The 54,656-nt window shown below is 63.3% G+C and carries 59 protein-coding genes, 1 tRNA gene and 1 pseudogene (1 of these 61 running past the window's edge); 23 read left to right on the top strand and 38 right to left on the bottom strand.

The window, feature by feature from the left end:
• Positions 1-100, top strand: partial view of a DJ-1/PfpI family protein gene (locus FJW08_RS16970; RefSeq protein WP_140811560.1) — the 3' end only. It extends 521 nt beyond the left edge of the window; only the last 100 of its 621 coding nucleotides appear in the window; the start codon falls outside the window, past its left edge; it ends in the stop codon at positions 98-100.
• A 169-nt stretch (positions 101-269) separates the two neighbouring features.
• Here FJW08_RS16970 and FJW08_RS16965 read toward each other — a convergent pair whose 3' ends face one another.
• Positions 270-1,292, bottom strand: coding sequence for a fatty acid desaturase (locus FJW08_RS16965; protein ID WP_140811559.1), 1,023 nt, complete (start codon positions 1,290-1,292; stop codon positions 270-272).
• A 78-nt stretch (positions 1,293-1,370) separates the two neighbouring features.
• Positions 1,371-1,580, bottom strand: a complete 210-nt coding sequence (locus FJW08_RS16960) for a hypothetical protein (RefSeq protein WP_140756289.1) — start codon at positions 1,578-1,580, stop codon at positions 1,371-1,373.
• Between the two features lie 239 nt (positions 1,581-1,819).
• Here FJW08_RS16960 and grpE point away from each other — a divergent pair, with 239 nt between their 5' ends.
• Together grpE and FJW08_RS16950 are read left to right on the top strand one after the other, a co-directional pair.
• A complete protein-coding gene (gene grpE / locus FJW08_RS16955; protein WP_140756286.1) occupies positions 1,820-2,452 on the top strand; it encodes a nucleotide exchange factor GrpE in 633 nt (210 codons plus the stop codon).
• Positions 2,453-2,551: 99 nt separating this feature from the next.
• Positions 2,552-3,184: a trimeric intracellular cation channel family protein gene (locus FJW08_RS16950; RefSeq protein WP_140756284.1), complete on the top strand. Its 633-nt coding sequence runs from the start codon at positions 2,552-2,554 to the stop codon at positions 3,182-3,184.
• Between the two features lie 71 nt (positions 3,185-3,255).
• Here FJW08_RS16950 and FJW08_RS16945 read toward each other — a convergent pair whose 3' ends face one another.
• The 7 genes from FJW08_RS16945 to FJW08_RS16915 all read right to left on the bottom strand — a co-directional run bounded on the left by FJW08_RS16945 (position 3,256) and on the right by FJW08_RS16915 (position 10,883).
• Complete coding sequence (locus tag FJW08_RS16945; RefSeq protein ID WP_224613688.1) at positions 3,256-4,131, bottom strand: GNAT family N-acetyltransferase; 876 nt, start codon at positions 4,129-4,131, stop codon at positions 3,256-3,258.
• Between the two features lie 240 nt (positions 4,132-4,371).
• Positions 4,372-6,666 (bottom strand): PAS domain-containing hybrid sensor histidine kinase/response regulator, encoded by a 2,295-nt coding sequence (locus FJW08_RS16940; protein WP_140811558.1) that lies wholly within the window; start codon positions 6,664-6,666, stop codon positions 4,372-4,374.
• Between the two features lie 143 nt (positions 6,667-6,809).
• Positions 6,810-7,799, bottom strand: a complete 990-nt coding sequence (locus tag FJW08_RS16935; RefSeq protein WP_140811557.1) for an MDR family oxidoreductase — start codon at positions 7,797-7,799, stop codon at positions 6,810-6,812.
• A 55-nt stretch (positions 7,800-7,854) separates the two neighbouring features.
• On the bottom strand, positions 7,855-8,352 hold the full coding sequence (lspA, locus tag FJW08_RS16930; RefSeq protein WP_140811556.1) for a signal peptidase II: 498 nt from the start codon (positions 8,350-8,352) through the stop codon (positions 7,855-7,857).
• Between the two features lie 13 nt (positions 8,353-8,365).
• The gene (locus FJW08_RS16925; RefSeq protein WP_140811554.1) at positions 8,366-9,223 is read right to left on the bottom strand and encodes an RNA methyltransferase; all 858 of its coding nucleotides are present in this window, start codon (positions 9,221-9,223) and stop codon (positions 8,366-8,368) included.
• Between the two features lies 1 nt (position 9,224).
• Positions 9,225-10,307, bottom strand: coding sequence for a class I SAM-dependent rRNA methyltransferase (locus FJW08_RS16920; protein WP_140811553.1), 1,083 nt, complete (start codon positions 10,305-10,307; stop codon positions 9,225-9,227).
• A gap of 90 nt (positions 10,308-10,397) precedes the next feature.
• Positions 10,398-10,883: a DUF1772 domain-containing protein gene (locus FJW08_RS16915; protein WP_140811552.1), complete on the bottom strand. Its 486-nt coding sequence runs from the start codon at positions 10,881-10,883 to the stop codon at positions 10,398-10,400.
• Between the two features lie 82 nt (positions 10,884-10,965).
• On the opposite strand from FJW08_RS16915, the pseudogene FJW08_RS16910 reads away from it, so the two are divergent.
• A pseudogene (locus FJW08_RS16910) lies at positions 10,966-11,073 on the top strand (HTH domain-containing protein); the annotation flags it as partial.
• Between the two features lie 60 nt (positions 11,074-11,133).
• Here FJW08_RS16910 and FJW08_RS16905 read toward each other — a convergent pair.
• From FJW08_RS16905 to sppA, 4 genes are all read right to left on the bottom strand, one after another.
• Positions 11,134-12,099 carry an ornithine cyclodeaminase family protein gene (locus tag FJW08_RS16905; RefSeq protein ID WP_140811551.1) on the bottom strand — a complete coding sequence of 322 codons (966 nt, stop codon included), beginning with the start codon at positions 12,097-12,099 and terminating at the stop codon, positions 11,134-11,136.
• Between the two features lie 37 nt (positions 12,100-12,136).
• The gene (locus FJW08_RS16900) at positions 12,137-12,514 is read right to left on the bottom strand and encodes a DUF1049 domain-containing protein (RefSeq protein ID WP_140811550.1); all 378 of its coding nucleotides are present in this window, start codon (positions 12,512-12,514) and stop codon (positions 12,137-12,139) included.
• Positions 12,515-12,555: 41 nt separating this feature from the next.
• Positions 12,556-12,840 (bottom strand): integration host factor subunit beta, encoded by a 285-nt coding sequence (locus FJW08_RS16895; RefSeq protein WP_006200394.1) that lies wholly within the window; start codon positions 12,838-12,840, stop codon positions 12,556-12,558.
• 79 nt (positions 12,841-12,919) lie between these two features.
• Positions 12,920-13,876, bottom strand: coding sequence for a signal peptide peptidase SppA (gene sppA / locus FJW08_RS16890; RefSeq protein ID WP_140811549.1), 957 nt, complete (start codon positions 13,874-13,876; stop codon positions 12,920-12,922).
• A 355-nt stretch (positions 13,877-14,231) separates the two neighbouring features.
• Between sppA and lptC the strand changes: the two genes are divergently transcribed.
• The 6 genes from lptC (at position 14,232) to ptsN (ending at position 19,551) form a co-directional block, all read left to right on the top strand.
• Entirely contained in the window at positions 14,232-14,945 is a 714-nt protein-coding gene (lptC, locus tag FJW08_RS16885) for an LPS export ABC transporter periplasmic protein LptC (protein ID WP_140811548.1), read from the top strand.
• The gene (locus tag FJW08_RS16880; RefSeq protein WP_140756259.1) at positions 14,932-15,540 is read left to right on the top strand and encodes an LptA/OstA family protein; all 609 of its coding nucleotides are present in this window, start codon (positions 14,932-14,934) and stop codon (positions 15,538-15,540) included. The genes lptC and FJW08_RS16880 overlap by 14 nt, the downstream gene beginning before the upstream one ends.
• The gene (gene lptB / locus FJW08_RS16875) at positions 15,540-16,358 is read left to right on the top strand and encodes an LPS export ABC transporter ATP-binding protein (protein ID WP_140811546.1); all 819 of its coding nucleotides are present in this window, start codon (positions 15,540-15,542) and stop codon (positions 16,356-16,358) included. The genes FJW08_RS16880 and lptB overlap by 1 nt, the downstream gene beginning before the upstream one ends.
• A gap of 295 nt (positions 16,359-16,653) precedes the next feature.
• A complete protein-coding gene (gene rpoN / locus FJW08_RS16870) occupies positions 16,654-18,180 on the top strand; it encodes an RNA polymerase factor sigma-54 (RefSeq protein WP_140811545.1) in 1,527 nt (508 codons plus the stop codon).
• 264 nt (positions 18,181-18,444) lie between these two features.
• Positions 18,445-19,029, top strand: coding sequence for a ribosome-associated translation inhibitor RaiA (gene raiA, locus FJW08_RS16865; protein ID WP_027143036.1), 585 nt, complete (start codon positions 18,445-18,447; stop codon positions 19,027-19,029).
• A gap of 57 nt (positions 19,030-19,086) precedes the next feature.
• Entirely contained in the window at positions 19,087-19,551 is a 465-nt protein-coding gene (gene ptsN / locus FJW08_RS16860; protein ID WP_010911486.1) for a PTS IIA-like nitrogen regulatory protein PtsN, read from the top strand.
• Positions 19,552-19,623: 72 nt separating this feature from the next.
• On the opposite strand, the gene FJW08_RS16855 is transcribed toward ptsN, so the two are convergent.
• Entirely contained in the window at positions 19,624-19,881 is a 258-nt protein-coding gene (locus FJW08_RS16855; RefSeq protein WP_015315721.1) for a DUF1150 family protein, read from the bottom strand.
• A gap of 64 nt (positions 19,882-19,945) precedes the next feature.
• Positions 19,946-20,371 (bottom strand): Hsp20 family protein, encoded by a 426-nt coding sequence (locus FJW08_RS16850; RefSeq protein ID WP_013893014.1) that lies wholly within the window; start codon positions 20,369-20,371, stop codon positions 19,946-19,948.
• 301 nt (positions 20,372-20,672) lie between these two features.
• On the opposite strand from FJW08_RS16850, the gene FJW08_RS16845 reads away from it, so the two are divergent.
• On the top strand, positions 20,673-21,617 hold the full coding sequence (locus FJW08_RS16845; RefSeq protein WP_140811544.1) for a nucleoside hydrolase: 945 nt from the start codon (positions 20,673-20,675) through the stop codon (positions 21,615-21,617).
• Positions 21,618-21,662: 45 nt separating this feature from the next.
• On the opposite strand, the gene FJW08_RS16840 is transcribed toward FJW08_RS16845, so the two are convergent.
• From FJW08_RS16840 to FJW08_RS16815, 6 genes are all read right to left on the bottom strand, one after another.
• The gene (locus tag FJW08_RS16840) at positions 21,663-22,007 is read right to left on the bottom strand and encodes a hypothetical protein (RefSeq protein ID WP_140811543.1); all 345 of its coding nucleotides are present in this window, start codon (positions 22,005-22,007) and stop codon (positions 21,663-21,665) included.
• A 9-nt stretch (positions 22,008-22,016) separates the two neighbouring features.
• A complete protein-coding gene (locus FJW08_RS16835; protein WP_140811542.1) occupies positions 22,017-23,363 on the bottom strand; it encodes an IS5 family transposase in 1,347 nt (448 codons plus the stop codon).
• A gap of 311 nt (positions 23,364-23,674) precedes the next feature.
• Entirely contained in the window at positions 23,675-24,289 is a 615-nt protein-coding gene (locus FJW08_RS16830) for a LysE family translocator (protein WP_140756249.1), read from the bottom strand.
• 94 nt (positions 24,290-24,383) lie between these two features.
• Complete coding sequence (locus FJW08_RS16825) at positions 24,384-25,826, bottom strand: amidase (RefSeq protein ID WP_140811541.1); 1,443 nt, start codon at positions 25,824-25,826, stop codon at positions 24,384-24,386.
• A gap of 1 nt (position 25,827) precedes the next feature.
• Positions 25,828-26,733, bottom strand: a complete 906-nt coding sequence (locus FJW08_RS16820; RefSeq protein WP_140811539.1) for a ribokinase — start codon at positions 26,731-26,733, stop codon at positions 25,828-25,830.
• Positions 26,734-26,910: 177 nt separating this feature from the next.
• Positions 26,911-27,789, bottom strand: coding sequence for a bifunctional helix-turn-helix domain-containing protein/methylated-DNA--[protein]-cysteine S-methyltransferase (locus FJW08_RS16815; RefSeq protein WP_140811538.1), 879 nt, complete (start codon positions 27,787-27,789; stop codon positions 26,911-26,913).
• 115 nt (positions 27,790-27,904) lie between these two features.
• Here FJW08_RS16815 and FJW08_RS16810 point away from each other — a divergent pair, with 115 nt between their 5' ends.
• Complete coding sequence (locus tag FJW08_RS16810; protein WP_140811537.1) at positions 27,905-28,720, top strand: class I SAM-dependent methyltransferase; 816 nt, start codon at positions 27,905-27,907, stop codon at positions 28,718-28,720.
• A 35-nt stretch (positions 28,721-28,755) separates the two neighbouring features.
• On the opposite strand, the gene FJW08_RS16805 is transcribed toward FJW08_RS16810, so the two are convergent.
• A complete protein-coding gene (locus FJW08_RS16805) occupies positions 28,756-29,250 on the bottom strand; it encodes a DUF2244 domain-containing protein (RefSeq protein ID WP_140756239.1) in 495 nt (164 codons plus the stop codon).
• 22 nt (positions 29,251-29,272) lie between these two features.
• Between FJW08_RS16805 and nth the strand changes: the two genes are divergently transcribed.
• Positions 29,273-30,085 carry an endonuclease III gene (nth, locus tag FJW08_RS16800; protein WP_140811536.1) on the top strand — a complete coding sequence of 271 codons (813 nt, stop codon included), beginning with the start codon at positions 29,273-29,275 and terminating at the stop codon, positions 30,083-30,085.
• Here nth and FJW08_RS16795 read toward each other — a convergent pair.
• Complete coding sequence (locus tag FJW08_RS16795; RefSeq protein WP_140811535.1) at positions 30,073-30,528, bottom strand: DUF2214 family protein; 456 nt, start codon at positions 30,526-30,528, stop codon at positions 30,073-30,075. The genes nth and FJW08_RS16795 overlap by 13 nt on opposite strands.
• 230 nt (positions 30,529-30,758) lie before the next feature.
• Between FJW08_RS16795 and FJW08_RS16790 the strand changes: the two genes are divergently transcribed.
• Entirely contained in the window at positions 30,759-31,298 is a 540-nt protein-coding gene (locus FJW08_RS16790; protein ID WP_140756490.1) for a GNAT family N-acetyltransferase, read from the top strand.
• A 196-nt stretch (positions 31,299-31,494) separates the two neighbouring features.
• Here FJW08_RS16790 and FJW08_RS16785 read toward each other — a convergent pair whose 3' ends face one another.
• Positions 31,495-31,971, bottom strand: a complete 477-nt coding sequence (locus tag FJW08_RS16785; protein ID WP_140811534.1) for an NUDIX hydrolase — start codon at positions 31,969-31,971, stop codon at positions 31,495-31,497.
• 128 nt (positions 31,972-32,099) lie between these two features.
• Entirely contained in the window at positions 32,100-32,381 is a 282-nt protein-coding gene (locus FJW08_RS16780; protein WP_224597271.1) for a hypothetical protein, read from the bottom strand.
• A 221-nt stretch (positions 32,382-32,602) separates the two neighbouring features.
• Here FJW08_RS16780 and FJW08_RS16775 point away from each other — a divergent pair, with 221 nt between their 5' ends.
• Both FJW08_RS16775 and FJW08_RS16770 read left to right on the top strand, forming a co-directional pair.
• Positions 32,603-33,013 (top strand): hypothetical protein, encoded by a 411-nt coding sequence (locus FJW08_RS16775; protein WP_246682399.1) that lies wholly within the window; start codon positions 32,603-32,605, stop codon positions 33,011-33,013.
• A 36-nt stretch (positions 33,014-33,049) separates the two neighbouring features.
• A complete protein-coding gene (locus FJW08_RS16770; RefSeq protein WP_140756230.1) occupies positions 33,050-33,631 on the top strand; it encodes an invasion associated locus B family protein in 582 nt (193 codons plus the stop codon).
• A gap of 161 nt (positions 33,632-33,792) precedes the next feature.
• Here the strand turns inward: FJW08_RS16770 and coaBC are convergent, their stop codons facing one another.
• From coaBC to ubiE, 3 genes are all read right to left on the bottom strand, one after another.
• Entirely contained in the window at positions 33,793-35,265 is a 1,473-nt protein-coding gene (coaBC, locus tag FJW08_RS16765) for a bifunctional phosphopantothenoylcysteine decarboxylase/phosphopantothenate--cysteine ligase CoaBC (RefSeq protein ID WP_210241197.1), read from the bottom strand.
• 90 nt (positions 35,266-35,355) lie between these two features.
• A complete protein-coding gene (gene ubiB, locus FJW08_RS16760) occupies positions 35,356-36,930 on the bottom strand; it encodes a 2-polyprenylphenol 6-hydroxylase (protein ID WP_140811532.1) in 1,575 nt (524 codons plus the stop codon).
• 70 nt (positions 36,931-37,000) lie between these two features.
• The gene (gene ubiE / locus FJW08_RS16755; RefSeq protein WP_140811531.1) at positions 37,001-37,777 is read right to left on the bottom strand and encodes a bifunctional demethylmenaquinone methyltransferase/2-methoxy-6-polyprenyl-1,4-benzoquinol methylase UbiE; all 777 of its coding nucleotides are present in this window, start codon (positions 37,775-37,777) and stop codon (positions 37,001-37,003) included.
• Positions 37,778-37,911: 134 nt separating this feature from the next.
• On the opposite strand from ubiE, the gene FJW08_RS16750 reads away from it, so the two are divergent.
• From FJW08_RS16750 to FJW08_RS16740, 3 genes are all read left to right on the top strand, one after another.
• Entirely contained in the window at positions 37,912-38,886 is a 975-nt protein-coding gene (locus tag FJW08_RS16750) for an adenosine deaminase (protein WP_140811530.1), read from the top strand.
• Positions 38,887-39,031: 145 nt separating this feature from the next.
• Complete coding sequence (gene upp, locus FJW08_RS16745; RefSeq protein WP_015315749.1) at positions 39,032-39,661, top strand: uracil phosphoribosyltransferase; 630 nt, start codon at positions 39,032-39,034, stop codon at positions 39,659-39,661.
• A 120-nt stretch (positions 39,662-39,781) separates the two neighbouring features.
• Positions 39,782-40,345: a TIGR02281 family clan AA aspartic protease gene (locus FJW08_RS16740; RefSeq protein WP_140811529.1), complete on the top strand. Its 564-nt coding sequence runs from the start codon at positions 39,782-39,784 to the stop codon at positions 40,343-40,345.
• Positions 40,346-40,472: 127 nt separating this feature from the next.
• Here FJW08_RS16740 and deoA read toward each other — a convergent pair whose 3' ends face one another.
• The 6 genes from deoA to FJW08_RS16710 are packed head-to-tail and all read right to left on the bottom strand — an operon-like array spanning position 40,473 to position 46,714.
• Positions 40,473-41,792 (bottom strand): thymidine phosphorylase, encoded by a 1,320-nt coding sequence (deoA, locus tag FJW08_RS16735; RefSeq protein ID WP_140811528.1) that lies wholly within the window; start codon positions 41,790-41,792, stop codon positions 40,473-40,475.
• Entirely contained in the window at positions 41,792-42,601 is an 810-nt protein-coding gene (locus tag FJW08_RS16730) for a purine-nucleoside phosphorylase (RefSeq protein WP_140756222.1), read from the bottom strand. The genes deoA and FJW08_RS16730 overlap by 1 nt, the downstream gene beginning before the upstream one ends.
• Positions 42,602-42,648: 47 nt before the next feature.
• Positions 42,649-43,041 carry a cytidine deaminase gene (gene cdd, locus FJW08_RS16725; protein ID WP_140811527.1) on the bottom strand — a complete coding sequence of 131 codons (393 nt, stop codon included), beginning with the start codon at positions 43,039-43,041 and terminating at the stop codon, positions 42,649-42,651.
• Positions 43,042-43,072: 31 nt separating this feature from the next.
• Positions 43,073-44,044, bottom strand: a complete 972-nt coding sequence (locus tag FJW08_RS16720; protein WP_140811525.1) for an ABC transporter permease — start codon at positions 44,042-44,044, stop codon at positions 43,073-43,075.
• 1 nt (position 44,045) lies between these two features.
• Positions 44,046-45,185: an ABC transporter permease gene (locus FJW08_RS16715; protein ID WP_140811524.1), complete on the bottom strand. Its 1,140-nt coding sequence runs from the start codon at positions 45,183-45,185 to the stop codon at positions 44,046-44,048.
• Positions 45,182-46,714 carry an ABC transporter ATP-binding protein gene (locus FJW08_RS16710; RefSeq protein ID WP_140811523.1) on the bottom strand — a complete coding sequence of 511 codons (1,533 nt, stop codon included), beginning with the start codon at positions 46,712-46,714 and terminating at the stop codon, positions 45,182-45,184. The genes FJW08_RS16715 and FJW08_RS16710 overlap by 4 nt, the downstream gene beginning before the upstream one ends.
• A 217-nt stretch (positions 46,715-46,931) precedes the next feature.
• Here FJW08_RS16710 and FJW08_RS16705 point away from each other — a divergent pair, with 217 nt between their 5' ends.
• Both FJW08_RS16705 and FJW08_RS16700 read left to right on the top strand, forming a co-directional pair.
• A complete protein-coding gene (locus FJW08_RS16705) occupies positions 46,932-47,138 on the top strand; it encodes a SlyX family protein (RefSeq protein ID WP_123151274.1) in 207 nt (68 codons plus the stop codon).
• 21 nt (positions 47,139-47,159) lie between these two features.
• Positions 47,160-47,558 carry a hypothetical protein gene (locus FJW08_RS16700; RefSeq protein ID WP_140811522.1) on the top strand — a complete coding sequence of 133 codons (399 nt, stop codon included), beginning with the start codon at positions 47,160-47,162 and terminating at the stop codon, positions 47,556-47,558.
• Here FJW08_RS16700 and FJW08_RS16695 read toward each other — a convergent pair.
• The 4 genes from FJW08_RS16695 to FJW08_RS16680 all read right to left on the bottom strand — a co-directional run bounded on the left by FJW08_RS16695 (position 47,537) and on the right by FJW08_RS16680 (position 50,517).
• Complete coding sequence (locus FJW08_RS16695) at positions 47,537-48,013, bottom strand: GNAT family N-acetyltransferase (RefSeq protein ID WP_140811521.1); 477 nt, start codon at positions 48,011-48,013, stop codon at positions 47,537-47,539. The two genes, FJW08_RS16700 and FJW08_RS16695, sit on opposite strands and share 22 nt — an antisense overlap.
• A 99-nt stretch (positions 48,014-48,112) precedes the next feature.
• Positions 48,113-49,102, bottom strand: a complete 990-nt coding sequence (locus FJW08_RS16690; RefSeq protein WP_140756210.1) for a BMP family ABC transporter substrate-binding protein — start codon at positions 49,100-49,102, stop codon at positions 48,113-48,115.
• Between the two features lie 239 nt (positions 49,103-49,341).
• Positions 49,342-49,665: a hypothetical protein gene (locus FJW08_RS16685; RefSeq protein WP_140811520.1), complete on the bottom strand. Its 324-nt coding sequence runs from the start codon at positions 49,663-49,665 to the stop codon at positions 49,342-49,344.
• Positions 49,666-49,797: 132 nt separating this feature from the next.
• Positions 49,798-50,517 carry a DUF2569 domain-containing protein gene (locus FJW08_RS16680; protein WP_224613596.1) on the bottom strand — a complete coding sequence of 240 codons (720 nt, stop codon included), beginning with the start codon at positions 50,515-50,517 and terminating at the stop codon, positions 49,798-49,800.
• A 372-nt stretch (positions 50,518-50,889) separates the two neighbouring features.
• On the opposite strand from FJW08_RS16680, the gene FJW08_RS16675 reads away from it, so the two are divergent.
• Positions 50,890-50,979 (top strand) — tRNA-Ser (locus FJW08_RS16675).
• 1,589 nt (positions 50,980-52,568) lie between these two features.
• The coding region (locus tag FJW08_RS16670) for an Ig-like domain-containing protein (protein ID WP_181182948.1) at positions 52,569-54,656 on the top strand (2,088 nt) is incomplete at its 3' end.

The raw sequence follows: 54,656 nt of genomic DNA, 5'->3' as shown, positions 1-54,656 counted from the left end.
GCCGGGCCTGTCCAATTTCATCCGCGAATGCCTGAAGGTGCTGGGCACCGAGATCCGCCATGGCGAGATCCTGATGCGTGACGAGCGGCAAGCGGCCTGAGGCTATGAGAACCGGCTGCTCGTCCACGCTTCTCAAATCAGGTTGGAAAGCTTGGTGCTGCTTCCACGCCGGCCCTTCGGGCGTTGTTCGAAAAGCCAAGCAATTGGCTTTTCGTCCGCTGTGCGGACCACGCCTCACCTCGTCCCCGCGAACCGGGAAAAGGCAGGCGCTACAGCGCCGCGTGCGCCTCGCGGAACGATATCAGCTTGCTGCGGCTTTCGTCCCACAAGGCCAGTTTGACGCAGCGCAGGCTCTCAAGCAGCGTGATGCGGCCGATGCCGCGCAGCTCGGGATAGTCCCGCAGCACTTCCTGCAGCCGGTAGCCGGGCACCCTGGCGGAGAGGTGGTGGACGTGGTGAACGCCGATATTGCCGGTGAGCCAGTTCAGCACCGGCGGCAGGTCGTAGTAGGAAGAGCCGTGCAGAGCGGCGTGCTGGAACTCCCATTCCTCATCCTTCGCCCACTCGGTCTCCTCGAACTGGTGCTGGACATAGAACAGCCAGATGCCGGCCGAGCCGGCGAGAATGACGATCGGCAGATGGACGATCAGGAACGCGCCGGGACCGATGACCCAGATGAGGATGGCCGCGGCAAGCGCGATGCCTAGATTGGTGGTCATCGACGACACCCAGGGCGTCAAGCCGCCGCGCATCATGCCGATGGGCAGCCTTTGCGAAAAGATGAACAGCCAGATCGGCCCCAGGCCGAACATCACCAGCGGATGGCGGTAGAGACGATAGGCCAGGCGACCCCGCCAGGACATCTGCCGGTACTCGGCGACGGTCAGCGTCCTGATGTCGCCCATGCCGCGCTCGTCGAGATTGCCGGCGCTGGCATGATGCGTGGCGTGGGCACGCCGCCAGCAGTCGTAGGGCGTCAGCGTCAGGATGCCCAGCGCGCGGCCGATCCAGTCGTCGGCATGGCGATTGGCAAAGAAGGAGCCATGGCCGCAATCGTGCTGGATCATGAAAATCCGCACCAGGAATCCGGCCGCGGGCAGGATGAGGATCAGTCCCCACCAATGACCATAGGCATAGGCCGCGGAAGACAGAGCCCACAGCGTGGCGAAAGGAATGAGGGTGATGGCGAGTTCGAGTGCGCTGCGCCGCCTGTCAGGCTTCTTGTAGCGCGCCAGGACCTTGAGCCAGGCGCGCTTGCTATTGGCCGCCGCTTCGGGTGAAATCATGTTCATCAGAAAGCATAGGCAGGGTGTGCCGCCACCGCAAGACGATGATCACGTAAAGTTACTGTGCGTAATTGTCGCGTAAGGCTAGTCGACCCTCACTGCCCGTCGCCAGCCGACGTCGCCATCCTCGACCCGGTCGAGGTGATCGAGCAATTGCCCGAAGCGGTCCGGGATGTCGGCTTCGGTGCGGAAGGCTGGCAAGGTGCGCAGAAAGCGCTTCATCGCCTCGGCGCCGATCTGGCGCCGAACCTCCGCAGCGAGCCTTTCTGTTTTTTCGAGCTTGTTGCGGGTCATGGGTTCAAATCCTGCGTCGGTTCCGAAACTCCTCCAGCGACGGAATGGTTCCCGCATCACGGCGTTGTGGCAAGCAAAGCCGGCAAGCACGGTAAAATTTGAATTAAAATCGAACTGCGGCGTTGGCGCCTTCCAGGTCCTGTCAAAAGGTCCTTGCGGTCGCTTTCCCCTTGATTTTTGGCCTGCGAACCTCGATATCGGGCACAAATCCACACCATTCGAGATGACGGGAAACGGCGATGAGCGACCAGGCAAAAGACGAACGCGCGCCCAGTGAAGCCGAGGCGGCCGAGGCAAATACCGAGCGTACGGAAGGCGGCATCGACGGCGACTATGAAGCGCTTGTGCGGCTGCTGAAGGAAAATGAAGAGCTGAAGGACCGCGCGCTGCGCGTCGCGGCCGAGATGGAGAACCTGCGCCGCCGCACCGCGCGCGATGTGCATGATGCGCGCACTTATGCGGTGGCGAATTTCGCCCGCGACATGCTGTCGGTGTCGGACAATCTGCGCCGCGCGCTGGATGCCATTCCCGCCGAGGCCAAGGCGTCGGGGGATGCTGGCTTCAAGGCACTGATCGAAGGCGTCGATCTGACCGAGCGTGCCATGCTGTCGGCGCTGGAACGGCATGGGGTCAAGAAACTCGCTCCGGAAGGCGAGAAGTTCGATCCCAATTTCCACCAGGCGATGTTCGAGGTACCCAATCCCGATGTCCCGGCCAACACGGTGGTCCAGGTCGTGCAGCCGGGCTATTCGATCGGCGAGCGGGTGCTGCGCCCGGCCATGGTCGGCGTCGCCAAGGGCGGCCCGAAAATTGCCGCCGACGCGCCGGTCGAGCCAGGGCCTGTCAATGAGCAGGCCGAGAAGGATGCGTGAGGATAGTGAGTAGTGAATAGGGAGTAGGGGCCTGACACTAAGCTGCGGCTTCGTGCTATTCCGCTACTCACTACTCACTACTCACTACTCACTCAGCCCATGAACCCCATCGCCCTTCTCGATTATGCCGGCGTTGCCGTCTTCGCGGCGACGGGGGCGTTGGCGGCTTCGCGCAAACAGCTCGACATTATCGGCTTCCTGTTCCTGGCCAGTGTCACCGGCATCGGCGGCGGCACGCTTCGCGACGTCATCCTCAATCTACCGGTTTTCTGGGTCGCCAACTCCAGCTACGTGCTGATCTGCGCGGCGGTCGCGGTGCTGGTGTTCTTTGCTGCGCACCGTGTCGAGTCCCGCTGGAAATGGCTGCTCTGGCTCGACGCCATCGGACTGGCCGCTTTTTCGGTGATGGGTGCTGCCAAGGGGCTGGCCATTACCGGTTCGCCGGTCGTGTCCGTCATTACCGGCGTGCTCACCGCCACGTCAGGCGGCATCCTGCGCGATCTGCTGGCCGGCGAACCCTCGGTGCTGCTGAGACCGGAAATCTATGTTACGGCCGCTCTCGCGGGCGCTGCAATCTTCACGGCTGGCGACGTCACAGGATTGCCGCCGATCGTTTCAGAGCTGGCCGGCTTCGCCGCGGCGTTCGCGGTGCGCGGCGGTGCGCTCCGTTTCGGCTGGACGTTTCCATCCTACAAGAGCCGGCCCGGCCGGCGGCCGGAAGATATTCCCTGAAGAAGGGAGTAGGGAGTAGGGAAATAGTCAGTAGTCGCCGAAGCGTGAATCGTGGCCTACTGCCTACTCGCTCACGCGGCGAAGCGCTGCGCTTCCCCGCCATAATAGTTGACGTAACGGGCGCCGATCTCCTTGACCGGCATCACGACGAAAATGTCGACCGTGGAGAATTCGCGGTCGATGACGCAACCATCGCCGATGCGAGCGCCTACCCGCAGATATCCCTTGACCAGAGGCGGCATCGCCGCGATCGCCGCCTTGGTGTTGACCGCCTCGATCGGCATCAGGTCCATGGAGCAATAGCGCCCGGACACCGCGCGCACGTCCCAGGCCGAGTTGGTGCGGCAATGATGGGCGAGATAGGTGAGCGCCTCGGCATGCGCGGCCGGCACGGTGCCGTGGAATGAGGCACAGCCGGTCATCACGCCGATTTCGTAGTGATTGATATAGGCCCAGATGCCTTGCCATAGCGCCTCGATGGTGCGCTTCGAACGGTATTCGGGCAAGACACAGGAACGGCCGAGTTCGAGGAAACGCTGTCCGGGATGGCGGGCGATGAGCTTGGTCAGCTCGAATTCGCCTTCGGAATAGAAGCCGCCGGCGGTTGCCGCGATTTCTTGCCGCAGCAAGCGATAGGTGCCGACGATGCGGCGGTGCTCAGGGCCGGAAAGCGTGGTATCGAGGACGAGCAGATGGTCGCAGAGCGGGTCGAAGCGGTCGGCGTCGCGACGGTCATGCGCCTGGAACAGATCCTTCCTGGCGCCAAGCTCGTCATAGAATACACGGTAACGCACTTCCTGCGCAGCCGCGATCTCGGCCTCGTTGCGGGCGAGCCGCACTTCGAGGTTGCCGATACGGCCGAGCGCTGCGCCTTTTATGACGGAATCGACATTACGTCCTGCGAGCAAGGCGCTGCTGGCGTTCGGCCGAGTGTCACATTCCGGCATAACTGTATGCACGAGTGATTCTCCTTCGAGCCATCCCTCTTGGCACGGGGATACGGTGTAGGTGCAACAGGATTGTGACAGTACCGTGATACGGCGTCGCGGGCAATACTTGGTCGGCTGGCGAAAACGGTCAACCGGCTACGTTGCGTCACAAGTCCCTGGGCGCGTCGCCTTCGCGGGCGCCGAAACCGGACTGCTTTTTTGGTAGTCTTCGTCAGCCACGCACCGGGAAAAGAGGGCTCAGGCGGCGACCTGGCCTTCGACGGCGCTGACCAGCGCTTCGGGGTCGAGCGGCTTGGTGACGAAGCCGCTGGCGCCATGGGCAAGCACCGCATGGCGGGTCTTTTCCTGGCTATCGGCCGACAGCACCATGATCGGCACGGGCGGCACGGATGTCTCCTCCTCATGGCGGCGAATCGCGGCAATGGCGTCCAGTCCGTCCATGACCGGCATATGCAGATCCATCAGCACCACGTCGAAGCGGCGGTTGTGGCCGGCGCCGGTGACCGCCTCGACGGCGGCCTTGCCGTTGCCGACCACCTTGACGCGATGCCCGGCCTTCAGCAGCGTTGCGCGGGCCAGCATGGCATTGATGTCGTTGTCCTCGGCGATCAGCACTGACAGGCCCTGCTGGCGTTCGCCTGACGGACGAAGTGCCGGTGCGCGGCGTTTTTCCGGCTGCGGCGGGGCGAGGACCGGTGCGTGGCTGCTCAAAAGGACACGCAAAAGTGTTCCTCCGCGCACTGGCCGGGCAAGGAATGTCGCGTAGCCGCTGGCGCGAAACTCGCCAAGCATGCCGCGTTCGGTGGGGGCAATCAGCGTGATGGCTTCGCAATTGGAGAATCCATGCTGGCGAAGCCGCTTGAGCAGCCTTCCGTCACTCTCTTCCATGGCCGCGTCGACCAGAAGCACGTCGCAGCCGTCGGCAAAGGAAGCGGCCTGAGCCACGGTGGTGGCGATGCCGGCCACGCCGCCATTGGCGCGGATGGTGCGGGCGATGGCGTCGGCCTCGACGGTGTTCTTGGACAGGATCACGGCGCGCCGGCCGGCAAGCGCGTTCTGCCGGCCCTGCGGCGGCTCGGTGGCCGATATGGCCGGGATTTCGAATACGAATTCCGAACCCTGGCCAAGCCGGCTGGAAACCGAAATCGTGCCGCCCATGGCGGTCACCAGGCGCTTGGAGATGGCAAGTCCCAATCCGGCCCCGCCATGCGTGCGCGTCGAGGTGCCGTCGGCCTGCTCGAACTCCTCGAAGATGCGCTCCATGTCCTCGTCGCGCAGGCCAGGACCGGTATCGGCGATGGTGAAGCAGATGCGGTCGCTGATCTCGGTGCGGGCGCGCGCGACGCTGACCAGCACGCCGCCGCCGTCGGTGAACTTGATGGCGTTGCCGATGAGGTTGAGCAGCACCTGCCTGACCCGGCCCGGATCGGCGGTGATCAATTGCGGCACGTCCGGTTCGACATGGCAGCCGAGGCCAATATTCTTGGCGAAGGCGCGCGCGGCCATCAGTTCGATGATGTTGTCGGCGATCTCGCGCACGGACATGGGCTGCGGTTCGGGATCGAAGCGTCCGGCCTCGATCTTGGAATAGTCGAGCAGGTCCTCGATCAGGGCAAGCAAGGCGCTGGCCGAGGTCGAGATGGCGCCGACATAGGTCTGCTGCTCCGGCGACAGGCTGGTGTCGGCGAGCAGCCTGGCCATGCCCATGATGCCGTTCATCGGCGTGCGGATCTCATGGCTGACGGTGGCGAGGAAGCGCGACTTTGCCTGGCTTGCGAACTCTGCCCGCTCGCGCGCGGTGATCATGGACGATTCGGCGCGCTTGCGTGCGGTGATGTCGCGGGCGATGGCGCGATGCGAGACGGCATTGCTGTCCTTGTCGCGCACGGATAACTCGATCCACGAGAACCAGCGCGGGCCGGTCGGCGTGCGGATGGCAACGTCGGTGGAACTCAGGCATTCATGGTCGGAGAAAGCGGCATCGGGGACGATGCCGACCTCGATGCCGAGCTCGGCAAGCGTCTTGCCGGCAAGGTCGCGTTGGTCGGTTTCGACGAGGTCGGCGAACACCTTGTTGGCATAGACGATGTAACCGTCGCGGTCGCGATGGATGACGAGATCGCCGAGCGCGTCGATGAGACCGCGAAAGCGCTCCTCGCTTTCCTGCATCTCCCACATCCGGTCGGCCAGCGTCTCGATCTCGGCGCGGTTGCGGGCGGTGGTTGCGTCGAGCAGCACCGTAGTGCGGCGTACGCTGCGTCTGGCGTGCAGGTGCATGGCCAGGCCGGCAAGGCCGGTTACCAGCAACGCCAGGCTGATGAAGGCCGGCGCCCCGGTCAGGTAGGAGAGGCCGGCCAGCACCAGAACGGCAACGAAGGTCAGTATCGGCAGGCCTTCGCGCTTGGCCGGTTGCTGATCGGGCACCAGCGGCGGCGCGGCGATAAACCGCCGCGCGGATGCCGGCGCTTGCGCCGGTGCCGCATCGGTGTCGTCGCCAGCGTCGGCCCGTTGGCTGTCGGATTCCGCGATCATGCGAAATCCTTTGCCAGACAGAGATTATGGAAAATTGCGGCGGATCGTTCGAATTTTAGCGGATCGGGCGTTTTTGACCCGGCGGCGACGGATTTGCCAGCCTGTGTGGCAATTCCGTCCGGCGCCTGCGATCCCTGTGTCGGTCACATGTCGACGACGACGCGACCGCGGATCTTGCCATCGACGATGTCGTGTGCCGCACCGATGATGCCGTCGAAGCCGATGGTCGTGGACAGGCTGGCAAGCTTGTCGACATCGAGATCGGCGCCGATGCGCCGCCAGGCCTCGAGGCGTACGGCCTTCGGCGCCATCACCGAATCGATGCCGAGCAGGGAGACGCCGCGCAGGATGAAGGGAGCGACGCTCGACGGCAGATCCATGCCGCCGGCCAGGCCGCAGGCGGCGACCGCGCCGCCATAGGAGGTCATCGACAGCACATTGGCCAGCGTGTGGCTGCCGACCGAATCGATGCCGCCGGCCCAGCGCTCCTTGGAGAGCGGCTTGGCAGGCTGGTTGAGCTCGTCGCGCGATATCACCTCGGCGGCGCCAAGGTTGATCAGATAAGGGCTTTCGGCATTGCGGCCGGTCGAGGCGATGACATGGTAGCCGAGGCTGGACAGGATCGAGACCGCGACCGAACCGACGCCGCCGGCGGCGCCCGTCACCACGACAGGGCCGCGATCGGGCAGGATGCCGTGCCGCTCTAGCGCCATGACACAGAGCATGGCCGTGTAGCCGGCGGTGCCGACCGCCATGGCATCATGCGCGCTCATGCCTTCCGGCAGAGGCACCAGCCAGTCGCCCTTGACGCGGGCGCGCCCGGCATAGGCGCCGAAATGGGTTTCGCCAACGCCCCAGCCGTTCAGGATGACCTTGTCGCCCTTGCGCCAGTCGGGATTGGAAGAGGAGATGACGGTGCCGGCGAGGTCGATGCCCGGCACCAGCGGCCATCGGCGGATCACCGGCGCCTTGCCCGATATGGCCAGTCCATCCTTATAGTTCACCGTCGTCGCCTCGACCGCGACGGTGACGTCGCCCTCCATCAGATCGGCGTCGGTGAGATCAGTCACGGCGACCGACTGTTTTTTTTCGGCATCGCGCGAAACGAGGATGGCTTTGAAGGTTTCGGTCATCTTTCTCTCCGCGAACTTGCTTGGCATCTGACTGTGCGGCGATGGCCGCTTGGGGTCAATCTTTGGAAGGCTTGGCGTTCGAAGGTTTCGGTTCACGCCGCCAGCCGATGAGTTCGTCGAAGACGACCAGTGCCGCGCCCACGGAAATGAAGGCATCCGCAAGGTTGAAGACGGCGAAGGACCAGACCGGCGTGTGGAACAGGATGTAATCGATGACATGGCCGTAGACGGCACGGTCGATCAGATTGCCCAACGCGCCGCCGATGATCAGCGCAAAGCCGATGCGGGTGATGACGTGGCCCGATGGCGTCCGCGTGGCGAGGTAAAGCACGAAAGCCACGACCAGCACGGCGATGACCACGAGGCCGGTGTCGCCGAAGGAGGAGAACATCGAGAAGGCGATGCCCGTATTATAGGTGCGAAACAGCGCCAGGAAGGGCAGGAGGTCGAGCTTTTCCTGGAAGGGCAGGCCGGCCTCGACCAGTGCCTTTATCCATTGGTCGAGCGCGATGGCCACGATGACGAGCAGCGCGTAGGGAGACCATGATTTCACGATTGGGCAGCCCTCATTGCTGGTCCGGGATTGGTTCGAGCTTCAGCGCGCCGCGCCGGATCTCGAACAGCATGATGCCGGTGGCGACCGCGAGATTGAGCGAATCGGCACGGCCCGCCTGCGGAATCCTGAGCAGCCTGTCGCAGCTTGCCGTCAGGCTTTCGGGCAGGCCCTGTTGCTCATTGCCCATCATCAAAAGTACTGGCCCGCGGGAAAAATCGACCGAGCGGTAATCGACCGCGCCCTTCAGATGCGTGCCGGCGACGAGACCTGAAAAGCCGCCGCGCCAGGCAAGGAATGCTTCGGTCGTTGCCTTCGCCACTGGCACGGCGAAGATCGATCCCATGGTGGCGCGTACCGTCTCGACGGAAAACGGATCGGTGGTGTCGCCAACCAGAATGACGCCCTTGGCGCCGACGGCATCGACCGTGCGAATGACGGTGCCGAGATTGCCGGGATCGCGCACCCGGTCGAGCGCCACCCAGACGTCGCCATTGTCGGCACGGATGTCCTTCAGGGCCAGGAATTTTTGCGAGAAGACGCCGACCACCATTTGCGGATTGTCGCGGCGGGTGATGGCGACGAGCACCTTTTCCGACACTTCGAGTACCGTACCCCCGGCTGCAACCGTGCGCGCCGCGACTTTTTCCACGGCCGCGTTGCCGCGTCCGGCCTTGGCGAAAACAAGTGTCCTGATCTGCCAGCCCAAGTCGAGCGCGTCGATGACCAGCTTCAGCCCCTCGGCCATGAAGGCGTTCTGCTGGTCGCGGAATTTCTTCAAGGCGAGCGCCTTGATGTCCTTGACCAGCGGGTTGGCGAGGCTGGTGACTTCCTTCACCTGGCCAGGCGCGCCGGCGTGCCGTTCGTTCATGTCAAGCCACCCAGCGCGAAAACAGTGAAGTCGAAAGCGCCCGGCCGGCGGACTTTTCACGGATGATCAACTCACCCGATTCGACCTTGCCCCCGATACCGGCGAAGGTGTCGCGCATCAGAGCGTGGATGGCGAAGAAGGAGGCGCGGATCGAATAGGCGGTCAGTACCACGGCAAGCGGCTTCGGGGTTAGGATCGAGCGACAGAGGTCCGTCAGATCAGGCAGGTCCTCGAACAACTGCCAGACCTCGCCCTTGGGGCCGCGGCCATAGGCCGGCGGATCGAACAGGATGATGTCGTAGCGGCTGCCGCGACGCTCCTCGCGCTCGGCGAACTTCACCGCGTCGTCGACGATCCAGCGGATCGGCTTGGCGCCAAGGCCGGCCATCTCCTGGTTCTCGCGCGCCCAGCCGATCGCCTTCTTCGAGGCGTCGACATGGGTGACCTCCGCGCCCGCGCGCGCGGCCACCAGAGAGGCAAGGCCGGTATAGCCGAACAGGTTGAGCACCTTGACCGGCCGCCCGGCCGCCACGATCAAGCCCGCCATATGGTCCCAGTGCGAAGCCTGCTCGGGAAAGACGCCGACATGGCGAAACGAGGTGAAACGGCCGAGATAGTCGATACCGTCATGCTTCATCGGCCAGGTTTCGCCGAGCGGTGTCTTGGGAAAACGCCAGCGGCCGATGCCTTCCTCGTCGGTGTCGCCGGTGAAGATCGCGTCGGCGCGCTCCCAGTCCCTTGCCGGCAGGGCCTTCTGCCAGATCGCCTGGCCCTCCGGGCGCACGATGCGGTAGGGGCCGTATTGTTCGAGCTTTTGGCCGGCGCCGCTGTCGAGCAGCGCGTAATCCGCGTTGGGAGCTACTTCGAGAATTACCGGAAGTTGCTCAGCGGGCAGCGCGCCTTCGCGGCGGGCGAGGATGCGCGGCGCGGATTTCGGCTGGTTTTCCGGTTTCACATTGTGCTGTTCGCGCGGCCTGGGATCTGGCTTGACCGCGGAACGATTCTCGGTGGGGCGCGGCTCTACGGTCCCGCTCTTCGCTGGGTGCGGTCGGCCGTCGCGGCGTTTGTCGCGAAAAGACTTCAAGAGGCAGCTTCTCCGGCGGTTCGGCCCGCTTCTGCCACAGCTATGCCCATCGGCGCAACAAACCCGCGCAACATTGCGATTGCGAACGGCTCAGCCACGCCCGATCGAAAGCAGGGCGACAAGCAGCGAAACGAAACCGGCAGCCTTGGCCGCCGTGACCGCCATGTGGCCGGTCTCCCAGCGCAGTCGTATGGCTTCGAAATTGTCGGGAATCGGGCCTGGCACCCAGGTGGCGAGAACGTTATTGGCCGCTTTGACGAGAACGAACCAAAGCACGAGGGACAGCGCATAGAGCAAGGTGGCGGCGAGTGCGAACGAGAACGCCGACCGATCCTCGCGCAGCAGCCATGCCAGCAGTCCCGGGCAGGCGACCGCCGCGACATCCAGCGGCGCGCCAACGATTGCGAAGACCAGGAACTGGCCATTGAAAACGGTCGCCTCGCGCCAAAGCTCCGGGGACCACCGGGTGAGCCGGGGGGCCGATTCCAGGACATGGGCGAAGGACGGTCCGAGGCTGAGCGCAGCGATGGTGGCGGTCAAGACAGACCAGAACAGCAGGAAGCCATGTATTCGCATGACGCAACAACGGTTCCGGGCCGAAGCCGTTCCTAACCGTCGCCACTTGCCGTTGCCTCAGCCCTGGCCCTTATCGTCGTCCATGTCCCGTTCCGAACGCCTGCTCGATCTGATCAAGTCGCTGCGCCGGCACCGCTGGCCGGTGAGCGGGCGGGTGCTGGCCGATGATCTCGGGATTTCGGTCCGCACCTTTGTGGCGCGGCCGATTTCGCCCTGATCGCAGGGGCGATGGGCGCCAAACTCGCTTGAGCTAGCCTCTGAGCGCCTTGTAGACGGCAATGCCGGCGGCCAAGTCCTCGAGTGCTGCGCCAACCGACTTGAACAGCGTAATCTCGTCAGGGCCGCCGCGGCCTTGCTTCTGGCCGCGCGTCAGTTCGTGCAGGTCGGCGACGATGGCTTCCGGTTTCAGCACGCCGGAGGCCAGTGGCTGGACGATGTCGCCGGCCTCCTTGGTGGCGCCGGCGCGGGTGTCGACATAGACGCGGGCACGCAAGATCGCCTCGTCATCGCTTTCGCGCATCGTCGGGGTAAAGCCGCCAACCAGATCGACATGGGTCCCTGGCCGCAGCAGTGCGCCCTTGATCAGCGGCGTGGTGGTGATTGTCGCCGAGGAGACGATGTCGGCCTGGCCAAGCTCGGCATCGAGATCGGTCGCGGCGCTGGCCGCGAAGCCCTCGGCGCGCAGCTCGGCCGCGACTTTCTCGGCGTTGGCCGGGGTACGGTTCCAGATGCGGATGGTCTTGATTGGCCGCACGGCGCTGTGCGCCTTGGCCAGGAAGGGTGACAGCGCGCCGGCGCCGACCACCAGCAACCGCGAGGCATCGTCACGGGCGAGATAGGATGCCGCGAGCGCCGAGGCGCAGGCCGTGCGCCACTGCGTCAGCCGCTGGCCGTCGATCAGCGCTTCCGGTTCGCCGGTGCCGCCATCGAGCAGGAGGTAGAGCCCCATCACGGCGGGCTTGCCGATCGCGTTGTTGTCGGGCGAGACGGTGACGATCTTGACGCCGATATGGCCGCCGGCGGAACCGCCCGCGGCGTGAAAATCGGTCCAGGCCGGCATCAGCAGCAGGGTCGACGCCGCACCATCGGGCCTTTTGACCGCATGATGGTGCCTGACTGGCTGCACCGCGCCCTCGCGAAAAGCCGCGCGCAGCGTCTCGACCAGTCCAGGAAAGGTCAGTGCACGATCGACCTCCGCCGCCGAAATGGTCAGCATGAAAAGCTCCGTGAAAGGAAATGCGCCGGCCGGCGCTTCAATTGGTGGGCTTCGGCAATGCTGACCCCTGGGCTGATCCCTGGGCTGCCCCTTGGGCTGATCCTTGGACCGGGGCCTGCGGCACTGAAGGCGCGCGGACCGCCTGGCGCAGGTTTTCGGCCTCGACGCCACGCTGGCGCGCCAGCTTGCGGTAGCGGCCCTGCTTGACCCAGGTCGCCAGGCTGCCGACGATCATGCCGATGGCGAGCGCCAGGAACAGGAAGATGAACAGCGGCAAGATCAGCGTCAGCTTGGGATTGCCGGGGTTGAACGGGTCCAGCGTGAAGGCGACGAGTTCGCGGTTGGCGACGGCCAAGGCGATCAGGATGATCGCCAGGGGCACGAAGACCACGATGAGCATGAAACGATTGAGCATGATAATTTCCGTCGCAAGCGGGCCGGGACAAGGCCGTCCGGCTACTTGCCGCCGTTCAGCCTTTCACGCAGTTCCTTGCCGGTCTTGAAGAACGGCACCCATTTCTCCTCGACCTCGACGGATTCGCCGGTGCGCGGGTTGCGGCCGGTGCGGGCGGGTCGATTCTTCACCGAAAAAGCGCCGAAACCGCGCAATTCGACCCGGTTGCCCTCGGCAAGCGCGTCGGTGATTTCATCGAAGATCGCGCCGACGATGTTTTCGACGTCGCGCAGGAAAAGATGCGGATTGCGCGTGGCAATAATCTGCACAAGCTCGGACTTGATCATCAGACGGGTCCCCGTGAAAGCAGTTCGGCCAAAATTATCAGGATGATTTTATTTGCTTTTTCAGCTGTCCCAACGCGTCTCAAAGGTGCCAGACGGAAACGAGACCGTCAAGAAACAAGCGGTCGGCGCCAAGTTCATGGATGACGTCGCCGCCGGAGTCCGGCAGGCCGAGCGCGCCAGCGATGGTGTGTGCCATCGCCTTCGAGAACAGGAAACCGCCGCGCCGTTCCGTGTCCTTCCACTCGACCACCTTGAGTTTGGCATCGACACCCTTGGTCGCCAGCCAGTCGATCGCCACGGATTCGCCGCCGACGGCGTCGATCAGCCCGTTGGCGACACCCTGGCGGCCGGTGAAGATCGAACCGTCGGCGAGCGCCAGCGCCTGTTCGTGGGTCATCTTGCGGCGTTCAGCCACGATGCCGACGAACCAGTCGTAGCTGTCGAGGATGAGCTTGCGGACCATGGCGCGCTCGTCGTCATTGGTCGGCTTGAAGGGCGAGGGTGAGGCTTTGAGCGGCGAGGATTTAACCTCCTCCAGCTTGACGCCGAGCTTGTCCATCAGGCCGCTGACGTCAGGATACTGGATCAGCACGCCGATCGAGCCGACGATCGAGGTCTTGCGGGCGACAATATGGTCGGCGGCGCTGGCGATCATGTAGCCCGCCGACGCGGCGAGCGTGCCGACCTCGGCCACGACAGGCTTGTCGGCGGCGAGCTTGCGCACCTCCTCGTAGATCGATTCCCCGCCGACGGTCGTGCCGCCAGGAGAATCGACCACCAGGATCACGCCCTTTACTTTCGGCGACAGGCGGATGGTCTCCAGCCGCTTGATCAGTTCGTCGTCCTCGGTGATGGTGCCTTCGATCCTGACCTTGGCGATGTGGTCGACGGCGGAGCCGCCGAAATCATCGCCATAGAACCAGGCCGACAGCATAATCACCCCGAGCGCCACGATGCCAAAGGCCGCAACGCGCCAGAAAGTCAGCTTGCGCCGCAAGCGGCGGCGGTCGATCAGGTCGTCGGCTCTCAATGCCATCGTCAGCCTCACAGTCAGCGGGAAGAGACGCTTTTAGACCATGATGTCTTCATCGGGAAGCAGTTCCGTCCGCACATGGCGCGGCAATCCGCGCACGACGGTCCACATGTTGTCTGTTTTGTGACTGGCCTGTACGAGCGACGCAAGGTAAGTGGGAAGAACTTCGGTGATGAAAAAAGACGCGAGCACGTCTATTTCTGCTATGAAGCACTGGCTGTTGCGCCGACCCGGGTTTCGTTTGTGCAATGGCAGCTGTCACATTTTTGCGGTTTTCGTCGGCTTGTGCTTGCGTGAGGGCGCTGGCGTCCCACCTATAGGCGGTGCTCCCGGGGCAGGGTTTTAGAAGAAAGCAGTCATGTTAGCGCGACCGAATGAACCGACCAGCCCGGAGACGGAGTTGGCTCTCCCGGCGGATGGCTGGACGCGGGGCGAGGCTTTCAATCGCGCCCAGCGCCATTCGCGCCGCGTGCGCGTGCTCAAATTCGCCGTGCCCTTGGCCGCGGCGTTGATCGCCGTCGCCTTCCCGGTCTATTCCTATTTCGCCGCCCCTGTTTCCGTCGCGGTACAAGCGGAAGGTACCGCCTTCTCCAACGGCAAGCTGGTGATGGCCAATCCCAAACTCAATGGTTTCACCAAGCTGAAGCAGCCCTATTCGATGACGGCGCTGCGGGCGATACAGGATGTGAGCACGCAAGGCATCATCGAACTCGAAGGCATCGACGCCAAGGTGCCGATCGCTCCCGACAATGTCGCGGCGGTAAAGGCCTCGCACGGTACCTACGACCGCGACGGCAATACGATGAAACTGAACAGCGACGTCACCATCACCACGACCGACGGCTTGCAGGCCAAGTTCAAATCGGTCTTCCTCGACATGGGCAAAGGCACTATGAAGACGGATGATCCCGTCGATGTCAGCCGTGGCGGGTCGCAGATCACGGCGGATTCGATGTCGGTCCAGGACAATGGCAAGATCCTGGTGTTCGAGAACAAAGTTCGTGTCAACATCGATCCCGCCGTTCTGAAGGCGGCTGAGGCAAAGGGCGAAGAAGCGAATGTGGCTCACTAGTTCGACACGGCTTGCGGCCGCGACTTCGGCGCTGTTCCTGCTCAGCCTGGCGCCGTCGCTGGCGCAGTCGGGGGCGGCCAGCCAGGTGTCGGGTCTCAAACTGGCCGGCGACAAGCCGATCCAGATCGAAAGCGACAAGCTGGAAGTCCACCAGGCCGACAGTGTCGCCATCTTCACGGGCAATGTCACCGTCGTCCAGGGGCCGACGCTGATGAAGGCCGGCAAGATGATGGTCTACTACGTCAAGGATCCCAACGCGGGTACGAAGGGTACCGAAGCCGCCGGGGCGGCAGCCATGACCGGTTCGGCCAACATCGATCACCTGGAGATTTCCGACAAGGTCTACATCAAGTCGGATCAGCAGGTCGCGACCGGCGATCAGGGCAGTTTCGACATGAAGAGCCAGGTGTTGGTGCTTTCGGGCAAAAAGGTCGTCCTGTCGCAAAACGACAATGTCCTGGTCGGCTGCAAGCTCACCGTGCAGATGAAAAGCGGGCTCGCCCAAGTCGATCCATGCGCTGGGCAACGTGTCCAGATGTCGATCACACCGCCGCCGAAATCGGATGCGTCGAAATCGGGAGCGACGAACCCCTGATGGTCAGCCTGTCGTCGCTGACGGCGCGTCTCCCGGGACGGGCCGCAGGCAAGCTTTCGGCTCCGGCCACCGTCACTGCCGACAAGGCGAAATTCAAGGGAACCTTGATCGCCAAGGGTCTGACCAAGAGCTACAAGGGCCGCAAGGTCGTCAGCGGCGTCACGCTGGGCGTGCGCGCCGGCGAGGCCGTCGGGCTGCTCGGCCCCAACGGCGCCGGCAAGACGACCTGTTTCTACATGGTCACCGGCCTGGTGCCGGTGGATGAAGGCACGATCGAGATCGACGGCTTCGACGTCACCTCGATGCCGATGTATCGGCGCGCGCGCCTCGGCATCGGCTATCTGCCCCAGGAGGCATCGATCTTCCGCGGCCTCAATGTCGAGCAGAACATCCGCGCCGTGCTCGAAGTGGTCGAAAAGGATCGAAAGGTCCGCGAGCGCAACCTCGACGAACTGCTCGAGGAATTTCACATCAGCCATCTGCGCAAGGCGCCGTCCATGTCGCTCTCGGGCGGCGAAAGGCGGCGCCTGGAAATCGCGCGCGCGCTGGCGACGCGCCCGGCCTACATGCTGCTCGACGAACCCTTCGCGGGCATCGATCCGATCGCCGTCGCCGACATCCAGCAATTGGTGCGTCACCTGACGGCGCGGGGCATCGGTGTCCTCATCACCGACCACAATGTGCGTGAGACGCTCGGCCTGATCGACCGTGCCTATATCATCCATGCCGGCCAGGTGCTGACCCATGGCCGCGCCGACGAAGTGGTGGCAAATCCGGATGTGCGGCGGCTTTATCTCGGCGAGGGTTTCACGCTCTGAGACGTTCACCGTCTGAGACGGCGAACCGCCTCGTCTCTTTTTTTCACGGAATTCCGATCGGAAAGCCATTCTTTCCCGGCTCCTGGAATCGCTCTCAGCGTGAAATTTGTTTCCTGATACGATTTTTTACGCGCCGACGACCTGTTTTCCGCGATTTTGATCCGGAATAACGCTCCGGTAAGCGAGTTTTGCTAGGCTTTGCCTTGACAAGCAAAAGCCGGGCCAGTTTCTATGGCCGGCTGGGAAATTCATTCCGGAAGTCCGGACGCGTAGAGGAGGCGTTTGAAACCGAATCATGGCATTGGCGGCGAAACTACAGCTCCGACAGTCGCAGTCGCTGGTGATGACGCCGCAGCTGATGCAGTCGATTCGGCTGCTGCAGTTCACCCATGCCGAGCTCGAGCATTTCATTGATGAGGAGATCGAGCGCAACCCGCTCCTGGAGCGCGCCGAGCCGCAGGACGATGCCGCGAGCGATCAGGCGCAGAAGCTCGAGGCAGAGCCGCAAGCGGCCCCCGACGGCGACTGGTTCGAGAACGAGACGGCATGGAGCGCCGAGGCGATCTCGGAAAAGCTCGATACGTCACTGGAAAACCTGTTTCCCGATGATCCCGGCACCAGCGAGCGGCTCGGACCCGACCTGACGGCGCAATGGAAATCGGCTTCGGGCAGCGGCGGCGGCTCCTCGTCCGAGGGGCTCGATGCCGGCGACATGGCGGCGAGCGCGATCACGCTGCGCGACCATGTCGGCGAGCAGATCGCACTTGCCTTCACCGATCCCGTAGCGCGGCTGATCGCCGGAGAGCTGACCGACGGGCTCGACGAGACCGGCTATGTCAGGGCCGATCTGGCGGAGATCGCCGCGCGGCTTGGCATCGACAGCGTGGCGGTGGGCAAGGTGCTGGCCGTATGCCAGACCTTCGAACCGGCCGGCCTGTTTGCCCGCGATCTCGCGGAATGCCTTTCCCTGCAGCTTGCCGTGCGTGATCGGCTCGATCCGGCGATGAAGGCCCTGGTCGCCAATCTGGAACTGCTGGCGCGGCGCGATTTCCAGACGCTGAAGCGGCTCTGCGGCGTCGACGAGGAGGATTTGCTCGACATGCTGGCCGAAATCCGGGCGCTCGACCCACGGCCGGGCATGGCGTTTTCGGGCGGCGCCAGCGACGCCATCGTCGCCGATGTCGAGGTCCGGGCTGCCAGTGATGGCAGCTGGACCGTCGAACTCAATGCCGAAACGCTGCCGCGCGTGCTGGTCGACCATATCTATTTCGCCCAGGTGTCGCCGCACGCGAAAAACCAGGCGGAGAAGGACTTCCTGGCCGAGTGCCTGCAGAACGCCAACTGGCTGACACGCAGCCTCGACCAGCGAGCAAAGACGATCCTCAAAGTGGCCTCGGAAATCGTGCGCCAACAGGACGCTTTCCTCGTCCATGGCGTACGCCATCTGAAGCCGCTCAACCTGCGCACGGTGGCAGACGCCATCGGCATGCACGAATCGACGGTCAGCCGAGTCACCGCGAACAAATACATGCTCACCCCGCGCGGCGTGTTCGAGCTGCGCTATTTCTTCACCGCCTCGATCGCGGCCTCGGGCGGCGGCGACGCGCATTCCTCCGAAGCGGTGCGTGATCGCATCAGGCAAATGATCGACGAGGAGAAGCTCGTCGATGTGCTGTCGGACGATGCTATCGTCGACATGCTGAGGGAAAGCGGCGTCGATATCGCCCGGCGCACGGTCGCCAAGTACCGGGAAGGCATGAATATTCCCTCGTCGGTGCAACGCCGGCGCGAGAAGCGGGCGCTCGCCAGCGCCGGCCGTTAGGCGTTCGCGATTTCCACAGTTTTCGAGTTACATTGACAAGCCACGGTGAAGTGGCTAGAAGCCCGCCCGCATGAGATGGGCTTGATGCCCGCTAGCGGATGGTCCGTCACGACAATGACCCGGGACGGTCAAGAAGGCGGCTTGTGATCAACCGGAAAGTTCGGATTTAAATCGGCGCGAGTGACGCCGCAAAGCTTGTGCGCACGGATCACGAGTATAAACTCGGGCCAGTTTGAAGCCTGAGCAAGGAAGGTCAGTTTTCAGATGAATCTGCGCATATCGGGAAAGCACATGGATATCGGCGATGCGTTCCGCACACGCATCAACGATCGTGTCGGCGAAGCGATCGGCAAATATTTCGATCGCGGCTTCGCGGGACACGTCACCGTCATCAAGTCGGGCTCGCGCTATTCGGCGGATTGCATGATTCGGCTGGATTCCGGCGCCTCGCTGCAGGCCACGGGCGATGCCCAGGATCCGACGCTCGCCTTCGAGGCCGCCGCCGATCGGCTGGAGACCCGGCTTCGGCGCTACAAGCGCCGTCTGAAATCGCACAATTCGGGCAATGCCAATGGCGAGTTGACCGACATTGCCTATACCGTGATGGCACCGCTTGCCGATGACGATGAGGAGATCCCGGAGGATTTCGCACCGGCCATCGTCGCAGAATCGACCATGACGCTGAAGACCATGTCGGTGGCGTCGGCGGTCATCGAGCTCGATACCAAGGACAGTCCGGTGGTTGTTTTTCGCAATGCCGGAACCGACCATCTCAACATCGTCTATCGCCGGCCCGACGGAAACATCGGCTGGATCGATCCGTCCACGACCAAAGTCGCACAGGGATAAAAGCCGGCCGCACGAGGGGTGGGGACTGGCGCGGCAGGCGAACAAGGATTTTCAAGCATGGATCTGAGCGATCTTATCAGCGTTCCGGCGATTTTGCCGGCGTTGAAGGCGAACTCCAAGAAGCAGCTTCTGCAATTGCTGTCCGAGCGGGCAGCGGCGATTTCGGGCATTCCGGAACGGGAGGTGTTCGACACCATCCTGCAGCGCGAACGCCTGGGTTCGACCGGCGTCGGCAACGGCATCGCCATCCCGCACGGCAAGCTCGCCGGCGTGAAACGCATCGCCGGCGTTTTCGCCCGGCTGGAGACGCCGGTCGATTTCGAATCGCTGGATGACCAACCGGTCGATCTGGTGTTCCTGCTGCTGGCGCCCGAAGGGGCGGGTGCCGATCACCTCAAGGCGCTGTCGCGCATCGCGCGCGTGCTGCGCGACGCCGACACTGTGGCCAAGATCAGGGGGACGCGTGATGCCACGGCGATCCACGCGCTTTTGTCGGACACGCAGGCCTCGCACGCGGCCTGAAGCCATCCTTTTTTAAGATATCGCCCCAAGGGCCGCACTGAGCGGCCCTTTCGTTTCCGTCAACCGCCCGCCTTAGTGAATGGCGACGGTGGTCAGGTCGTTTTCCATGGCGCCGGCCAGGGCACGGTCACGCGCATCGGAAAGCAGGATCGGCTGGCCGTTGGCGCCAAACAGGGCCCACAGCTCCATGCCGGGCGCGATTTCGCCGATGTTGGGAAAGCGGCCGAGCAGCTCATCGCTCGAGACCTTGCGCAGATAGGCGACCGAGCCTTCGCCGAGATGGGCGAATTCGCCGCTGGTCATGGTGATGGTTTCGTCAGTTCTGGTCATTTCAAGCCTCCTTGGCGCGAGGACGCCGCTCAAGGCCATCCCGCATGAGAGCCATCGGTGAAGATCAGTCTTTCACCGAAATATTTATTTTCCGTACCAGCCGTTCAGACTCCGGCCGATCGAGATCGATCGACAAAAGGCCGTTCTTCAACTCCGCAGCGATCACGCGCATGCCGTCGGCCAGCACGAAGCAGCGCTGGAACTGGCGTGCGGCAATGCCGCGATGCAGGAATTCGCGTTCGGTGTCGTCGGTTTGACGGCCGCGCACGACCAACTGGTTTTCCTCCGTTGTCACATCGAGATCGCTTTCGGCGAAACCGGCGACGGCGAGCGTAATGCGTAGCCTCTCGGCCTTGCCGTCGGCACCGCTGAGGCGCTCGATGTTGTAGGGAGGGTAGCTGTCGCCGGACTTCGCCAGACGCTCCAGGGTCTTTTCCATGGCGTCGAAACCCAAAAGAAGCGGGCTGGAGAAAGGCGTCATTCGGCTCATGTTACACTGTCCTCTCAAGAGCGACATAAACTGGAAAAACCCAAATGGCATTTTTCCCGATGGCCTTGATATGGTCCGCCCCGCGGCGAACTTCAAGCCACCAAAAGACCCGCCCAAAAAGACCAATCGTGGACTCACAGGAATATTCGACATGGCGCTTGAAACGACGCGCGGATGCAAGGAGAAGCGCGCAGGCCGGGACCGTTCCCCGTCAAGCGGTTCGGCGGCTTGCAGCCGGTTGGCGTCTTTCGGGCGCATGATTGGCCCGGTGAGCTGATGGCCAGCCAAACAAGGAATTGAAATGCCCCAACCACGCAAGATCATCATCGACACCGATCCCGGCCAGGACGATGCCGTCGCCATTCTGTTGGCGCTCGGCAGCAGCGAACTGGACATCATCGGCATTACCGCCGTTGCCGGCAACGTGCCGCTGAAACTGACCGAAAAGAACGCCCGCAAGATCTGCGAACTGGCCGGCCGGCCCGATATCAAGGTCTATGCCGGCGCCATCCGTCCGCTGGCGCGCGAACTGGTCACCGCCGAGGAAGTGCATGGCAAGACCGGTCTCAACGGGCCGCAACTGCCGGAACCGACGATGAACCTGCAGGAGCAGCATGCCGTCGATTTCATTGTCCAGACGCTGATGAAGGAGGAGAGCGGCACCATCACGCTTTGCCCGCTCGGGCCGCTCACCAACATAGCGCTGGCATTGATCCGCGAACCGCGCATTGGACCGCGCATCAGGGAAATCGTGCTGATGGGCGGCGGCTTCTTCGAAGGCGGCAACGTCACGCCGACCGCCGAATTCAACATCTATGTCGATCCACAGGCCGCCGATCTGGTGTTCAAGTCCGGCATCCCGATCGTGATGATGCCGCTCGACGTCACCCACAAGGCGCTGACCACGTCCAAGCGCATCGCGGCCTTCCGCAAGCTTGGCAGCAAGGTCGGCATCGCCACGGCGGACATGCTCGAATTCTTCGAGCGTTACGACGAGGAGAAGTACGGCACCGACGGCGGGCCGTTGCACGACCCCTGCGTCATCGCCTACCTGTTGAGGCCGGACCTGTTCAAGGGCCGCAACTGCAACGTCAGCATCGAGACGGCCTCGGAACTGACCATGGGCATGACCGTGATCGACTGGTGGGGCGTGACCAAGCGGGCAAAGAACGCCATGGTGATGCGCGACATCGACCATGACGGCTTTTTCGCACTGCTGGTGGAGAGGCTGGGGCGGCTTAACTGACGTTTTGGACAGGCGACAAGCGAGCCTTGTCACTAGCGCGCGTTGTCACCCATTTTGCAATCGATAAGTGTCGACGCCGTGCTTGTGGTGTTGTCGTTCAATAGGAACGAGGGAGCCAATAAGATGCGGTCGCTCGACGTCGTCGTCGATCGATATCCGCGTGTTGTCGTCATCAAGGCGCACATCGTAGGTGTAGTATAGATTGTGACCTACCATGGCGTATGGGCTGATAGGCTTCACTCTGATGTATTCGACCACGGCCATCACGCGTTGGGTTGCGACGACCGGATTGGCCTGAAGCCCCACAATCGCAATGGATTTCATCAGCGCAAAGGCGCAGAAGAAAGCGACGCCGATCACGGCGTCGCTGTATTCGTCGTCCGTGAACAATGAAGTGGGTCAGGCTGCGCTGGATCTGGGGCGGCTTTGGAGTGCTGTGATGAGAAGCCACAAAAGCAGCCTGAACCATTTGATCAGGAGCGAGAAGTTGTAGCCGGCGGCGGCGAGGATGGCGTTGATGGCGTCGCCCTGTTCGCCGGCGAGGTAGTTGCGGCCCATGCGGTGCTCGGCCTTGATGTGGCCGATGACGGGTTCGACTGCCGATCGCCTGCGCATCTGACGCTTGATGGCAGGTGTGACGCGGCGCTTCTGGCCGGCGGTGAAGACCCTGAGCTTGTGGCTTTCAGGTGCGTTGTGGCCGCGATATCCGGCGTCGGCGAGGATGCGGCCGATTTCGTTGCCGATGGTCTTTTCCATGTCGGGGATAACGGTCGCGAGCGTATGGCCGTCATAGGGATTGCCGGGCAGTGCCTTAGCGTGCAGGGCGAACTGGCCGCCCTTCGAGCGTTCGAGCGTCGTGGCGATCGAGACCTTGACGCCGAACTCGTAAGGGGCATGCGCCTTGCCCTTGCCGATGCACTCGACCTCATGGGCGTGCAGGCTGTAGATTTTGCGGCCGCGCTGGCGCTGACGTTGCTCCAGAACCGCCGAGGCCTGGTAGAGCGGCCACTTGAAGCTCGCCTCGAGGTCCGTTTGGCCGGTGATCCGGCGGGAGATGTCGCGAATGGTGCGGCCGAGATAGGTCTTGAGCTTGCGCAGCGCCTTGTTGGCCCGTTTGAACTGCTTGGCGTGCGCGTAGCGCTGGTGCTTGATCAGCGCCAGCTTGCCGACCCGCACGTAGGTCTGGCGCAAATCGAGCCCCGCCTTCTTCGCCAGCCGCACCAGCCGCTCGCGCGCCCGATTGACGAGCTTGGCGTCGGTGGGGAACATCACGTTCTTCGGCTGCACGGTCGTGTCGACGATCACCCGGCGCGTATCGGCCGGCTTCATCGCTCCGCTCTTGACCGCCACCGCCAGGCTTTCTTGCAGGAGCGCCGTGATCGGCTCCTCGCCCATGCGCTGGCGCCAGCGCGTCATCGATGAGCGCTCGAAGGAGAGCTCGTGGCGGAAGAACTCTTCACCGCACAGATACTGGAAGTAGGGGTTCTCCACCCAGCGGGCGCACAGCTCCTCGTCCGACAAGTCGAAAGTGTGCTTCAGGATCGCAAGGCCCGCCATCAGTCGCGTCGGCAAGGGCGGCATGCCAGGACCGTCCGAATAGACCGCGCCGAAACGCTCCCCCAGCACCGGCCAGTCGATCGCCTGCGCCAGCCGCACCAACTCGTGCTTCATGTTGATGATCTGATCGAGCCTGGAGCGGAACAGGTCCTGCTCTCCCGTCTCGCGCTTCTCGCGTGGCCTGGACATTCGCCGTCCCCTCGATTCGCCCGCCAAAACGAGTGAATCACGCATCGGCGCACAAGGGAATCGTCAAATCGAATTGCAAGAAAACGGCAACCAGACACCGCAAATGTTGCAACGCTATTCCCGCATTCCTCACCGATTAGGAAACCAGATCAAAGCCTTGCGGATAGTTCACCGGCGACGTATTCGTATTGCCAAATAAGCAAGCGATCCCGAAAGGAAACGTTTGATTTGCGCATGTTGAAGAGTTGTGCAGCAGCGTACAATTCTTCAATATGTCTCTGCAAAAATTTATGAAGAAGGCGCTTTCATGGTTACTTCGCCTTCGAGAACGCCAGCCACAGGCCGCCGCCGACCATGAAGCTGCCGCTGATCCGCGACAGGAGCTTGACGCGGCCGGCCGACAACAGGCGACCGGCGCGGCCGGCGGCGAGCGCGTAGGTCGAATCCGACATGGCGGCGAAGATCATGGCGGTCAGGCCCATGACAACGATCTGCAGCGAATAATTGCCCTGCGGCGCGATGAACTGCGGGAAGAAGGCGCCGAAGAAGATCAGCGTCTTGGGATTGCTGAGCGCCACCAGCAGGCCCTGCAGGAAGAAGCCACCGCGTGGTTTGCGGGCGGTTCCGTCGGCGTTCAGCGTGCCCTTCGAGCGGAACATCTGTACGCCCATCCAGATCAGGTAGGCGGCGCCGATCAACCTGACCCACTCGAACCAGTGGCCCATGCCCGAGATCAGCGTGTTGAGGCCAATGCCGACGATGGCGATCATGACGGCGAGCCCGGCCTGCGTGCCGGCGACATTGGCGAGACCGGCACGAGTTCCGTGGCGGATGCTGTTTGCGATGATCAGCGTGACCGTCGGACCGGGCACCAGGATGATGACGACACAGGCAAGAACATAGGCGGCGTAGAGTTCCAGCGACATGATTATCCCTCGTAATGCCGCTATCGCGGCCTGTCAGACGACAATCAATGCATGGCGGCAAGGACGACGCAAGCCGGCGCGCGGCAAGCTTGGCTCAGGCGCCGGCCGGCCAGGGCAACGTCGTCTCATAGGCGGCCGCGGCCTTCAGCACGGCGAGATCGCCGCGTGGGCGGCCGATCAACTGCATGCCCATCGGCCCGCCCCTGTCGTCGAAGCCGACCGGCACATTGACCGCCGGGCAACCGCCCAAGGTGGCAAAGGCTGAAACCTGCATCCAGCGATGGTAGCTATCCATCGCTTGGCCCGCGACCTCGCGGGGCCAATGAATGCCGACCTCGAAGGGAAAGACCTGCGCGGTCGGCAGCGCAATGAGGTCGAAGCGGTCGAAGATCGACAGCAGCGCCCGGTGCCAGGAGGTGCGGACGACCGAGGCCGCGCGGATTTGCGGCGCCGTCAGCCGCATGGCGTTCTCCACCTCCCAGACGGCTTCCGGCTTCAGCAGGCCGCGCCTGGCAGGATCGTCATAGTGCACTTTGAGGGCGCAGCCGCTGCTGGCCTGGCGCAGCGTCACGAAGGCCTGCCAGAGTGCCTCGAAATCGAAATCCGGCAACAGCGGCTCCGTCAGGAAGGAGGCATCCGCGAATCGGTTGAGTGCTGCCTCGCACAGATCGAGGATGCCGGGTTCAATCGGCAGATGGCCGCCGAGGTCGCCGAGCCAGGCGATGCGGCCGCCGGCCGCCGCCGCGAGTCCTTCGAGGAAGGAGCCTTGCTTCTCATAGGATAGGGGTGCCTGCGGATGGTAACCGGCCTGCACGTCGAGCAACAGCGCCATGTCGGCGACGTTGCGGCCCATCGGCCCCTCGACGCCCATCTGCGCGTGGAAGACCTCCAAGTCGGGACCGCTGGGCACGAGCCCCTGCGATGGCCGAAAGCCGTAGACATTGTTCCAGGCCGCCGGGTTGCGCAGCGAGCCGCCGAAATCGCTGCCGTCGGCGATGGGCACCATGTCCAGTGCCAGCGCCACCGCCGCACCGCCGCTCGAGCCGCCGGCGGTGAGCGCCGGATCGAAAGCGTTCAGCGTCGGTCCGAACACGTTGTTGTAGGTGTTGGAGCCCAGCCCGAATTCGGGAACGTTGGTCTTGCCGATGATGATGGCGCCGGCCTTGCGGATGCGTTCGACGAAGAAATCGTCTTCTTGCGGTACGAAATCGGCGAAGATCGGCGAGCCGAACGAGGTCCTGAGGCCGGTGGTCGAGGCAAGGTCCTTGATGGCGATGGGGAGGCCAAAAAGGGAGCCGGTTCCGTCCGTCCGACTGACATCGGCGGCGTCGGCCTCGCGCAGGATGTCGGCGCGGTCGCGCAACGAGACGATGGCGTTGACCTGCGGATTGACCGCATCGATGCGATCGAGGAACGCCGTCACCACCTCGCGTACGGAGAGCTTCTTTCGGCGGATCGCGTCGGCGAGTTCGACAGCCGACAGGCGGCAGATCTCGCTGGCCGCGGGTACGGCATGTCTGGTGCGGGGGCGCATCATTTCAACGGGTTTCCTGCAAGGCCTGGTCGACGTCTTTCGCCAGCGGGATCGCCGGCTGGGCGCCGGGCTTGAGGCAGGCCAGCGAGCCGGCGGCGCCGGCTCGCGCCAGTGCCTGTTCGAGCGTGAAGCCCGACGCCAGGCCGGCCGCGAAATAGCCGCAGAAAGTGTCGCCGGCCCCGACCGTGTCGACCGGCGTGATCTTCAACGCGGGAACGGTCAGGAAATCGCTCGGCGTCGCCGCCATCACGCCTTCGCCGCCAAGCGTGACGACGATGGCGCGTCCGGTTTTCCTCGCAAAATCGCGCATGCGCGCCGCACGATCGCGACCCTTCAAAGCCAGCGCTTCACCATAGAGGTCGAACTCGGTCTCGTTGGCGACGACGTAGTCAGCCTTGCCGAGGAAGTCGGCCGCTTCGGCGTGGAACGGGGCCGTGTTGAGCACCGTGACCGCGCCGGCCGTCCTTGCCTGGTCGAGTGCCGCATCGATCGTCGCGAGCGGAATCTCATGCTGCAGCAGCACGACGTCGCCCTTTTTCAGAAAAGCCTTGGAGAGGTCGCCGGGCACCACGGAAGCATTGGCGCCGGGAACCACGGCGATGATGTTCTCGCCGTCGTCGCCGACCATGATCAGCGCCGTGCCGGTCGAGGCAAAGGTTTCTCCCACGCCTGACAGGTCGACCTTGGCCTCGCGCAGCAACGCCAGCGCTTCGGCTGCGAAAGTGTCCTTGCCGACGGCGCCGATCATGCGCACCTGAGCGCCGGCACGTGCGGCGGCGAGCGCCTGGTTGGCGCCCTTGCCGCCGGGCGCCGTCGTGAAACCGGAACCGCTCACCGTCTCACCGGGGCTCGGCAAGCGGTCGACATTGGCGATAAGGTCGAGGTTGATCGAGCCGACTACGATAATCAAAGAATGCCTCCTGCTGAATGCGCCGGAAGCTATCCTGTAAGATCATGGCTTTCCAGAGGATGCTGTTATGGCAGGCGCCAACGTGCTGCGCCATTTGCAGATCAGCAGGGTAATATCGTTTGTCAGTAGATAAGGCATCCGCGAAAGGCTTCGCCGGTGTTGCAGTATCAGTGTCCTTCAGGACGAAATCTGTCCCGCTTCCCAGCCCAGGATGGCGCGCTTGCGGGTCAGGCCCCAGTGATAGCCAGTGAGATCGCCTGATTTGCCGATGGCGCGGTGGCAAGGCACCACGAAAGAGAGCGGGTTGGCGCCGTTGGCGGCGCCGACCGCCCGGCTGGCGCTCGGCGCGCCGATGCTGGCGGCGATCGAGGAATAGGTGCGGGCCTTGCCCATCGGGATCCGCAACAAGGCTTCCCAGACGCGGACCTGGAAATCGGTGCCGATCATGACGACGTGCAGCGGCTGGTCGGCGCGCCACAGCGTCGGCTCGAAGATGCGCGCGGCATAGGGGCCTGTCGCTTCCCTGTCCTCGACATAGAGGGCGTTGGGCCAGCGGCTGGACATGTCGGCGAAGGCGGCGCGCTCCTCGCCGGCGTCGCAGAAGGCGAGGCCGGCAAGCCCGCGGTCCGTGGCCATGATCAGGGCGGTGCCGAAGGGAGAGGGATGATAGCCGTAGCGGATGGTGAGGCCAGCACCGCGCGTCTTGTAGTCGCCCGGCGACATCGCCTCATGAGTGACGAACAGGTCGTGCAGTCGGCCGGGGCCGGACATGCCCAGTTCGAATGAGGTTTCGAGCAGCGGCATGCCGGAATCGAGCAGCTTGCGCGCATGATCCAGCGTCACCGCCTGCAGAAAGGCCTTGGGCGACAGGCCGGCCCAGCGGGTGAAGAGTTTTTGCAAGCCGGTCGGCGTCTCGCCGACCTCTTCGGCGAGTTCCTCCAGCGATGGCTGGTCGCGATAGTCGAGGCTGATCTTCTCGATGGCGCGGCGCACGATTTCGTAGTCGCTGCCTTCGGGCGTGATGTCCTTCTCGAGGACTGCCGTGTGTGTGCTCATGGACCTGTCTCCTTGGGCTGGAATATCGCCCCTTGGGGCGCCGATCGCCACCCGAAACTTGCCTTCTTGCAGCACTTGTCCAGATAGACTCGGGATTCGAGCCAGGGAGCCGCTGATGGCCGGCGAAAAAGTACATTTGACGGGGGCGAAAGAGACCTTGCTCATGACGCTCTACGGCAAGGCGCTGGAGAGCCGGATGCCGGATTCGCTGCTTGGGGATCATTTCGCGGACGCGGCAGTGCGCAAGATCGACTATGATTTCGCCAGGCTCAAGGTCGACGAGAATCTCGGCATCGGCCTGGCGATCCGAGCCAAGACATTGGACGTCCGTGTCAAGGATTTCCTGGCCAGAAATCCTGGCGCCATCGTGCTGCATCTGGGTTGCGGGCTTGATACCCGCATCTTCCGGGTCGATCCCTCACCGGGAGTGGACTGGTTCGATGTCGACTATCCCGAGGTGATCGGACTCAGGCGCAAGCTCTACCCGTTGCGCGACCATTACCACGTCATCGCTTCGTCGGTGACCGAGCCCGGCTGGTTGGCTGACGTACCCAGCAACCGCCCGGCCATCGTGGTGGCGGAAGGGCTGACGCCCTATCTCCCGGCGGACGAAGGGCTGCGCCTGCTTTCACGGCTTGTCTCGCATCTTGCCGGGGGCGAACTGATGTTCGACGCCTACAGCCGTTTCGGGCTGATGCTGCTTCGGCTCAACCCGACCATCAAGGCGACGGGCGCCGAGGTCCACTGGGCGATCGACGACCCGCACGAGCTGGAAAGGGCGATTCCGAAGCTGCGCTTTGTCGAGGATATCTCAGCCTATAAGCCTGAGCACGCTGCTCGCATGGGCTGGTCCGCCAAGCTGTTCGTCCGCCTCTGGAAGTACATTCCGGCGCTGCGCAAGATCGGCAGGCTGCTGCGTTATCGCTTCTGACGGAAAACCGCTTCACACTTTTGCTGGAGTTGCTTCTAGCGCGCCTTGGCGGTCGCCAGCGCGCGCGAGAAGGCGGTGGCAAAGCTCTCGCGGGAATCGGGGTCGAGGAAGCCGCCGATCGGCACGTTCTGCCCCTGTGCTTCCACGGTCATTCCGGTGATGCCGATCTCGGCGTGACGCGCGACCGAAAACCGTGCCCAGAACGGATTGAAGCGATGCGCTTCCGACTTTCCCGAAGGGGCCGTCTTGCGGATATCGAGGCTGGTGCGCGAGACCGACACTTCCTCGCGGGCGCGGGCAGCCCGATAATTGACGCGGAAGGCGATATAGACTGCAACCACGTCGAGGCCGAAGAAGCCGAACACCGGCCAGGCGCCACGCGACAGGAAAAACGCACCCGTCACCAGCCAGCCGAAAAGCAGCGCGCCCATCAGGATCACGAAGCCCGTCCTGCCCAGCGACCGATGTGGGGTCAGCAATGCGTGAAAGAAGGGCTCGTCAGCCTGGAACGAGGCGTTTGTATCGCTCATGACAGACTATTATAGGAGGGAAATGGCGCGCCCCAAGTCCAAAGAATCATCCATGTCCGAAAAAGAGCCGCCGCCCGGACGGCGCGATGGCTCCAACGCCAAGCCGCGTCCACGGCCCGTGCGGCGGACTTCGCGCTACACCCCGGCTGAAGTGCATGAAATATTCCGGCGCTTTTCGGTGCAGCGGCCGGAGCCGAAAGGCGAGCTCGAACACGTCAACCCCTTCACGCTGCTGGTTGCGGTGGTGCTGTCGGCGCAAGCGACCGATGCCGGCGTCAACAAGGCGACGCGTGCCTTGTTCAAGGCCGCCGATACGCCGCAAAAGATGCTGGCGCTGGGTGAAGCCAAGGTCGGCGACTACATCAGGACCATCGGGCTCTGGCGCAACAAGGCCAAGAACGTCATGGCACTATCGGAGGCGTTGATCCGCGACCATGGCGGCGAGGTGCCGGATGACCGCGATGAGCTGGTCAAGCTGCCTGGTGTCGGGCGCAAGACCGCCAATGTCGTGCTCAACATGGCCTTCGGCCAGCATACGATGGCGGTCGACACCCACATTTTGCGCATCGGCAACCGACTTGGCCTGGCGCCTGGCAAGACCCCGGAACAGGTCGAGCAGGGACTTTTGGAGATCATCCCGGACGAATATATGCGCCATGCGCATCACTGGCTGATCCTGCATGGCCGCTATGTCTGCAAGGCGCGCAAGCCGGATTGCCCGGCCTGCGTCATCGCCGATATCTGCAAGGCGGAGGTGAAGACGACCAGCATTCCGGCACCGCTGGTGCCGATCGCCCCGCTCGAAACCTTGGTTGCAGAAGATCAGGTGCCGTAGCCACGCGCCATCGCCGCCGCGAAGACCGGGATCAGCAGGAATACGAACGCCTCGGCGCGGATAAACGTCTTTACCGAGGCCAGTTCGCCCGAGGGCGCGCCGAAGGAAGGATTGGCGCTGGCCTGCCTGTTCCAGGAAATGAAACGGACGGTCGGGACGATCGACAGCAGGCCGACGATGCCGAACGCCGCCATCTTGGCCCAGAACACCCAGTTGTGGACGTAGAACTCCCAACCCTTGAGGCCCCAGACGACACGGCCGATGCCGACGATGATGATGAGCGCGGCGATGATGCCGTAGTGGCGGTCGATGCCGGCGAGCCGCTTGAGCGTGGCGGCCGGCATATCGCCACGGATCAGCACGAATTCGGCGCCGATGATCCCGGCCAGCGAGAACACCAGCACATGGTGGAGGATGGCGAGCACGAGGTCGGTGGTGTCCATGTGGTTTTCCTTGGATCGGCGGCACCGGCCGGCGCCTGAATGAATGGGACGCGCTGAATCAGCCCATGTCGAAAATAACACCGCCGCGCGAAAATCCCATAGCGCGGCCCGGATGTCATCAAGGCTGCCGGACGTTGCGGCTTTGTCCTGGATGACGGTTCCTGGTTCCCTGGCTCTTGCACCGCGCCGGCGATTTGCTAACCGCAGGCCGTAACGCGAGGCAAAATGCAATGAACACGACGCAAGCGACCATCGCTCCGGTCATCGAGACGCCGCGAACCATTCTGCGGGCACACCGGCTCGGTGATTTCGATGCCTATGCCGCGATGTGGGCTGATCCAGTCGTCACCCGTTTCATCGGCGGCAAGCCCCGCACACGCGAAGAAAGCTGGATGCGCTTCCTGCGTCACGCAGGCCTGTGGTCGCTGCTGGGCTACGGATTCTGGGCCATCGAAGAAAAGGCCACCGGCCATTTTATCGGTGAAGCCGGTTTTCATGATCTGAAGCGTGAGATGCAGCCGTCGATTGAAGGCATTCCGGAGGCCGGATGGGCGCTGGCGGCGGCCGCGCACGGGGCGGGTCTTGCCTCCGAGGTCGTCGGCCGCGTCCTGGCATGGGGCGAAGAGACGTTCGGGTCTGTCAGAACCGTCTGCATCATCGATCCCGAGAACACCGCCTCCTTGAACGTCGCAACGAAATGCGGCTACCGGGAAGCGGTGCGAACCGTCTATCACGACGCCCCGACAATCCTGCTGGAGCGGCTGTCCTGAGGCAGTTCTAGCCCCTTTCGCCGCCGACATAGGCGCGAACCGCCGAAAGCGTATGGAGGCTCGGGCTGGCGACCAGCGCCTGAACGAGGACTTCGAAATTTAGCGGCCCTTTTCAAGAGCCGCGGGAGCTAAGGCAGAGTCTCCGCCGCGAGGCTCGGGCGCTTTCACACGTTGCAGGAAAGCCGCATCGACGGGCTTATGCCTGCTCGAGCGGCGCAGGTCCGGGAAGCTTCAAGGTGTTCACCAGCGTCGCGAGATCGGGCTCGTCGATGAGCATCGCGGCGTCGACCGGCGCCAGCCAAGCCCGCTGCCGCCGTTTGGCTTCCTGCCAGTCGGCAAGCTCTTCCGTCACTTCCAGCAGAAACACGACGACGTCGACGCGGACAAAGCGGTTGGCCAAGCGTTTCCAGTAGGAATACGTGCCCGCCGGCTGCTTCAGCGTCTTGCCAACCACGCCGGCTTCCTCCAGCGCCTCGATGGTGGCTGCCTTGCGCCCGTTCTTGCCTTTCATAGGCCACCCCTTGGGCACGATGAAGCGTCTCGTCGTTCTCGATGTGACCAGCATCACCTCGATGTCACCGTGAGTGTTCAGCCGAAAGGGAATCGCCGCCACCTGGCGGATCCTTTGGCCATTCTCGGCCTGGCGTACGGCCTTTTTCTTGGTGGCTGCCATCTCAACAATCCAGTCGCTGTAATGCCCCTTAGCGTGATGCGACGCCTTTGCAAAATCCAAACTACCGCAGGGGCACCCAAAGTGCCCTATCATGTAAGTCGGCTAAATAAAAGAAGGTTGCCCGGCTGTCAGCGGCAGGTGCTGACGGCGGTATTGCCGATTATCTGCATCTGGCAGCTCGGCCTGACCTGCGGAACGACAGGCGGAGGCTGCTGGACGATGACGCGATCCTGGGCACGATATTGCTGTTGCTGCTGCTGAAATTGCTGCCGCTGAATCCGGTTCTGCAAGGCTTGCAGATCATCTTGCTGGATGAGCATATTGTTTCTGACGGCTGGATTGAGCACCTGCGCGGAAGCGGGCGACGTAATGCCGGCGGCACCAGCCAGCATTGCCAGTACGAAAATCATCGGCGAACGACGCGTGTACATCCGCTCATTCCTGCAAAAAAATCTCATCACACCAGATATATAGGGTGTTTGTCCGGCGATGCCATGGCGGGAATGTTGACCGCCCTCACTCCAACCGCGACGTGGACCTCAACAACCAGATCGCGACGCCCTGGCGCTGACAGGTGCGTGCAAGGCTTGGCTTCACGCAACAGATGGGCGCGTTCTACCTGCAGCCGACCTTGCAGTTCGACGCGCGCTGGCTGCGTGTTTCCGGAAAGGAAGAAGGGTCGGTTGCCGGTTTCAACTTCGATGGATCGGCAGACACCTTCTATGCGGCGACGCCGGCGCTCGAAATCGGAACCGACATCGCACTCAGCGATATTGCCAGTCTTCGCCTCTATGGAAAGGCCGGGGTGGAGTTTTCCACCAAGCAGTGGGAGATCGAAGGCCGCTTTGCGGCTGCGGAGAATCTGCCCGGCAACCCGGCATTGCACTTGACGGAAGCGATCGATTCGCCGCTCTATCGGGCCGGCGCCGGCCTCGAGTTGAATGGCGTCAATGGTGTCGGCATGTCCGTCAGGTATAATGGCGCCTTCGGGGAAACGGTCAAACAGAATGCAGTCAGCGCGTCTCTCAAGGTCAGTTTCTAGGCTGGCTCAGGGCCGGGCCGGGCGAGAGAGATCTTGATGAGGAAATACGCGTATTTCGCAGCAGTGCTGGGTGCTGCCTGTATCGCCGGCCTGCCGGCCATGGCGGCGCAAACCAAGAGCGACAAGGTGGCGGCAACACCGCCCGCCGCAGTCGCCGCGCCGCAGCTGCCCGGCGGTGCATCGGCCTTGTCCGAAACCCATGGCGACTGGACGGTCAATTGCCAGATATCGGGCACGAACAAGGTCTGCAGCCTGTCGCATCAGCAATTCAACAAGCAAAGCAACCAGCGACTGCTGGCGATCGAACTGTCGAGCAAGACCGGCGAGGATGCGAGCGGAACCCTTGCCCTGCCGTTCGGCCTGGCGCTTGCCAAGGGTGTCGCGCTGACCATAGACGACCAGAAGCTCGACGGCAGCCTTCCATTCAACACCTGCCAGGTGGTCGGCTGCCTGGTGCCGGTGGCGTTCGATGCCAATGTCACGCCGCTGCTGAAGAACGGCACCACGCTGAAGATCGACGCGTTCGCGGCCGATACCGGGCAAGTCGTAAGCTTTTCCATTCCGCTCAACGGCTTCGGCGGGGCGCTTGCCCGCACGGCGGAGCTTTTGGCCAATTGACGGCTTAGAGCGGTTCAGCGTTTGATAGAATCGCTGGACCGCTCTAACTATTAACTATTTGTTTTCACGCAATTCCGGACGGAAAACCGCTACGCACTTTTCCTGGAATTGCTCTAGCTCACCGCGAGCGACGGGATGTCGGCGGCTTCCGTCAACACTTGTCAGACAACGATCGTCTTCAACCGCTCGGCGATGAGCGCGGCGAGCCGCGCCGCCACCTCGTCCTTGGTCATTTCAGGCCATTCCTCGACGCCGGACTTCGACACGATCCGCACCCGGTTGCGATCGCCGCCCATCACGCCTGAAGGACCGATGCCGCTGGTCTGCGACACATCGTTGGCGACGATGAGATCGGCACCTTTCTTCGCGAGCTTGGCCTCGGCGTTGTGCAAGAGATCCTGCGTCTCGGCTGCAAAGCCGACGACCAGGCCGGGTCGCTGCTCGTGGTGGCCAATGCCCGCTAGGATGTCGGGGTTTTCGAGCATGCGCAGCACCGGCGGGCCTTCGCCCGCGACCTTCTTGATCTTCTCACCGGCTGAATTCTCGGTGCGCCAGTCGGCAACGGCGGCGACGAACACCGCGGCGTCGGCGGGCAGCAGCTGTTCCACCGCGTCGCGCATTTCCTGCGCTCGCTCGACATGGATGGTTTTCACACCGGCTGGGTCGGCAATGCTCACGGGACCCGAGACAAGGCGGACATCGGCGCCAAGCCTTGCCAGTGCCGCGGCAATGGCGTGGCCCTGCTTGCCGGAGGACCGGTTGGCGATATAGCGCACGGGATCGATCGGCTCGTGCGTCGGGCCTGACGTGACGATGATCTTGCGCCCCGCCAGCGGCTTGGGGCCGGCATCGAGCAGCGCCTCGACCGCGGCGACGATCTCGAGCGGTTCGGCCATGCGGCCTTCGCCGGCCTCGTTGCTCTCGGCCATTTCACCCTTGGCGGGGCCGACGAAGGCGATGCCGTCCTTGCTCAACGTCGCGCGGTTGCGGCGGGTGGCGGGATGCGACCACATCTTCGGGTTCATCGCCGGGACCATCAGCACCGGTTTGTCGGTGGCGATGAGCACGGTCGAGGCCAGATCGTTGGCATGGCCATTGGCGAGCTTGGCCATCAGGTCGGCGGTGGCGGGCGCCACCACCAGGAGGTCCGCCTCGCGCGACAGCCTGATGTGGCCGACATCGTGTTCATCGTTGCGGTCGAACAGGTCGGTGAAGACATGGTCGGCGGAAAGCGCCCCGACCGACAGCGTCGTCACGAATTCCTGCGCCGCCGACGTCATGACCACCCGCACCGCCGCGCCACGCTCGCGCAACCGGCGGATCAGGTCGAGCGCCTTGTAGGCGGCGATGCCGCCGCCGATGATGAGCAGGATGCGTCTGTTGGAAAGTGAGCCTCGGGGCAAGCTGTTGCCTGCCAAGGCTGACGCCGGGGTCGGGGCGCCTTGCGAACCGGCCAGTTCGCGGAGGGCTTTCTCGATCTGGTCGAGACGGCCGACCGGGCCGATCTGACCGTCGACAGCGGCCCGGATCATCACCCGCGCCTGTTCTTCCATGGAACGATCGTTTTCCGCCGCGAGCCGGCGCAGCTGTTCCTTGACCTCATCATCCAGGTTGCGGATCGTGATGCTGGCCATATGATTGCACTCTACCCCATCCTGCCTGATAGCGATGATAGCAATGCAATCAAATTACCGCAAGCCGCCGGCCCCGCCCCGAGGGCAGGCCTAAAATGTCTTCCAGGCGACATAGACCAGCGTCAGCGCGATCACCCACAACGCCACACGGCCGGAACGGCTGTAGCGCGCCTCGGCCTTACCTATGGCGCGGGCGGTCGCCTCATCGAAGCGCAGGCCGTGCTCAGCCATCAGGTCGATCTCTCGCGACAGCCGTTCCGTACGGAGCGCGAGTTCCGGCGCCTGGCGGATCAGCGCCAGCATCGCCTTGCCGCCGTCGCGCGCGTCGGTCAGCAAGCCGCGCGGCCCGAGATTCCCGGCTATCCAGCCACTGACCACCGGCTCGGCTGTCTTCCACATGTTGAAGGCCGGATCGAGCGTGCGCGCCACGCCCTCGACAACCACCATCGTCTTCTGCAGCAGGATGAGTTCAGGCCGCGTCGCCATGTCGAACAGTTCGGTCACCTCGAACAGCAACGTCAGAAGCTTGGCCATCGAAATGGTTTCGGCGGGCTGGCCGTGGATCGGCTCGCCGATGGCACGGATCGCCTGCGCGAAGGCAGAGACATTGTGCTGGCGCGGCACATAGCCGGCTTCGAAATGCACCTCTGCGACGCGCAGATAGTCGCGTGTGATGAAGCCGTAGAGGATCTCGGCGAGGAAGCGGCGCTCCTTCTTGCCGAGGCGTCCGGCAATGCCGAGATCCACGGCGACGATGGTGCCGTTTGCCTCGACGAACAAATTGCCCGGATGCATGTCGGCGTGGAAGAAGCCATCGCGCAGCGTATGGCGCAGGAAGGACTGGATGAGATTGGCGGCGATCGCCTTCAGGTCATGGCCGGCGCTTTGCAGGCTGGCGATGTCGTTCATCTTGACGCCATCGACCCATTCCATGGTCAGCACGTCGCGGCCGGTGCGTTCCCAGTCGACGGTTGGGACACGGAAGCCGGGGTCATCCCTGGTGTTCTCGCCGAGTTCGGAGAGTGCCGCCGCCTCAAGACGCAGGTCCATCTCGATCTTGGTGGTCTGGGCCAGCGTCTCGGTCACCTCGATCGGCCGCAGCCGGCGCGAGGAAGGGATGTATTTCTCCTGCAGGCGGGCGGCGAGAAAATAGCTTTCGAGATCGTGGAAGAAGCGGCGGCGAACGCCCGGCCGGATCACCTTCACCGCCACCTGGGTGGCCACGCCATCATGCATGGTGTCGGCGGTATGCACCTGGGCGATGGAGGCAGCCGCGACGGGATCGCCGAACCGCGCGTAGAGATCGCCCACCTTGCGCCCGAGCGAGGCTTCGATCGCCGCGACCGCCTCGGCCGTTGGGAAGGTATGCATCTTGTCCTGCAGCATGGCGAGATCGAGCGCCATGTCGTTGCCGACGACATCGGGCCGCGTCGCCAGGAACTGGCCAAGCTTGACGTAGGACGGGCCGAGCCGGACCACTGCCTTGGCCAGCCGGTCGCTGCGCTCATAGGCGAGCGCGCGGCGGCGGGTGAACAGCCGCGCCAGCCGCCAGCCGAATTTCGGCAGGCCGGACAGTTCCTCGCCGGGCAAGGCAGCGACGACGCCCTCGCGCACCAGCACCCAACCGGCCCGTACGAGCCGGAATCCCGCGCTGACGGTGCTCATGGCCGCGTCCGCCCCACCGGTTCATCGAACTGGCGCAAGGCACGTCGCGTGTTGGAGATGGGCGACGGCGTCAAAGCTTCCAGCCCGAATGCAGGGCCGCTATGCCGCCTGAATAGTTGCGGAAGGAGACGCGGTCGAAGCCGGCGCGGGAAATCATCGCCGCGAAGTTTTGCTGATTGGGGAATTTCGCGATCGATTCGACCAGATAGGAATAGGGCTCGCCGTCGCCCGTGACCAACTTGCCGATCCTGGGAATGGCATTGAACGACCAGGCTTCGTAGACCTTGTCGAGCAACGGCATCTCGACCTCGGAAAACTCCAGGCACAGAAAGCGGCCGCCGGGTTTCAGCACGCGGAACGCCTCGCCCAGGGCCACGTCGATATGCGGGACGTTGCGAATGCCGAACGCGATGGTGTAGGCGTCGAAGCTGGCGTCAGCGAAAGGCAGTTCCTCGGCGTTGGCCTCGACGAAATCGGTGTTGCCGGAAAGGCCCTTCTTTTCAGCCCGGTCGCGGCCGACGGCGAGCATCGAGCCGTTGATGTCGAGCACGGTGGCATGGGCATGGCCATGGCTGGCAGCGACGATGCGGAAGGCGATGTCGCCGGTGCCACCGGCAACATCGAGCACACGCCAGCCTGCCCGCTTTGGCGGATTGAGCCAGGCGACCATGGCATCCTTCCACAGCCGGTGCAGGCCGCCAGACATCAGGTCGTTCATCAGGTCGTAGCGATTGGCGACCTTGTGGAAAACATCGTTGACCAGGGATTGCTTCTGGCCTTCCCCTACACGCTTGAAACCATAGGAGGTTTCCATGCCGCCGGCGGCCGTGGTTCTCTCAACTGACATTTTTTTGATCCGTCATAAAACCGGCGGGACCATAGCCGATCGATGGTGCGGGCGCTATTGTTTAAGGCGCGGTGTTCAGCCGCGCTTCCAGGTGGTGGGTTTTCGAGACCTGGGCTGACCGACGGGATGTTTGAATGCCTCTGAAAGCGGAACTGCACTGCCATATCGAAGGGGCAGCGGCGCCCGATCTCGTCATCCGCCAGGCGCAGAAATACGGCAAGGATACCTCGCCCTACATCCAGAACGGGTCCTTCGTCTGGGACGATTTCACCTCCTTTCTCGCGGCTTACGACTTTTCCGCCGACCTGTTCCGGACCGAGGAGGATTATGCGCGGCTGGCCGACCATTATCTGACCAGCCTGGCGCGCGACGGGGCAATCTACTCCGAGGTGTTCACCTCGCCGGATCACGCGACGAAAGCCGGGCTGTCACCCAAGGCTTACACCGACGCGCTCGGCGAAGGCATGCTGCGCGCCAAGGCCAAGACCGGCATCGAGGGACGCATGATCGTCACCGGCGTGCGCCATCTCGGCGTCGAATCGATCGAACGGATGGCACGCTTCGCGGCGCGTTGCGGCCATCCGCTGGTCACCGGCTTCGGCCTTGCCGGCGACGAGCGCATGGGCGACATGGAAGACTATGTCAGGGCTTTCGAGATCGCGCGCGAGGCCGGGCTCGGCATCACCGTCCATGCCGGCGAACTGACGGGCTGGCAGACTGTCCAGGCGGCACTCGACCATATCCGCCCGTCGCGCATCGGCCATGGCGTGCGTGCCATCGAGAATCCCGACCTTGTCCGGCGCATCGCCGACGAGGGCGTCGTGCTGGAGTGCTGCCCCGGTTCCAACATCGCGCTCAAGGTGTTCGACAGTTTCGCCGATCATCCGTTTCCGGCCCTGCAGGCGGCCGGCTGCAAAGTGACACTCAACTCCGACGACCCGCCTTATTTCTGGACCTCGCTGAAGCGGGAATACGACATTGCGGCGGAGCATTTCGCGATGAGCGAGAAAGCGCTCGCCGCGGTCACCAGGACGGCTATCGAGGCGGCTTTCGTCGACCGCAAGACCAAAGCGGCGCTTCTTGCCCGGCTGAACAGCGCCGCTCGCTGATTTCTTCCGACAAAGCTGTGGTCCGTGCGGGCCAAGCGGTTCCTTGGCCGGTCCAATATCGCTAGGGTTCGCCCAAGCAGCTTGAAGCGCGACACATCCGAAGGTCGTCCGCGCGGTTTCGGGCGACATGCATCAGGAGAACATCATGAAGGGCGTCACCGTCGTCGACCATCCGCTTGTCCAGCACAAGCTGACCATCATGCGCAAGAAGGAGACCTCGACGGCCGGCTTCCGGCGCCTGCTGCGCGAGATTTCGCTGCTGCTCGGCTATGAGGTGACCCGCAATCTCGAGCTGACGACGACAACGATCGAAACGCCTATGGAGACGATGGAGGCTCCGACGCTGGAGGGCAAGAAGCTGGTCTTCGCCTCGGTGCTGCGCGCCGGCAACGGCTTGCTCGAAGGCTTGCTCGACCTGGTGCCGGCGGCCCGCGTGGCCCATGTCGGCCTCTACCGCGATCACGAAACGCTGGAGGCTGTCGAGTATTTCTTCAAGGCGCCGAGCGACCTCGCCGACCGGCTGGTCATCGTCGTCGACCCGATGCTGGCGACCGCCAATTCGGCGATCGCGGCGATCGACAAGTTGAAAGAGCGCGGCGCCACCAATATCCGCTTCCTGTGCCTGCTGGCAGCGCCCGAAGGTATCGAGCGCTTCACCAAGGCGCATCCGGATGTTCCGGTCTTCACCGCATCCATCGACCGCCAGCTCAATGAGAAGGGCTACATCATGCCCGGCCTTGGCGACGCCGGCGATCGCATGTACGGGACGAAGTAACATCAGGCGAAGTGCTTGGTGTGATTTACCAAATGTTTACGCAAAGACGCGGTTTCGGCGCGCATTAAAGCGGCGAACACCATACGGGGCTAAAGGATCGGCCATCACAAAGGCCGATCCATGCTGCGCAAGCTTCTTATCCTCAGCGTCTTTGCCGGTGCGTCGGCATCGATCCCGGTTGTCTACCAGTCGAATCCGCGAATATTCGAAAACCTGCTGAAATCGGCGGTGACAACCAAGACCGGGGCCGAGACGCAACCCGAGGTCAGCCTGGCCTCCGTTCCCGAGAAGCCGGTGGCGCCGCTGCCGTCCGGCCGCAAGGTCGTGGTCGCGGCGGACGGGCGTGGGCACTTCTCGTCCACCTTCAAGCTCAATGGCCGTCAGGTCGACGGCATGATCGACACCGGCGCGACGCTGGTGGCGGTCAATACGTCGACGGCGCGCCGGATCGGGCTGTCGCTCAATCCCGCCGATTTCAGCCACGAGGTCAACACCGCCAACGGCACCATCAAGGCAGCCGTGGTGACGATCGACCGCCTGCAGATCGGCAGCATCAGCGTCGACGGTGTGCAGGCGATCGTGCTCGACGACAAGGCACTGAGCACCAACCTGATCGGCATGAGCTTCCTCAGTCGGCTCGGCAAATACCAGGCCGAGAACGGCACATTGTTGCTGGTCCAGTAGGGTGCCGCGAGAGCGGTCAGCGTTTGACGGAAACGCTGACCGCTCTAACTCTTTGTTTTTACGCAATTCTAGGAAAGCGCTTCGCGCTTTTCCCGGGAAAACCGTTACACACTTTTCCTCGAATTGCTCAGCCGCGCGGCAGAATCCGCCTGATGACCGACTTGTCGGCGGCAGGCTTCGAAGCACCGATCGCATAGGCTGAAAGCACGGTCGCGGCGGCCGCCTCGGCATCGGATTGTAAGCGGGCGTGGATCAGCGCCAGCGCATCTCCGGCGTTTACTTCCGCACCTATTGGCAGCAGTCTGGTGATGCCGACCGCGGGGTCGACCTTGTCGTCGGGCCGTGCGCGCCCGCCGCCCAGCCCGACCACCGCGAGGCCGATGTCGCGGGTGGCTATGCCGGTAACGAAGCCGTCCGTCGCCGCCTTGACCGCGAATTCCGTTGCCGCCTCGGGCAAGTATTTTTCCGGCTTTTCGATGAAATCCGCAGGGCCGCCAAGCACGGTCACCATGCGCGCGAACGTGGCGGCGGCGCGGCCGCTGGCAAGCGTCTCGGTGGCGCGGCGCATGCCGTCCTGGTTGGACGATACCAGCCCCGCCGACTGTAGCATTTCAGCGGCAAGCGCCAGCGTCACATCCTCCAGCCGCCGGTCGCGCAAGCGGCCGGTCAGGAAATCGACGGCATTGCGCACCTCGACCGCATTGCCGGCGGCCGAGGCCAGCGGTTCGTTCATGCCGGTGATCAGCGCCGAGACCTTCAGTCCGGCGCCGCCGGCGACCTCGACCAGGCTGTTGGCGAGCGCGGTCGCATCACGGGATTTCTCCATGAAGGCGCCATTGCCGACCTTGACGTCGAGCACCAGCGATTGCAGGCCTGCCGCGAGCTTCTTCGACAGGATCGATGCGGTGATCAGCGGCACCGATTCCACGGTTCCGGTGACGTCGCGGATGGCGTAGAGCCGGCGATCGGCAGGTGCCAGATCGGCGGTCTGGCCGATGATGGCGCAGCCTGTTTCCAGCACCGCCTTGCGGAACAGCGCGATGTCGGGCTGGCTGGTGTAGCCGGGAATGGAGTCCATCTTGTCCAGCGTGCCGCCGGTATGGCCGAGACCTCGGCCCGAGATCATCGGCACATAGGCACCGCAGGCGGCGACGATCGGCGCCAGCATCAGCGAGACATTGTCGCCGACACCGCCCGTCGAATGCTTGTCTGTGACGGGGCCCGGCAAATCCGACCAGTCGAGCACGTCGCCGGAATCGCGCATGGCAAGCGTCATCGCGACGGCCTCATCGCGGTTCATGCTGTTGAAGAACACCGCCATGGCGAAGGCCGCGACCTGGCCGTCGGTCACGGCGCCCGACGTCACGCCGTCGATGAAGGCGGCGATCTCGTGAGACGCCAGCCTATGGCCGTCGCGCTTGTGGCGGATGATTTCCTGTGGAAGCATCAGCTCTCCAGCAGCCCGTCACGAAACACGCGCTGCAGCACTGTTGCCAGCCGCGATCCGCCAACCGGCGCCATGTCCTTGGTTTCCTGGTGCGAAAGCTCGGCTCCGGTCATGCCGGCGGCCAGGTTGGTGATGACCGAGCAGGCGGCGACGCGCAGGCCGAGGAAACGGGCGAGAATGACTTCCGGCACGGTCGACATGCCGACGGCGTTGGCGCCCATGACGCGCGCCATGCGGATTTCGGCCGGGGTCTCGAAGCAGGGGCCCGAGAACCACATATAGACGCCCTTGTGCAGCGCTGTGCCGGTCGCCTTGGCCGCGCGTTCGATCGCGTCGCGGATGCCGGCATCATAAGCTTCGGTGAGGCCGACGAAACGGCGGTCGCTCGGCTCGCCGATCAGCGGATTGGTGCCGGAGAAGTTGATGTGGTCGGTGAGCAGCATCACCGAGCCCGGCGGCATATCCGGATCGACCGAGCCGGCTGCGTTGGTGAGGATCAGTTTCGTGATGCCGATGCCGGCAAGCACTTCGAGCACCGGACGCATCGCCGCGGCGTTACCATGCTCGTAGTAGTGGGCGCGGCCGGACAGCATCAGCACCGGAACGCCGGCAAACAGCCCGGCCACCACTTCGCCGGCATGGCCGCTGACGCCGCTCATGGGAAAGCCGGGCAGGTCGGCATAGGAGACGCGGATCGGATTCTCGATCCGGTCGACTAGGCCTCCCAAGCCCGAACCCAGCACCAGCGCGGTCGACGGCGCCAGGCCGTCCAGCCTTTCGATAAGATGGTCCAGCGCCTTTTCCGTCATCTCGGCCTACGCTTCATTTGAGCCAGCTTTTCATTTGAGCCAGCTTTTCATTTGAGAAGGTCACCGCGAAAACCATAGGGCAGCATGTCGCCCATGGTCACGGTCTCGGCGACGCCCGAGGAGTCGCAGAGATAGAGTTTGGTTTCCGGACGGCAGAATTCGGCCAGCCGCTGGCGGCAGCCACCACAAGGCGAGCATTTGGCCATGCGTTCGGCAAGGACGGCGATTTCCACGATCTTGCCGCCGCCAGCCATGATGTAGTGGCCAAGCGCGGTGGTCTCGGCGCACCAGCCTTCCGGATAAGAGGCGACCTCGATGTTGGCGCCGGTGAAGATGCGTCCATCCTCGGTGCGCAAAGCGGCACCCACCGGGAAATTCGAGTAGGGCGCATAGGCCTTGGCCATGGCGGCCTTGGCCGCTTCGAACAGATCATGCGACATTCAGTTATTCTCTCCGATGTGCTCTCGACCCTTAGCGTTCCTTGACATAAGGCACGCCGCCGGCGCGCGGCGGGATGGCCTTGCCGATGAAGCCAGCGAGCAGGACGACGGTGAGGATATAGGGCAGGGCCTGCATGAACTGCACCGACACCTTGCCGACAATGGGCAGCGGTGTCCCCTGCAGGCGGATGGACGCCGCGTCGAGGAAGCCGAACAGCAGGCAGGCGAACATGGCGTTGACCGGCTTCCACTTGGCGAAGATCAGCGCGGCCAGTGCGATGTAGCCCTTGCCCGCCGTCATGTCCTTCACGAAACCGCCATTCTGCACCATCGACAGATACGCCCCGGCGACGCCGGTGAGGATGCCGGTGCAGATCAGCGCCCGGTAGCGTAGCCAGGCGACCGAGATGCCGGCGGTGTCGACCGCGGCCGGGTTTTCGCCGACCGCGCGCAGCCTGAGACCGAAGCGCGTGCGAAACAGCACCCACCAGGTGAACGGCACCATCGCAAAGGCGAAATAGACGAGGATCGAATGGCCGGAGATCAGTTCGGCATAGATCGGGCCGATGATCGGCACGTCCCTGGCCGCGTCGGCGCCGGGCCAGATGATCGCCTCGAACCGCTCGCCCGGTTGCAGCGCCGGCGTGCGGCCACCCTGCTGGAACCAGGCTTGGCCGAGGATGATGGTCGATCCGGCGGCGACGAAGTTGATCGCCACGCCCGAAACGATCTGGTTGCCGCGATGGGTGATCGAGGCAAAGCCGTGCACCAACGCGAAGGCGACAGAGATCAGGATCGCCATGCCGAGGCCGAGAACCGCCGAATGGAACACGGAAGCCGCGGCGGCACCCGCGAAGGCGCCGACCAGCATCTTGCCTTCGAGGCCGATGTCGAAAATGCCGGCCCGCTCCGAATAGAGGCCGGCGAGGCAGGCAAGCAGCAGCGGCACCGACAGGCGGATGGTCGAGTCCAGCACCTGGATGATTGCGTTGAAGATATCCATCTCAAGCGCCCTTTCCGTTGACCGCTTGCATGCCTACCGATTTCGGGCTGAACGAAGCGAACAGAGCCTGGATATAGGGCCTGAACATGTGCTCCAGCGCGCCGGCGAAGAGGATGACCAACCCTTGAATGATGACGATCATGTCGCGGCTGATCGCCGGCATCTCGAAGGCGAGTTCGGCGCCGCCCTGGTAGAGCATGCCGAACAGGATTGCCGCCAGCACGATCCCGACCGGATGCAGGCGGCCCATCAGCGCCACGGCGATGCCGACGAAACCGGCGCCCGAAACGAAGTCGATCGCGACGTTGTGCTGGTCGCCCATCACCGGATTGAGCGCCATCATGCCGGCCAGCGCGCCCGAAATCATCATGGCGGTGATGATGATGCGGGTTTCCGAAATGCCGGCATAGCGGGCCGCCTTCGGGCTGTGGCCATAGGTGCGCATCTCGTAGCCGAGCCTTGTGCGCCAGATCAGCAGCCAGACCAGGAAGGCCATCACCAGCGCCAGCAGGAAGCAGATGTTGAGCGGGGCCGAGCGGATCTTGGCGCCGAACAGTTCGATGATCCAGTTGAGCTTCGGCAGTTCGGCGCCGGCGAGGAAGTTGCGCGTCTGCGGCGCCTGCGACCCGGCCGGCTTCAGCGGACCGACCAGCAGGTAGACCATGATCGATGCGGCGATGAAGTTGAACATGATCGTCGTGATGACGATGTGCGAGCCGCGCCTGGCCTGGAGGTAGGCGGGGATCAACGCCCACAACGCGCCCACAAGCGCCGAGGCGACGATGGCCAGCGGAAATGTCAGCCACCAGGGCAGCGTGCTGTCGAAGGAAAGACAGACGATGGCGATGCCGAGGCCGGCGATGTAGGCCTGTCCCTCGGTGCCGATGTTGAACAGGCCGCAATGCGCCGCCACCGCCACCGAAAGCCCGGTGAATATGAAGGTCGTGGCATAGAACAGGGTGAAGGCGATGCCTGTTCCCTTGCCGAAGGCGCCTTCGACCAGGATGACGGCGGCGCGGAACGGGTTTTCGCCGACCAGCATGACGACGAAGCCAGCGACGATGAAGGCTACCGACAGGTTGATCAGCGGGATCAGCCCGTAGTCGGCCCAGGCCGGCAATTTGGCGTAAGGCGTGCTCATTGCGCTGCCTCCTGATGCTCGACACCAGCCATTAGCAGGCCAAGCTCGCCTTCGGTCGCGTCGGGGCCGCGCTCGCCGACGATGCGGCCGGCAAACATCACCAGGATGCGGTCGGAGAGCGAGCGGATCTCGTCGAGTTCGACCGAGACCACCAGCACCGCCTTGCCCTGGTCGCGCATGGCGATCAGGCGCTTGTGGATGAATTCGATGGCGCCGACATCGACACCGCGCGTCGGCTGGCCGACGATGAGCACGCCGGGATCCTGTTCGATTTCGCGCGCGAGCACGATCTTCTGCTGGTTGCCGCCGGAAAAATTGGCGGTCTTCAGGCGCGGATTGCCGGGACGGATGTCGTATTTCTCGATCTTGTCCCTGGCATCGGCCATGATGGCGTCGACGTTGAGGAACGGCCCTTTGAGATAGCGGGGATCGTCGTGGTAACCGAGGATGGAATTCTCGTTTTCCTCGAAGGCCAGCACCAGCCCGACATGGTGGCGATCTTCCGGCACATGGGCGAGGCCGCGGTCGCGCAATTCGCCGGGATCGGCCTTGCCGGTGAGATCGATCGGCTTGCCCTCGAGCATCACGGAACCGGAAACGGCATGCCTGATGCCGGAAATCGCCTCGAGCAATTCGGATTGCCCGTTGCCGGCGACGCCGGCGATGCCGACGATCTCGCCGGCCCGCAAATCGAAGGAGACGTCGTCGACCATGGTGACGCCGCGGGAATCCCTGACCGTCAGGTTCTTGACCGCGAGTTTGACGGCGCCGGCTTCGGCCTCGCCCTTTTCGACCCTCAGCAGCACACGGCGCCCGACCATCAGTTCCGCCAGCTCCTCGACGGTGGTTTTCCTGGTCTCCCGGGTTGCCACCATCGTGCCCTGACGCATCACCGACACGGTGTCCGTGATGGCCATGATCTCGCGCAGCTTATGGGTGATCAGCACCACCGTCTTTCCCTGTTCCTTCAACTGCCTGAGGATGCGGAACAGGTGGTCGGCCTCGGCCGGCGTCAAAACGCCCGTCGGCTCGTCGAGGATCAGGATTTCGGCGCCGCGATAGAGCGCCTTCAGGATTTCGACGCGCTGCTGCAGGCCGACCGGCAGTTCCTCGATGATCGCATCGGGATCGACTTCCAGCCCGTATTCGCGTTCCAGCCGGTCAAGCTCGGAGCGCGCCTTGGCGATGCTGCTCTTCAGAAGCGCGTCGGTTTCGGCGCCGAGGATGATGTTCTCCAGCACCGAGAAATTGTCGACCAGCATGAAATGCTGGTGCACCATGCCGATACCGAGCGCGATCGCGTCGTTGGGTGTCTTGATCGACGCCGGCTGGCTGCCGACACGGATCTCGCCGCTGTCGGCCTGGTAGAAACCGTAGAGGATCGACATCAGAGTCGACTTGCCGGCGCCATTCTCGCCGACGATGCCGTGGATGGTGCCGCGCGCGATCTCCAGATTGATGTCGCGGTTGGCGCGTACCGCGCCGAAACTCTTGTTGATGCCGATCAGTTCGATTGCGGCTTGCGCCATGCAGCCCGTCCCACTCTTAATTTTTTATCGCTTGGTCAAGACGCCTAGCATGACGCTCCGCCCGTGCCAATTGTCCGGAGCAGCGTCCACTCTCGACAAATCCGCGCGCGCTTGTCAATTTCGAACGTGGCCGAAGCTCTCGCATTCGCTAATATGCAGAGGTCGATTTGACGTTGCGGCGCAAGGTGTCGCGGTACAAAACTGAGGACTTTGCATGATCATGCCCGCCGACCGGCTGACGACGCTGGAAATCCGCGCCGCCGAGCAGGAGAAGACCATCGAGGAACTGTCGGGCCAGATCGCCGAGCAGTGGAAGGTGATCGAACGCATGCAGCGCAAGCTCGATGCGCTGACCGACCGCTTCCTGGCGCTTGAAGAGCAGGCGGCACCGGATGTGCCGGTGACCAAGCCGCCACACTGGTGAGGAAAAGGGAGGGGCATGGCCATGGCCGGTGAAAGCGACCGCATCGCAAGGGCCGGCGACTATGTGCTCGGCCTGATGAACGATGCAGAGCGCGAGCGGGCCGAGCGCGATCTCGAAACCGATCCTGCCTTCCGCGACGCGGTGGTGCAGCTCGCCGAACGCATGCATGTTTTCGACCGCGCCGAAAAACCAGCGGGCGCCAATCATTGGGCGCTGGTTACGCAACGCCTCGCCGAATTGCCGCAAATGCGCAGCGTCGGCCTGGGCGGCAACGATGCCAGGTCGCCGACGGTGATCCGAAGCCTGTCCCGGCCACCACATGGCGTTGGCGTGCACGCGCTTGGCGGCCGGCGTGGACTTGTCATTGCCATCGGGCTGGTGGCGGTCTTCGCGCTCGGCTATCTCCTGGGGAAACTGTGATCCAGCCGGCGCGACATCAGCATCATCGTTTCGCCGTCCTGCTCGCATACTTCGACCGCGTCCCAGCCGAGTGCCCCATAGAACTCGCGCGCTTGCCATGTGTAGAGGTAGAGTATCTCGACGCCGGCTGACGCCGCATGCGCTTCGATCGCCTTGACCAGCGCGGTGCCGGTTCCCTTGCCTCGATGGCCGGCATCGACGACGAGCCCGGCCAGCCATGGTGTCACATCATGCGCCGGTTCCAGTTCATGGCGCACCAGCAGGCAGGTGCCGACTGGCACATCGTTAACACGGGCAACCAGAGCCGTTTCAAAGCCGTCGCTGGTCCGCAGATTGCGGAGCTCTGCCGCATCCTCTTCCAGTGTCCTTTCCGTGCCCTCGAAGAAGGCGGCAATCCGCAGTCTCGCCACGAGGTCAATGTCATGTTCGCGCATGGGTTCGATCGTTGGCTGCATCCCTCTCTCCAATGTCGTTTGCGAGCTTCGTCCGATCCGGCAAAAGCAAAACCGCCGGGCGTTGCCCGGCGGTTCCAGTCATTGCCGTATGGCCACCGATCAATAGGGGCAGGCGTTGTCAGCGGTGTAGTCGTGCACCTGGATCTTGCCGGCGATGATGTCGGCTTTGGCCTTTTCGACGGCCGCCTTCATTTCGTCGGTCACCAGCGCCTTGTTGTTGTCGTCCATGGCGTAGTCGACGCCGCCTTCCTTGAGGCCGAGATTCTCGACGCCGCCCTTGAAGGTGCCGTTCTTGCCATCCATGAAGGCGGTGTAGACGGCAACGTCGACGCGCTTCAGCATCGAGGTCAGCACCTTGCCGGGCTGCAGCCCGTTCTGGTTGGAATCGACGCCGATGCCAAGCTTGCCGGCATCCGCCGCCGCCTGCAACACACCAACGCCGGTGCCGCCGGCGGCCGCATAGACCACGTCGGAGCCCTGGTCGATCTGGGTCTTGGCGATTTCGCCGCCCTTGGCCGGGTCATTCCAGGCGGCCGGCGTGTCGCCGGTCATGTTCTGGATGACTTCGGTCGCGCCGGCCGACTTGGCGCCGCCGACATAGCCGCATTCGAACTTGCGGATCAGCGGGATGTCCATGCCGCCGACGAAGGAAACCTTCTTCGACTTCGACGCCATCGCCGCCATGATGCCGACGAGATAGGAGCCTTCATTCTCCTTGAACACCAGCGAGCGGACGTTGGGCAGGTCGACGGCATCGTCGATGATCGCGAAGTTGAGGTCCGGATATTCGGCCGCGATCTTCTTCAGCGCATCCTCCCAGGCAAAGCCGGCCATGACGATCGGGTTGTGGCCGTCCTCGGCGAAGCGGCGCAGCGCCTGCTCGCGCTGCGAGGCGTTCGACACTTCGAACTCGACATAGGGGGTGCCGGTCTCGGTCTTGAACTTCTCGGCGCCGTGGTAGGCAGCCTCGTTGAAGGATTTGTCGAACTTGCCGCCCAGATCATAGAGGATGGCCGGCTGGACATCCGCGGCGAAAGCCGGAAGAACCATTGCGGTTGCGGCCAGGAGGCCGAGAACGATACGTTTCATGTGATCCACACCCTGTCGGTTATTTTTTCCGTTACGCACCGCCTGCCTGCCCGGTTCTCCGGCCGGCAAACGACGTCAGCCAGGAGTGTATTCCCCTCCAGCTCCCGGGCAATCTGGCACGGCCCGAAACAAAATTCACGCGGAATTTTGACCTTTTGGAAAAGCGTGCCACGGGCAAGCCACGCTGCGATCCGCTCCTTGCGCGCAAGCCGTCGGGAGGTGGCCGGAATGGCGCCGGGTCAGTTCGCGGCGAACTGTCCCGTGCGCCGCTGCCGCCGGTAGCCGATGGCGTAAAGCAGGAAAGCCAGCACCGCGAAGACGGCAAAGCCCGGCTGGTTGAGCACCCAGGCGATGGCGCCATCCCACAGCAGTGGACTGGCCTTGGCGCGCACGAAGCTTTCGAAGGCGGCCCGCGTGTCCGGCGAGACGGCCAGCCAGCTCGCGTTGAGCGGGGTCAGCACAAGGGCCGAAGCCGCCACCGTGCGCGTCGTGTCGAGCACCGCCATGATGACGGAAACCGACAGCGCGATCATGGCCGCAAGACGAAAGACGAAGCGAAACATCAAGGCTCTCCCCCGGCTGATCCTGGACGCTAACCAGGAGACCTCCGGCACATGTCCCGAAACCAGAAATAGAATGCGTGCGGTTTGTCCGCAATCGCGATACGCGAATTTGAAGGCGGCGCCTTCTGAACCCTATGCGACTGGCTTGCGCCCGCGGCGGTGAACGAGCAAGACGGCAAGAATGCCTCCGGCAATGGCGCCGACCACCAGCCCGGCCAGTCCGATGAAGGCCGCAAAGTAGCCGCAGCCGCCCTCGAAGCAACTGACCTCGGCGACATCGGCGATCACCGAGCCAGCCAGGAAGCCGCCAACGGCGCCGATGACCGCGCCCAGGATGATGCCGAGCAAGGCAGCGACGACGGAAACGAAGACCGACGGCGCTTCGGTCGACGGCCTGGAATAGACGCCTTCGGCGCCGGAGCCGCGGCGCAGCAGATAGATGCAGAGCAGGCCGATGGCGATCTCGGCGCCGGCTATGAGCAAGCTCCTGGCCGAGAAGACGAAATCGGGCACGGCCAGCACATAGGCCAGCCTCGCCAGCACCCAGACGATGGTCGCCACCTGCCAGATGATGAAGTGGCGCGGGAAGCGCGCCGAGCGGCCAAAGGCAAGGCCGAGCAGGTAAAGCCCCCACAGGATGGTGATGACGTCGACGGCAAGCCCGCCAAGGAGGAAATAGAAGATCCTGTCCGGCAGGCCGGAATTGCCGGTCAGCCACCAGGCCGAGGCCAGGCCGTAGACCGACCACGCCATGACGAAGATGAGCCAGCCCACCGGGACATAAGACAGGTCGCTGCCTGGGCGCCCGACTGGCTGCTGCCCACTGGCCGGTTGTTCATTGCTTGATGTCATGTCCGGACGATGCCCCCGCAAAGCCTCCGTTTCACTCGACAGGTGGCCCGCCGCGAAGTCAAGCGCGGCCGGCCTTGTGGCCTTGGCTGTGCACATCATTCGGGGCGGCAGCCTGAAAGACGGGCGCGAGCGCGCCCTGGCGGAGCGGTGTGTGGCCGGCAAAGCGAATAGACTGCCGTTATGGCTTGGCATTCGGCGCGGGATCGACTAGATGAGCCCCGCGCCTGTTGCTTCGACGGCTCAGGTGCGAAGGGAAGGTGTTCGCTGGTTGGCGGCATCCACGGCGCTGATATCGCGTACCGGCCTCCCTGAAGGGACTGCATTGTCCCCAACCCGCGCGGCGAAACCGGCCATCGCGAAAAATGCAAGGACGGAGAGGTGGCCGAGTGGTTGAAGGCGCACGCCTGGAAAGTGTGTTTACGGGAGACCGTAACGCGGGTTCGAATCCCGCTCTCTCCGCCATATCATCAATAAAATCAGCGACTTAAAGGGTATTTCAGAACTTACCGCCGAAAAGCCCATCATGCAGGATGCTATTGATTTAGACAGCATGCGACGGCATGAGACATCCGCCGGGATGCCCATTCGGAGCGGCAGTCGCTCCGGGAAAGGAAGCGAGTGAACCGTAGCTTCTCCGTTCCCAAGCCCGCCACCCAGGTGGGAAACCGCGCCTGACGCCAGGGAAAGCCCCTGTGTATTCTTGGGGCGTCAACATTTTTGTGGCTTGAGGGTTAACCTCGGGCTCGGTCGGGGCCGATCCCGACCTCCGGATCACTCGCTAGGCCCGACGAGCTTTACAAATTACAATCTTTCCCCTGATGTTCATATTTATTGAACGACCTTGGAAAAAGCCGCGGAGGGTTCCCGCCCTGTGACCGCGGCTTTTTATATGGTCGGCCGACGGCTCGCCTTCGTCAAGCGACCCTTCCCCCTCCCCGACCATCGGGCGGGCCGAGGAGTTTCCCGAGGCAACCCTCACGCCCCTCGCGGGAGCGTTCGGGATGCCCTTTCAGCGCGTCGTGCCGGCACACCGAAAGGGCCAGGGGCTCTGTGTTCTTCCAAGATGTGATAGAAGATCGCGAGTCTAAAACGGTGATCAGATGGCAATCGCTATTACCATCGTTGGGGAGAGCGCTAAGCCAGTCGAGAGGTGGTTCGGGACCACACGCCTAGACCAACCAGCGAAAGCCCAGCGTTCGACCATGCATTTTGAGGCACATCAGACAAACTGTTGATTCTTTAAGAAATACCGTTTCGCCGGCTAGAAGATTAACCAAAAACAGATGGGATGCAATCTGGATGGTTTACAAATTCCTAATTTTAGCCTTTAGTAATATGGCGCATGTAAAGGGCGCGCGGTCGTTAGGGGCGGTCGCGTGAGTAATTGGGAGTTGGGGTTCGTAAGACGAAATTGTCGGACGTGGCGATGGCGCGGCTAGCTTGACGTGCCAGGTGAACTACTTGTGTGGTTGTTCCGAGCGTTTGCATCTGTCTTCCGCTATCCGAGCTCCCTTGCTGGGTGGTCGCTGAGGCGAACGGGTAGGGGTAGGTGGGAGTACGTCGGAGAGGGTCGCCACTGCGAAGCCAATGGAGGAAGGCCCCAGGCCTTTTGCGTTTGGGTGGTCGCGAGTTGGCGGAGTTGGGCTCACAGTGCGTTCGCGCGCCAGCTGAACCCCTGTTCATCGATCCCATTGTTTCTGATCTTCCCACGTTACCGAGAAATTTGAGGGCCAAAGAAGGTGCGATCGCACTCGGCGCCCGGCGACTAGCCGCGCCCCAGATGGCGACAGCGCTCGAGGACCGCGTGAATTTTTCCGCCGTTTGTCTGGCCGCGCAAGCGCGCGTCAGCCTCAGGTGCGGCGTCTGCTCGGCTGATTCTCGAGCCGATAAGGCGCGCAAGTTCGCCGCGATCGCCGAAGACGGGGATCTCCGCTGTGGAACTGCGAGACGGCTTCCGGCGCCAAATGGCCGGCCGGTCGCCGCTGCTCATGGAAACTCAATGTGCGGTCAACGGACATCAGGATTCTGCAGCCGCTGAAAGGAAGCAAGTCATGGCCTCGACAAGCAATGGCGCGACGGTCGACAACCTTAATGTGCTCGATGCCATCGCAACTAATAACACCGGCGGTGCCCAGATTATCCAGCTGCAAGACATCGCGTCTGCCTTATTTGCTGCCACAAACGCGACTCAACTTCAGACGATCGATGCCGCATTCTGGACAAACAATCTGACGCTCACGTTTCTATCCGCTAGCACGGGTCAATACTACACACTGTGGGCCACATCGCTTAACAACTTTGACTTGGTGCAAAGCGATAACTATGGAAACCCGCTTGCTGGCGCCTCCGCTATCACCTTCAGCGCGAACAGCGCATCCACTTTTCTGAGTGCCTTTTCCAGCAACGCAAGCCTAGCTGGTTCCGGCCTGTCGGGCACATCTCTGCTGACCGCTCTTGATATCAACAGCAGCATTGGCAAAAACGTCTTTCAAGCAACACTGAACGGCCAGATCACCAACGTCTTCAGTTACGGCACTGCAACGGATTCCTTTAATGGTACCGGGTCGCAGTGGGATGTGATCAACAATTTCAACGAAGGCGTCGACAAGCTCGATTTCAGGAAGCTCCTCAACGACAATACGTTCGTCGGCTCGCAGGGCGGCCAAACCGCCTCCAATGCTGGGCTGGGGGAATTCTTCTGGAAGGGACAGCAGCCGGCTAACACGACCAACCTTGGGGCTGCTGGCGCCTTTGCCGTTTGGTATACCACAGACGGTAGCGGAGGGGTGTTCGTTTATGCTGATAGCAATGGCGATGGCATCGCCGATCTGAAAGTGAACGTCGCTGGCGTTTCGACGCTCACCCCAAACGACTTTCTCGGGGTAGACCCCCCAGCCGCATTCACCGTCAAAATCAATCCGATTGAGCCGAGCCAGTCAAACCCCTGGCTGATCAATTCCGCCGATGCAGCTGCCGGGGTCACCGTAACCGGCACAGTCACGCACTTCACGCCGAGCGCACAGCTTACCATCAGCCTAAATGGCCATAACTACACAGCCACGGTTGCCGCGAACGGTACATGGTCCGCCGTTATTCCGGCAAGCGATCTCGCACACGCTTCATTGGCGGACGGGACGTATACTCTTGCCGCCACGGTGAAGATTGGTAGCTCGACAGCGGCGTCGGATTCCCATTCGGTAACCGTCGATGAGACTCCTCCTAGCGAAACCATCAGTTCGACGATCGGGACCAACACCGGCCTGACCACTACGATCAGCAGCGGCGGTCTGACCAAGGACAACACGCTGGCGCTGTCAGGCACGGTGAGCGACACCAATGGCGTGGCCTCGGTGCACGTGTTCGACGGCAATACGGACCTGGGCGCGGCCACGGTGAACGGCAATACCTGGACGTTCACGACGGCCGTGCTGTCGGACGGAGGGCACAGCTTCACGGCCAAGGCGGTGGATAACGCCGGCAACAGCACGACGACTGCTGCAATCAGCGCGACGGTCGACACCACTGCGCCGGGCGAGACGATCAGCTCGACGATTGGGACCGATACCGGCCTGACCACGACGATCAGCAGCGGCGGCCTGACCAAGGACAACACGCTGGCGCTGTCAGGCACGGTGAGCGACACCAATGGCGTGGCCTCGGTGCACGTGTTCGACGGCAATACGGACCTGGGCGCGGCCACGGTGAACGGCAATACCTGGACGTTCACCACCGCAGCGCTGTCGGACGGAGGGCACAGCTTCACGGCCAAGGCGGTGGATAACGCCGGCAACAGCACGACGACTGCTGCAATCAGCGCGACGGTCGACACCACTGCGCCGGGCGAGACGATCAGCTCGACGATTGGGACCGATACCGGCCTGACCACGACGATCAGCAGCGGCGGCCTGACCAAGGACAACACGCTGGCGCTGTCAGGCACGGTGAGCGACACCAATGGCGTGGCCTCGGTGCACGTGTTCGACGGCAATACGGACCTGGGCGCGGCCACGGTGAACGGCAATACCTGGACGTTCACCACCGCAGCGCTGTCGGACGGAGGGCACAGCTTCACGGCCAAGGCGGTGGATAACGCCGGCAACAGCACGACGACTGCTGCAATCAGCGCGACGGTCGATACC

Source organism: Mesorhizobium sp. B3-2-1, from assembly GCF_006439515.1.
GTDB lineage: Bacteria > Pseudomonadota > Alphaproteobacteria > Rhizobiales > Rhizobiaceae > Mesorhizobium.
This window is presented reverse-complemented; position numbering and strand designations above follow the sequence as displayed.

Bases quoted from the DNA above. Each gene is read 5' to 3' on its own strand.
- FJW08_RS16965 (WP_140811559.1), bottom strand. From the start codon at position 1,292: ATGAACATGATTTCACCCGAAGCGGCGGCCAATAGCAAGCGCGCCTGG.
- FJW08_RS16960 (WP_140756289.1), bottom strand. From the start codon at position 1,580: ATGACCCGCAACAAGCTCGAAAAAACAGAAAGGCTCGCTGCGGAGGTT.
- grpE (WP_140756286.1), top strand. From the start codon at position 1,820: ATGAGCGACCAGGCAAAAGACGAACGCGCGCCCAGTGAAGCCGAGGCG.
- FJW08_RS16950 (WP_140756284.1), top strand. From the start codon at position 2,552: ATGAACCCCATCGCCCTTCTCGATTATGCCGGCGTTGCCGTCTTCGCG.
- FJW08_RS16945 (WP_224613688.1), bottom strand. From the start codon at position 4,131: ATGCCGGAATGTGACACTCGGCCGAACGCCAGCAGCGCCTTGCTCGCA.
- FJW08_RS16940 (WP_140811558.1), bottom strand. From the start codon at position 6,666: ATGATCGCGGAATCCGACAGCCAACGGGCCGACGCTGGCGACGACACC.
- FJW08_RS16935 (WP_140811557.1), bottom strand. From the start codon at position 7,799: ATGACCGAAACCTTCAAAGCCATCCTCGTTTCGCGCGATGCCGAAAAA.
- FJW08_RS16925 (WP_140811554.1), bottom strand. From the start codon at position 9,223: ATGAACGAACGGCACGCCGGCGCGCCTGGCCAGGTGAAGGAAGTCACC.
- FJW08_RS16915 (WP_140811552.1), bottom strand. From the start codon at position 10,883: ATGCGAATACATGGCTTCCTGCTGTTCTGGTCTGTCTTGACCGCCACC.
- FJW08_RS16905 (WP_140811551.1), bottom strand. From the start codon at position 12,099: ATGCTGACCATTTCGGCGGCGGAGGTCGATCGTGCACTGACCTTTCCT.
- FJW08_RS16900 (WP_140811550.1), bottom strand. From the start codon at position 12,514: ATGCTCAATCGTTTCATGCTCATCGTGGTCTTCGTGCCCCTGGCGATC.
- FJW08_RS16895 (WP_006200394.1), bottom strand. From the start codon at position 12,840: ATGATCAAGTCCGAGCTTGTGCAGATTATTGCCACGCGCAATCCGCAT.
- sppA (WP_140811549.1), bottom strand. From the start codon at position 13,876: ATGGCATTGAGAGCCGACGACCTGATCGACCGCCGCCGCTTGCGGCGC.
- lptC (WP_140811548.1), top strand. From the start codon at position 14,232: ATGTTAGCGCGACCGAATGAACCGACCAGCCCGGAGACGGAGTTGGCT.
- FJW08_RS16880 (WP_140756259.1), top strand. From the start codon at position 14,932: ATGTGGCTCACTAGTTCGACACGGCTTGCGGCCGCGACTTCGGCGCTG.
- lptB (WP_140811546.1), top strand. From the start codon at position 15,540: ATGGTCAGCCTGTCGTCGCTGACGGCGCGTCTCCCGGGACGGGCCGCA.
- rpoN (WP_140811545.1), top strand. From the start codon at position 16,654: ATGGCATTGGCGGCGAAACTACAGCTCCGACAGTCGCAGTCGCTGGTG.
- raiA (WP_027143036.1), top strand. From the start codon at position 18,445: ATGAATCTGCGCATATCGGGAAAGCACATGGATATCGGCGATGCGTTC.
- ptsN (WP_010911486.1), top strand. From the start codon at position 19,087: ATGGATCTGAGCGATCTTATCAGCGTTCCGGCGATTTTGCCGGCGTTG.
- FJW08_RS16855 (WP_015315721.1), bottom strand. From the start codon at position 19,881: ATGACCAGAACTGACGAAACCATCACCATGACCAGCGGCGAATTCGCC.
- FJW08_RS16850 (WP_013893014.1), bottom strand. From the start codon at position 20,371: ATGAGCCGAATGACGCCTTTCTCCAGCCCGCTTCTTTTGGGTTTCGAC.
- FJW08_RS16845 (WP_140811544.1), top strand. From the start codon at position 20,673: ATGCCCCAACCACGCAAGATCATCATCGACACCGATCCCGGCCAGGAC.
- FJW08_RS16835 (WP_140811542.1), bottom strand. From the start codon at position 23,363: ATGTCCAGGCCACGCGAGAAGCGCGAGACGGGAGAGCAGGACCTGTTC.
- FJW08_RS16830 (WP_140756249.1), bottom strand. From the start codon at position 24,289: ATGTCGCTGGAACTCTACGCCGCCTATGTTCTTGCCTGTGTCGTCATC.
- FJW08_RS16825 (WP_140811541.1), bottom strand. From the start codon at position 25,826: ATGATGCGCCCCCGCACCAGACATGCCGTACCCGCGGCCAGCGAGATC.
- FJW08_RS16815 (WP_140811538.1), bottom strand. From the start codon at position 27,789: ATGAGCACACACACGGCAGTCCTCGAGAAGGACATCACGCCCGAAGGC.
- FJW08_RS16810 (WP_140811537.1), top strand. From the start codon at position 27,905: ATGGCCGGCGAAAAAGTACATTTGACGGGGGCGAAAGAGACCTTGCTC.
- FJW08_RS16805 (WP_140756239.1), bottom strand. From the start codon at position 29,250: ATGAGCGATACAAACGCCTCGTTCCAGGCTGACGAGCCCTTCTTTCAC.
- nth (WP_140811536.1), top strand. From the start codon at position 29,273: ATGGCGCGCCCCAAGTCCAAAGAATCATCCATGTCCGAAAAAGAGCCG.
- FJW08_RS16795 (WP_140811535.1), bottom strand. From the start codon at position 30,528: ATGGACACCACCGACCTCGTGCTCGCCATCCTCCACCATGTGCTGGTG.
- FJW08_RS16790 (WP_140756490.1), top strand. From the start codon at position 30,759: ATGAACACGACGCAAGCGACCATCGCTCCGGTCATCGAGACGCCGCGA.
- FJW08_RS16785 (WP_140811534.1), bottom strand. From the start codon at position 31,971: ATGGCAGCCACCAAGAAAAAGGCCGTACGCCAGGCCGAGAATGGCCAA.
- FJW08_RS16780 (WP_224597271.1), bottom strand. From the start codon at position 32,381: ATGATTTTCGTACTGGCAATGCTGGCTGGTGCCGCCGGCATTACGTCG.
- FJW08_RS16770 (WP_140756230.1), top strand. From the start codon at position 33,050: ATGAGGAAATACGCGTATTTCGCAGCAGTGCTGGGTGCTGCCTGTATC.
- coaBC (WP_210241197.1), bottom strand. From the start codon at position 35,265: ATGGCCAGCATCACGATCCGCAACCTGGATGATGAGGTCAAGGAACAG.
- ubiB (WP_140811532.1), bottom strand. From the start codon at position 36,930: ATGAGCACCGTCAGCGCGGGATTCCGGCTCGTACGGGCCGGTTGGGTG.
- ubiE (WP_140811531.1), bottom strand. From the start codon at position 37,777: ATGTCAGTTGAGAGAACCACGGCCGCCGGCGGCATGGAAACCTCCTAT.
- FJW08_RS16750 (WP_140811530.1), top strand. From the start codon at position 37,912: ATGCCTCTGAAAGCGGAACTGCACTGCCATATCGAAGGGGCAGCGGCG.
- upp (WP_015315749.1), top strand. From the start codon at position 39,032: ATGAAGGGCGTCACCGTCGTCGACCATCCGCTTGTCCAGCACAAGCTG.
- FJW08_RS16740 (WP_140811529.1), top strand. From the start codon at position 39,782: ATGCTGCGCAAGCTTCTTATCCTCAGCGTCTTTGCCGGTGCGTCGGCA.
- deoA (WP_140811528.1), bottom strand. From the start codon at position 41,792: ATGCTTCCACAGGAAATCATCCGCCACAAGCGCGACGGCCATAGGCTG.
- FJW08_RS16730 (WP_140756222.1), bottom strand. From the start codon at position 42,601: ATGACGGAAAAGGCGCTGGACCATCTTATCGAAAGGCTGGACGGCCTG.
- cdd (WP_140811527.1), bottom strand. From the start codon at position 43,041: ATGTCGCATGATCTGTTCGAAGCGGCCAAGGCCGCCATGGCCAAGGCC.
- FJW08_RS16720 (WP_140811525.1), bottom strand. From the start codon at position 44,044: ATGGATATCTTCAACGCAATCATCCAGGTGCTGGACTCGACCATCCGC.
- FJW08_RS16715 (WP_140811524.1), bottom strand. From the start codon at position 45,185: ATGAGCACGCCTTACGCCAAATTGCCGGCCTGGGCCGACTACGGGCTG.
- FJW08_RS16710 (WP_140811523.1), bottom strand. From the start codon at position 46,714: ATGGCGCAAGCCGCAATCGAACTGATCGGCATCAACAAGAGTTTCGGC.
- FJW08_RS16700 (WP_140811522.1), top strand. From the start codon at position 47,160: ATGGCCGGTGAAAGCGACCGCATCGCAAGGGCCGGCGACTATGTGCTC.
- FJW08_RS16695 (WP_140811521.1), bottom strand. From the start codon at position 48,013: ATGCAGCCAACGATCGAACCCATGCGCGAACATGACATTGACCTCGTG.
- FJW08_RS16690 (WP_140756210.1), bottom strand. From the start codon at position 49,102: ATGAAACGTATCGTTCTCGGCCTCCTGGCCGCAACCGCAATGGTTCTT.
- FJW08_RS16685 (WP_140811520.1), bottom strand. From the start codon at position 49,665: ATGTTTCGCTTCGTCTTTCGTCTTGCGGCCATGATCGCGCTGTCGGTT.
- FJW08_RS16680 (WP_224613596.1), bottom strand. From the start codon at position 50,517: ATGACATCAAGCAATGAACAACCGGCCAGTGGGCAGCAGCCAGTCGGG.